The organism is Labrys sedimenti, assembly GCF_034424805.1.
Taxonomy (GTDB): Bacteria; Pseudomonadota; Alphaproteobacteria; order Rhizobiales; family Labraceae; genus Labrys; species Labrys sedimenti.
This window is the reverse complement of record NZ_JAXOUF010000004.1, coordinates 55981-113651: the sequence shown is the minus strand read 5'-3', so window position 1 is coordinate 113651 and position 57671 is coordinate 55981. Positions and strand designations below refer to the sequence as shown.

Below are 57671 nucleotides of genomic sequence, written 5' to 3'. Positions count from 1 at the left end.
GAGCTGTTCCACCGCGAAAAACAGACCATCAGCGTTACGCCGGGCGGGGAAGCCTATGCGCGGGAAATCCGAGATGCCCTGCGCAAGATCGGCACCGCCTCGCTGATGCTTCGGGCCAATCCGCTGGGAGGCACGCTCACCCTGGCGATCCTGCCGACCTTCGGCACGCGCTGGCTGGCACCGCGGCTGCCGCAATTCCTGTCGCACAACCCCGGCATCACCATCAATCTGGTGACGCGCCTGTCCTATTTCGATTTCCGCCAGGACCCCGTCGATGCCGCCATCCATTTCGGTGGTTCGGACTGGCCCGGCGGCGAAATGGAGAAGATCCGCTCCGAGACCGTGGTGCCCGCCTGCAGCCCGGCCTTGCGCGACCAGTACGGCTTCCAGTCAGCCGCCGATCTCCGGAATGCCTCGCTGCTGCATCTGACCACCAGACCTGATGCCTGGGAGCGCTGGTTCGCCCTGCATGGCGCGCCGGCCCAATCGGTGCGAGGCATGCTGTTCGACCAGTTCGCCACGGCCGCCCAGGCTGCGATCGCCGGGCTCGGGGTCGCCCTTCTGCCTGAATTCCTCATCCTCGAGGAGCTCGAGACAGGTCGGCTGGTCCGGGCCCTCGACCTGCCGATGGTGAGTGCAGAGGCCTATTACCTGGTCTGGCCCGCCGATCGTGCCATGCATCCGCCCTTGCTGGCCTTCCGGCAATGGCTCCGTACGCAGGTCTCGCCCGAAGGCGAATAGACGATCGTCTTGATGGTCAATGCTAATGCATTAGGTTGAAAATTATTTATAATTTTCTGATTTATATAATTTTTTATTCAAAATCTTAGAGGCGCACGTCGACCATGTGGGCGAGCCGGGCGCCCACTTCATAGCCGGTCTCCTTCAAGGACCGGAAGGCGGCCGGCGTAAGGTCGGTTCTTGCCAGCGGCAGCTCCGCCTCGCTTATCGTGCCGAGGATATGATCCGCCAATGCCCGGCCGAAGACGGTGCCCGGTGCGATGCCACGACCATTATAACCGGAAAAGCCGACGGCCTGCGGTCCGTAGCTGTGGAAGCGGGGCAAGGCATTAGCGGTCATGCCGATCTTGCCGAACCATTCATGTTCGAATTCCACCCGCCCGATGGCCGGGAACAATTTCCGCAGGGCGCGTTTGGCCCAGTTCTTGTGAATGGCAGCGCCGGTTTTGCTCAGCGCGCCCACGCTGCCGAAGACCAGTCGCCCAGACTGATCCATGCGAAAAGACGAGAGCACGGTGCGGGTGTCCCAGACACCCTCGCCACCCGGCAAGATCTGTTTGCGCAGTGCCGGCGCAAGGGGAGCCGTGGCCAGATTGAAATAGGGCAGATGCACTTGCTCGTTGCGCACCTTTTCCCAAGGCCCCTGGCCATAGGCGTCAGTCCCGACCACGATCCAGGCCGCCGTCACCTGGCCCTGCGGGGTGGTCACGACCCAGCGGCCGTTGCAATGCTCGACATCGGTGACGGGGCTTCCAGTATGAATGTGGCCGCCCTGGCGCAGTACCGCATCGGCAAGGCCTCTTGCATAGGCCAAGGGCTGGAGCGTGCCGGCCCTTCTGTCGAGAAGGGCGCCGGCATAGGCCTGCGTGCCGACCCGCGCTGCGGTTTCCCCGGCGTCGAGAAGCTCGACCGGCGCGCCTCGCGCGTGCCATTGGCGGGCGCGTTCTTCGATTTCCTGCAGCCCCTTGCGCCCGACCGCGCAGTGCAGCGTGCCGTTCGTCCTGAGTTCGCAGGCGATATCGTGACGGGCGATCAGGTCCTTGACCACAGCCGGCGCGTCGCCGAGCATCTGCAGAAGGCGTTCGCCATAGACCGGCCCCAGTTCTCCCGGCAGATCCTGCGGCATGACCCACATGCCGGCGTTGATCAGGCCGACATTGCGGCCGGAGCCGCCGAAGCCGATCTCGACGGCTTCCAGCAGGCGCACGCGCGCCCCGGCCTCCGCCAGATGCAGGGCGGCCGAAAGCCCCGTATAGCCACCGCCGATGACGGCGACATCGGCGGTGACCGATCCATGGAGCGGTTCGGTTTGCGGCGCGCCGGGAGCGGTCTTTTCCCACAGGCCATGGGAGCGCAGGTCGTTCAGCACGATAGGGTCTCGCCAAGAGATACGGTTGTTGCGCAGATGCCCGATGCAGGCGCTCTCATTCGCCACAGGCATGAGACCTAGCCCTATCGCTTCCTTCTGCGCCCCGATATCCATGATTGGGCAAGAGGACATTCCGGTTTGGAATGACCAGAGTCGGCAATCCCACGATGCGGCAAGCCATCTGCCCGAGTGCCAAGTCTGCCGGCCGAAGGAGAGGAGGGGACGCCGCCGCCCTCCCGATCCATGAGGTAAAGATAAGATATTAGTTCCAATATCTTATCTAAATTTCTTGGAGTTTTTCAGAGCCTTTTTCAAGGCATGTTCAGGCACTCGCCTTGGTCACGATCGGTGCCGCCTGCATCTCTTTGTCCTGAGTCAGATCCTCGAGGAAAGCGTCGCACCAGTGCGAGACGTCATGCTCGAGCAGGAAGTTCATCATGGTCTGCCAGCGCTCGCGCCGCTCCTGCAGCGACATGCTCAAGGCGCGAGCGATTGCGTTAGCCGTCCCTTCGGTATCGTAGGGATTGACCAATATCGCGCCGTTGAGTTCGCGGGCAGCGCCGGCGAAGCGCGACAGCACGAGCACGCCTGGATTGTCGGGGTCCTGGGCGGCGACGAATTCCTTGGCGACCAGGTTCATGCCATCGCGCAGCGGCGTGACCAGGCCAACCCTGGCGATGCGGTAGAGGCCCGCCAGGATGTGCCGGCCGACCGAACGGTTGACATAGCGGATGGGGACCCAGTCGAGTGTGCCCATGGCGCCGTTCACCCTGCCGGCCTCCTCGGCCACCATCTTCTGCATCGTCTCATATTCAGGCACCTCCGACCGGGACTTCGGGGTGATCTGCAGATAGGTGACCTTGTTGTGATAGCCCGGATAGGCGCGCAGGAAGCGTTCGAAGGCGTCGATGCGCTGGGTCAGCCCCTTGGAATAATCCAGCCTGTCGACGCCGATAATGAGGTCTCGGCTTTCGACGCTCTGGCGCGCCTTGCGCACGGCCGTGTTGCCGATCGCAACCTGCGCCATCTGCGCGAAGGACTTGGTTTCGATGCCGATGCCATGCACGGCGGCCTTGAAATGCAGGCCGTGATATTCGAACTGGCCCGCCCCCAGGTTCCTGGCGATGCCTTCCCGAGCGAGATAGCCCGCGAAATTGTCGAGGTCGTAGTCGGTCTGGAAGCCGATGAGATCGTAGTGAGACAGGCCCCGGATGATCTCCTCATGCATGGGCATGGCGGCGATCACATCCGAGGGAGGCCAGGGAATGTGCAGGAAGAAGCCGATGGTGTTCTTGATGCCCATCTGCCGCAATTCAAAGGCGAGGGGGATCAGGTGATAGTCATGCACCCACAGGATGTCGTCCGGCTGGATCAAGGGCGCCAGGCGATGGGCGAACAAGCGGTTGACGCGAAAATAACCCGCCATTTCCTTGCGACCATATTCGGCGAGGTCGAGGCGGTAGTGGCAAATCGGCCAGAGCACCCGATTGGCGAAGCCGTGATAATATTCCTCGACATCCGTCTCGGTCAGGTCGGTCAGCACATAGGAAATGTTGCCCTGCTGCTGGAACCGGGGAGGAGGGGGCTCGGCACCGGGGCTGGATTTCCCGGACCATCCGAACCAGATGCCACCACGCTCCTGCAAGGCAGCGTTCAGGGCAACCGCCAGGCCGCCGGCAGGGGCGTCTCCGTTGCGTGCGGGGACGGGAACTCGATTGGAAATGACGACAAGTCGACCCATGGGAACTTTCGAATATTGATGATTGAATCGAATTAGGCTGCGGTGCGAGCGATCAGGTCCCGCAGAGCTGCTGGCGATGATATGAACGCGCGAGCACGCGTTTGGGTCCCGGTCGACCCGACACGGATCGACTGACCGCCAAGGCTGTTGACGGTTTCGAACATCGCCTCGTCGGTGAGATCGTCGCCGATCGCCAGGGGAATCCTGCCTTTGAACGGCGCTTCCTGCAGGAAGGCCTCCAGCGCCTTGCCCTTGCTGGCACGCGCGGGGCGCAGTTCGACCACCATCTTGCCGTGCTGCAGCGTCCAGCCGGGAGCGATGGGCGCAAAGCGCGACATCAAGGCCTCGACATCGGGCTTGCGGTCGGCCGCCAAGCGGTAATGCACTCCAACCGCCGCGCCCTTGTCCTCGAACACGACGCCAGGCCACGCGCCGGCCTCGTCGGCGATGTCGCGCTTGAGCTGCTCGAAAGATGAAGGGACGGAGAGGCTGTCCACGGCGCCGGACGCATCGCGCCGTTCGGCACCATGCAGCCCGGCAATGGGAAAAAGATGGGGGGCGAACAATTCGTCGGCGAGCACGATGTTCCGGCCGGTGACCAGCGCCATGGCGCCACCCAGATGCCGTGACAGGGCCGCGAGGTCATCCGGCAGAGTCGGCGGGACGAAGATCGACAGCGGGGTCGCGGCAAGATCGATCAGCGTACCGTCGATATCCAGGAAAATCGCCCATTTATCGGGCTCAGATAGGGCTGACGCAAAGACCGTCTCACCAGCCGAGGGCGAATTGCCAGGGCTGTCCTGACTGTTTCTTTCCTCATACATGGCCCTTTAGGTAGGCGCGGAGTGCGGCCAGGGCAAGGAAAAAAGCCTGGGCGAGACGGAGAAGCGTGGGCAGGCCATGGTCGCCGGCGTGCGAAACCAGGCTCATTTCCGCCGTACGTAGCGCTCCAGCACAACCGCTGGCAGATATCCCTCATGCTGAACCTGGCTCCAGGGCATATGGCGGAAGGACTTGCCCTGAGGCCGAACGAAGCCATCGAACAGGGCGCCGGCGCAATCGGGCCCGGTATTTGGATTGCCGATGGTTACCAAGGCCTTCGGGTCCTGTTCTCGCAGCAGATCGATGAGATCCGCCACAGTCATCGGTTCCGGCAAAACCGGCATTTTTTTCCCCTCTCCAACCCAGAATGTGCAAAGACACTCCAGGCGCCCCCTCGGAGGGTGTATTACAATACCTCCGAATATCGAGATGCAACTGCGCCGATACATGGCGTACCAAAAAGTTCGACGCAACTAGGATATCCTTCAGGCGCCTTGCCTGAAAGGGGAATCGCAACGACAGAATTCTTCCCATCTTCTTGGCAAGAAAGGAGAAAGTGCCGTTTCGTCAGATCGGTGGATGGCGCTGCTGACACTCTTCTCAGAACAGGCCGGCCGCAGTTGCGTAGACAAGCCGGGTTTGATTATACCTCTTGTCCGTCGAATCAGATTTTCGACCATATGGTCCAGACCTGAAAAGGCGCTGGTTCGCGTTAAAGCGGAGTGCTCGACTTGACCGCGCTGCGATCGCTAGCAGGCACGAGTTCCGTCGCGGTATCTACCACTTCACCGGCAAGAATAGCCGAATATGCCTGCGCTCAGCGCAGCACCGCGCTGGCAAGCTGCGCGCGCGAGCGGACGCCGAGCTTGTCATAGATGGCCTGGGTCTGGTTGCGGATGGTGGCAGGTGCGCTGCCCAGCATCTGTGCCGCCTGCTTGTGGGTTGCTCCGCCGGCGAGCAGATGCGCCACTTCGCGTTCGCGCGGAGAGAGGCGATCGAGCCTCGACAGCAACGAAAACTCCAGCCTTAGGAGATTGGACTGCCGGCCCGCTTCACGATCCTTGCGGCAGTTCACCGCCACCCCCTCGTGCTCGAACAGATGGATGCCGGGGTGCAGCGCGACCTGGCGGAGCGGCCGGGGCAGGCGATCGCCGCTCCAGCCGGGCCAGATGGTCCTGAGGAAGCCTTGGGCTTGATCCAGGCCGAGATGGGCGAAGCCGGCCTCGTCGACCACAAGCGTCGCGCGCTCGCCTGGTCCAGATGCGATGCGCCGTTCGAAATTGGCCTGCAGCGCCAGGAACAGGTGGTCGACCGCGCATTGCAGGAACTGCAGGTCTTCTCCGTCCCAATGCGGATCGAGGCAGCGGGTGCGGTAGACCGAGACGAAGAAGGTAGTGGCAGCCCCCGGCCGATTATGCATGGCGGAGGCCCATTTGCGGATGCCGTAGCGTTCCGACAACTCGGCCATCTCGTCGGTCTGCCGAGGCTGCCCGCGGTCGTAGATGCAGACCCTGCCGCGATCCCGGCGCAAGGCGGTGGCAACGAGGTCCTGGCTGGCCATGGTCGACCAGAACGGGGCAAAGCCCTCGGGAAGGCCAAGCGTGGAGGAGGCCGGCACGGTGGTACGATCGTTGAGGAAACGAGCCCAGCCATACCAGGCGCAATCGAAACCGAGCAGGGGGCGCAAAAGCTCGAGGGCATGGGCCGCCAGATCGAGATCGGCATCCTTGTCGGCGCGACGGCCGGCCTGGTGAAGGTCGACCACGAATTGCGAGAACATGGACAGTTTGGAGGTCACATGCACCGGCCCCGGATGGAGGATTATGTATTTTCGATGATAGTAGCCGTGGACGAAGCTCGTCACAAGGTTGCTCCCCCGCGCCCATAGTGCATCTGCACCATTCCCGCCGTGTCTGCGTGCGCTAGCCTGCCTGAAAACATGCAGACGAGGGAGAATTGTGATGACCACGGGATGGGTGTGGCATGAGCGTTTCGGCTGGCACGACACCGGCACGGCGGGCGGATTCCTGAAAGGGGAATTCATCCAGCCCCTGCAGCATGTGGAGTCACCGGAATCCAAGGCCCGCTTTGCCTCGCTGGTCGAGGTCTCCGGCATCGCCAAGGCGCTGAAGCGCATCGAGATCACCAAGGCCAGCGACGAGGACATCCTGCGCATCCACACGAGCGAGCATCTCGACAAGATGAAGGCGCTCAGTGCCGACATCCGTGGCGGCGACATGGGCGACGGCGTCTCGCCCTTCGGTTTTGCCGGCGTGGACCTGGCCTGCCTTGCAGCCGGCGGCACCATCAGCGCATTGCGGGCCGTGGTTGAGGGCGAGGTCGTCAATGCCTATGCGCTGGTGCGTCCGCCCGGCCATCATGCCCGCCCGGAGAAGGGCATGGGCTTTTGCATGTTCGCCAATGTCGCCGTGGCGATCGCCCATGCGCGGGCCAGGCTCGGCATCGAACGCGTGGCGGTGGTCGACTGGGACGTGCATCACGGCAACGGCACCGAAGCCTGTTTCGAGGCCGATCCCGACATTCTCACCATCTCGCTGCACCAGGACGGCAATTTCCCGCCTGATACCGGCAAGGTCGGTGATCGCGGCGTCGGTGCCGGCAAGGGCTCGGCCATCAACATTCCTCTGCCCGCCGGCTCGGGTGAGGGGGCCTATCTCGATGCCTTCGACCGGGTGGTGCTGCCGGCGGTCGCCCGTTTCAAGCCCGATGTCATCATGGTGGCGAGCGGTTTCGATTCATCCAATGCCGATCCGCTCGGCCGCATGATGCTGGTCTCGGGCTCCTATCGCCTGATGACTCGTCGTCTGATGGATCTGGCGGCTTCGATCTGCGGTGGCCGGTTGGTGATCAGCCATGAGGGCGGCTATTCGCCCTTCTACGTGCCTTTCTGCGGCCTGGCCGTGGTTGAGACACTCAGCGGTGTGCAGACGGGCGTCGAGGATCCTTATCAGGCATTCTGGAAGGACCTGCCCGGACAGGAACTGCAGCCGCACCAGAAAGCCTTGGTCGACGCAGTGGTCGGGGCCTGCGGCCTGTAGCCCCTGTGGCACGGATCTCACGAACAAAAAGAATGGCGCGTGACGGGGCTCTGTACAGGGGCACGGCGACGCGCCACCCACCCCCACCCAGCAGGAGAATGTCGAGATGGGAGGACGAAATGGAGAGGCAAGCGACTGACTCTGGCCGGATCCGCCGCCTTTTGCTGTGGCTCAACCTGATCATCATGCTGTTTCCGCCGATCCATCTGGCGATGGCGCGCGGCAGTTTCGGCATGGCGATGTTCTTCTTCATGGGCAGCGGCCTGTTCCTGGTCGTCAGCCTGACCTATCTGCACCGTGCGAGCCCGGACCGGGAAGAGGAGTAGGACCATGGACTTCCTGATCGGCTACGGGCTGCTGGCCCTGTTCTTCATCGGTGTCGTCGTGGTGCTGGAACGCACCCGCCAGCAGGGCCGGGACTTCACCGACTATGCGGTGGCCGGCCGTTCCTTCGGTTCCTGGTTCCAGACCATGGCCTTCCTCAATACCTGGCTGCCAGGAACGATCTTCATCGCCTTCGCCGGGCTCTCCGCTTCGGCCGGGGTGATCGGCTATTATGTGATTTCCTATTCGCTGCTGGCCGTATTGTTCATGTTCCTGATGGCGCAGCGCGTGTTCGACTGGGGCAAGGCCTTCAACCTGCGCACCCAGGCCGATTTCGTCGGCATGCGCTACAATTCCACCAGTGTGCGCGTGATTGCCGCCGTGATCGGCGTGATCTCGGCCTTTCCCTGGCTGGTGCTCGCCTTCCAGTCGCTTGGCCTCGTCTTCTCCTATCTGTCCTTCGGTGCCGTTGCGCCGACGACGGCGGTCTTCGTCGGCATCGCGGTACTGGCCGTCCGGCAGATCTGGACGGTGCGGCTGGGCATGCGCGGCATCGTGATCTCGGACATGATCCAGGGCATCTTCGCCTATGGCGTCGGCGGGCTGGTGGCGCTCGGCCTGATCGTCTGGCTGATGTCGCAGGGCCTGGGCTTTGCCGGCCTGCCGGAGAGCTTTGCCAGCCTGCCGGGCCTGAACAGCGAGCTTGGCCCGCTCTATTATTTCTCGCTGGTGTTCACCGGAGCGATGGGCTCGTGGTGCTGGCCCGATATCTTCGTGCGCCTGTTCACTGCCAGGAGCGCCCAGGCGGTGCGCAACTCCGCCCTGAAGGCGGCGCCGTTCATGTTCGTGTTCCTCGCCATCATGCTGACCATGAGCATGCTGGCCTCACAGCTGCCGGAGGTGGCGAAGGCTCCGGACAATGTCTGGTTCCTGACAGCCGGGCATGGCGGGCCGTTCGTGCTGGCGCTGGCGGGTGTGGCCGTGTTCGCCGCCACGGTCGGCAATGTGAATGCCATCACGGCGGCCGTCGGCACCCATACCGCACAGGATATCATCCATGTCGGCGGTGCCGACGAGGCGACCAACACCCGCACCGCGCGCATCACGATCATCCTCGCGACCCTGTTGGCGGTGGCCGGGGCGGTGGCGACCGCCAATGTCACGGCCGGCCTGCTTACCCTGGCGCTCGCCTCCTATCAGGGCATCGTTCAGCTGGCGCCGGCGCTCTATCTCGGCATCTTCTGGCGACGGGGCAATGCGGCGGGTGCCGCCTGCGGCATGATCGCCGGCTTCGCGGTGGCCGTGGTGCTGCAGTTCCTCTATCCCGTCGCCATTCCAGCCTTGGCGGGCATGACTTCGGGCGTAGTTGGCCTGATCGTCAACACACTGGTCTATGTCGCGCTGTCCTATGCCTTGCCGCAGGACGAGGCCGAGCGCCGGCGCATTGCCCGGCTGTTCGACGGCGTGGCAGAAGATTTGGCTGATGAACTGCCCGTCGGGCAGACCCAGGCGCGGCCCATCTGATCCAACTGCGGTACCCCGCGCCATCTCTTCCTGGCGCGGGACCTTATCGCGGCGCCCGTTCAAGGCTCCCGGCAGGCGGTGAGCAGGGGATCCTTCAGGGCCCTGATCCACCTGCGGCGGCGTTGCCGATCATGGCACGGTTCGTCTCCCCTCCAAGATCGAGCCTGACGCAGGTCCCGTCCGTCACCCGCCTGCGCAACGCCTCGGGATGGCTGTGGTCCAGACGAAGTCGGCCTTGGCGGTGGTTCGATTGCAGCCGTGTTCGTGACAGATTGAGTTCACGTGCCAACAGTCGATCGAGGCGGATCCCGACCGGGAGATCGACGACGAGTTCCACAAGCAGGATCGACCAGTCATCGGCCCGCTCGAGCACCTGCCTGTCGATGTCGATCTCGGTCGATTCCTCGACATGGAAGGCATGCGATCGCAAGGCTGCGAGATCGAAGGCCTGGCGACGGATCCAGGCCGGTTCGTTTGCCTGCAAGGCGGCGAGAACGTCCGGTGGGATGTCCAGTACCGGCCGACGCTCGAACAGCGGTCGGTTCCAGGTCTTGTCGCAAACCGTACATTTATAGATGAGCCAGGCATCGAGCCGGCGGCCATTGGCGTTGAGCCTTGCCTTGCCGCTGCTACGGAACGGGCGGGCGATGCCGCATCCGGCGCAGACCAGCCAGGGTCGCGGAGGGGTTTGGGGCGTGATGGTCCAGCGGACCTTGAGAAGATTGCACATACCGTCTCGGTCTTCCGTGAGGAAGCTCACCGAGATGGCGATCGGAGCGGCCCGTGAACGGGCGCGGCATGGCAATGTCTGCTGGGAAAGGAGTTGGGGCAGCGGTCAGTGCACAGGGCACATTCGGACAAGCCAGACCGGTCTCGGACCACCACCCAGTGAGCATGATCATCCGCCGGGCTGCCGGCTGGCTACCCAAGTGGATGGGATGGAAAGGAAGAGACCGGTATTTACTTAGGCAAAATCGAACCTCGGCGCCCCAACGCTTGTCGATGACGTGCGTAGTCGACCGGAAGCTTTCTGGCAATCTGGCAGTGAAAGGGCAAAGAGAAACCGCCGCACCATCCGAAGATGTGCGGCGGCTGCCCGACGTCAATTGCCGGCAAGTCCGCCGGTCAGCGCTCCGTGCCAGCGGGCAGGGGGAGCGGCTCGGCCTTGCCGACGATGAAGGCATAGGAGAAAGCGCCCAGCACAGCAAAGCCGGCGGCCAGGGCAAAAGCCGGCGTGTAGTCACCGTGGAACATGTCGAGCAGGAAGCCGAACATGAAGGGGCTGATGATGCCGGCAATGTTGGAGGCGAAGTTCTGGATGCCGCCGATCGAGGCGACATGGCGCGAACTGGGCGCCACGTCGGCGGGTAGCGACCAGATTCCCGTCGCCGCAATCGCCAGGCTGGAATACGAGATCGCCAGGAAGAACAGCGCCAGATAGATGGAAGAAGCGAAGGCGGCGGGCAGGATGGCAGCCCCGCCCAGCAGGCCGCCGACCATCACGACTTTGCGCACCTTGGTGACGTTGGCTCCACGACGGATCAGGCTATCGGCATAGGCGCCGGCAATCCAGGCGGTCACCACCGCGGCAAGGCCGGGCAACATGCCGAGAGTGCCAAGCTCCTTCAGATTGAGGCCGCGGGCATTCTTCAGATAGTCGGGAAACCAGGTCAGGAAGAAGTAGATCACGAAGTTGAGGCAGAAAAAGCCCAGCATCATGCCCCAGACCGTGCGGTAGCCGAACAGCTGCGACCAACGGATCTTGGTGGCCTCGCTGTCATCATTGGCTTCGGTGCGCCCGCCATTCTCGGCGATATATTGGCGCTCCAGGTCGTTGGCACCGCTATGGTCGACCGGATCGCGATAGTACCAGTACCAGACGAGCGCCCAGACGATGCCCAACGCGCCAAGGATCACGAAGGAATAATGCCAGGTAGCCACCAGGAGGAGGCTTGTGACGATGGGCAGCGAAAGCACGGTACCGACCCGAGAACCTGAATCGATCACGGCGGTGGACAAGGCGCGCTCGCCCACGGGGAACCAGCGCGAGGCTGCCTTGGTGGCTGCCGGATAGGCCGGCGCCTCGCCGGCACCCAGCATGAAGCGGAAGCCGAAGAACCCCCAGAAGCCGCGGGCGAGGGGAGTGAGCGCCGTGAAGATCGACCACCAGATTGCCGCGATGGTGAAGGCCCGGCGCGAGCCCACCTTGTCGGTGAACCAGCCGGCGATCAGCATCATGCCGTCATAGGCCCAGAAGAAGGCGCCGAGGATGAGGCCCTTCTCGGTGTTGGTGAGATTGAGGCCAAGATCGGCATCGATATAGGGCAGCGCCACGCTCATATTCGCGCGGTCGAGATAGTTGATGACCAGGCCGGCGAAACACAGGGCCAGGATGATATAGCGGGTCCGAGAGGCACCAGGAGGTGCCTTCTGGCTACCGGCCCGGGCAGGCGAGCTGGCGGGTGTCGTATGCATGATCGGGGTCCTCCTCCCGTGAGCGTTTGTTGGTGGCGTTCGTCACGACCTTTCTGAGTGGCCGCAATTCATTCCGAGGGCGGTTCGCATAGACAGCGAGCCGGACCCAAGTCCTGGAGACGAAATCAAGCACGATCCACCGGCCTCCCTGGAGAAGGCGGGGATGTCTAGGCGAGTATTGAAAGATGATCACGCTTCACGGAGCACACAAACCGCCGACCGGCACCGACGAGGCCCGTGACCAGCGCATATGCCGGCTTTGCCACATTTTCCTCCCGTCCCAACTTTGGTCGAAACCTTTAATGATTGCGCAATCATTTTGCAAGTTCTATCTTTATGATGGGAAACGCCATCAGGGCCCTCAATATGAAAAAACCTAAGAAACGTCTAGGCAAGAAACGCATAACATTGGTCGAGATTGCCGAGGTCGCGGGAGTTAGCGCTATCACGGTGTCGCGTGCTCTCCGCAATCCGCAATCCGTTTCTCATGAGCTCAGGCAACGCATCCAGCAAATCGTCGACGATATCGGATATGTGCCCGATCCCGCGGCAAGCGCGCTTGCCTCGGCCCGGACAAACGTCATAGGCGTGCTCATTCCTTCGGTGACCAACAATGTGTTCGCGGACGTGATGCGTGGGATCTATGCCGAGGCAGAGACCACCACCTTTCGAGTGCAGCTGGGCAATACGCGCTATTCCCTGATCGAGGAGGAGAGGTTGCTGCGCGTCTTCCTCAGTCAGCGTCCGGCGGGCCTGGTCGTGGCAGGCATCGATCAATCGGAAGCAGCCCGTACCCAGCTCCTGCAGGCCGACTGCCCGATCGTCCAGATCATGGAGGTCGGCCATGATCCCCTTGATATGATGGTCGGCTTTTCGCATCATCGCGCCGCATTCGCTGCCACGAGGCATCTGGTCGAGCGCGGCTATCGGCGGATCGCTTTTCTGGGCGCGCGTATGGACCCGCGCACGCAGAGGCGCCTCCAGGGCTTTGTCCAGGCGCTGGACGAGGCCGATATGTTCGATGAAAAGCTCATCGTCACGACGCCCCGGGCCTCCACCGTGTCGCTGGGCTGCGAGTTGATGTCCGAATTGCTGGCGCGCGCGCCCGACGCCGACGCCGTGTTCTGCAACAATGACGACCTTGCGGTCGGCGTTCTCTTCGAGGCCCAGCGCCGCCGCCTTGCTGTCCCTCAGCAATTCGGCATTTGCGGCTTCAACGACCTGGAAATCATGGCGGTGGCCAATCCCGGCCTCACCAGTGTCAGGACCCATCGTGAAGAGATGGGCAGAAAGGCCATGAGAATGCTGATTGACAGGATCGGTGGAAAGCATGTCGAACCGCGGCTGATCGATCTGGGTTATGAACTGGTCGCGCGCGAGAGCACGGCGCGCAACAGGGGCGTGCCAACTCCTGCCTGAGGGCTTGATCGGCGGCTGAGCTCTTGGCCAAATAGGCTCGTGGAGCCAGCCGCTACTGCGTCAGCCGGCAAAGCGATAGTGCTGCAGGGATGCCGGTTTCATCTCGATCGAAAAGCCCGCGGCGAGGGGGGGCATATAGGCGGCGTTGCGGACGACGCAAGGCGCCTTGAAATGCTCATGCAGATGGTCGACATATTCGATCACCCGGCCTTCGCGCGTGCCCGACACGCAGACGAAATCGATCATCGACAGGTGCTGGACATATTCGCACAGGCCGACGCCGCCGGCGTGCGGGCAAACGGGGAGATCGTACTTGGCGGCCATCAGCAGGATCGCCAGGATCTCGTTGACCCCGCCCAGGCGGCAGGCGTCGATCTGTACCACGTCGATGGCGCCGCGCATGATGAACTGCTTGAACAAAATGCGATTCTGGCACATCTCGCCGGTGGCGACCTTGACGGGTGCTACGCCCTTCCGGATCTTGCGGTGGCCCTCGACGTCATCAGGGCTGGTCGGTTCCTCGATGAACCAGGGCCTGGCGAAGGCGAGCTGCCGCACGCTGTCTATTGCCTGGTCGACTTCCCAGACCTGGTTGGCGTCGATCATCAGCTGGCGATCGGGACCAATCACCTCGCGGGCGATGCGCAGGCGGCTGATGTCATGCTCGATGTCACGGCCGACCTTGAGCTTGACGTGATTGAAGCCGGCATCGACGGCTTCCTGGCACAGCCGCCGCAGCTTGTCGTCGTCATAGCCAAGCCAGCCGGCCGAGGTGGTGTAGCAGGGGTAGCCTTCGCGCTCGAGGACGGCGATGCGCTCGGCCTTCCCGGCTTCCTTGTCGCGCAGCAAGGCGAGAGCCTCGTCCGGGGTGATGCAGTCGGTCAGGTAGCGAAAATCGATGGCGCGCACGAATTCCTCGGGCGACATGTCGGCGACCAGGCGCCAGACCGGCTTGCCGGCCATCTTGGCAATCAGATCCCAGACCGCATTGACCACCGCGCCCGTGGCCAGGTGAATGGCGCCCTTGTCCGGTCCGATCCAGCGCAGCTGGCTGTCCGAGGTGACATGCCGCCAGAAGGCGCCGAGATCCGCGCGGACGCCTTCCAGGGACAACCCGACGACCAGATGGCGCATGGCGTTGATCGCGGCGCAGCAGATCTCATTGCCGCGGCCGATGGTGAAGGTCAGCCCGTGCCCTTCGAGGCCTGGCCGGTCGGTCTTCAGGATGACATAGGCAGCCGAATAATCGGGATCGGGATTCATCGCATCCGACCCGTCGAGCTGCTGGGAGGTCGGGAAGCGCAGGTCGATCACTTCGATGTCGACGATCTCGGTCATTGCGTGTCCTCCGGTCGGATGATGGTCGCTACTGCAGGTCTCGACTGTCGTCGATTTCGCTCAGATCGTCACGCCGCCATCCACCAGCACGGCCTGGCCGGTGACGAAGCGGGATTCATCCGAGAGCAGGAAGACCACCATCGGCGCGATGTCGTCGACATTGGCGAGCCGGCCCATCGGCTGACGGGCGATGAAGTCTTTCTCGGCCTGGATCGGATCGGCAGAGGCTGCGATCCGTCCGCGTAGCGAAGGCGTGTCGACCGTACCGGGGCAGATGGCATTGCAGCGCAGACCTTGCCGGACATGGTCGGCGGCGAGGGCCTTGGTCAGGCCGATGACGGCGGCCTTGGAGGCGCCATAGGCCAGCCGATTTGGGAAGCCCTTCACCGAGGAGGCCATCGAGGCCATGTTGAGAATGGCACTCGACCCCGTCTCGCCCGCGCCGTGCAGAAGGCCCGGCAGCAGAGCCTTGATCAGGCGGAACATGCTCTTGACGTTGAGATCGAAGCTGAAGTCCCAATCCTCGTCGCCGCATTCGGAGATGCTGCCATTGTGGACGAAGCCGGCGCAGTTGAAGAGGCCTTCGAGACTGGGCACGGACCGGCCCAATTCGGCGATCGCGGCGGGATCGAGCACGTCGAGCGAGCGCGTTTCGATACGGCCATCCGCCGCAGCGAGGGCTGCGAGCGCCTGCTCGTTGAGATCTGTTGCGATGACACGGGCTCCCTCGGCGGCGCAGGCGAGAGCCGAAGCGCGACCGATGCCTTGCCCGGCAGCCGTGATCAGGATGCGTTTGCCGTCCAGACGCATGAGGCGATCTCCCATTGAATTCATGTCGCTGCGTGCAGCCTGTTGTTGACGGACCAAATATGAACAATATATTCATATGTCAATAAAAGAGAGGGAAGCGCTTTGCCAAGACCGCCGAGAGAGCAGGAGGAGGGCGCAAGCCGGGAGGCTCTCTACCGGGCACCGGCGCTGGATAAGGGTCTGGACATCCTGGAGCTGCTGGCCAGCCGCCCCGACGCATTGACGCGAGCGGAAATCGTCAAAGAGCTCGGCCGCGGCGCCAGCGAGATCTACCGCATGCTCGAACGACTGGTGGCGCGCGGCTATGTTTATCGCTCGGCCGAAGGCGACCGCTTCGCCCTGAGTATGAAGCTATTCGTGCTCGCACAACATCATCCGCCCATACGCCGGCTGACCTCGCGGGCCTTGCCCCTGATGGATCGGTTCGCCGAGGAATCCGGCCAGTCCTGTCATCTCGTCATGCGGGAACGTGACGAAGCCGTGGTGGTGGCCCACGCGGCAGCGTCCTCGGACTGGGTCTTCACCGTGCGCGTGGGCACGCCGATCGATCTGTTGACCACCGGTTCGGGCCAGCTTCTGCTGGCTTTTCAGGATCCGCTGGCCAGGGCGGAATTGCTGGTCCGGTGGAAAGGGAGCGAGAAGGCGGCAATATATGCACAGCTCGAGGCGCAGCTTTCTGCCTATCGCAAAGCTGCGTGCCGCATCGCCGAAAGCCAGCAGATCTTCGGCGTCAATGATATCAGCGTGCCCATCCTCTCGGCCGAAAGACACGCCCTGGCGGTGCTCACTTGTCCGCATATCCGCCGAACGACCTCGGAGCAACTCGATGTCGAGCGCACACTCGTTCTGCTTCAACGGATGGCTGAAGCCCTGAGCTTATAGTGGAATTTTAAAAAAATTATGTAATACATTGTAAAATATCATATTTATTAAAGTCCGCATGCTAGGTGCGGGTCGATATTCCGAGCAAGGTATCCATTCGCTGATGCTTTATGGCGAGCCTGGCTCACTTGGCACGCTCCCTGCAGCCGATGCGGCCGAAAGAGCGTGTGGACGCCGGCAAATCGTTGAGGCTTCAATCTGGAACCGGCCCGGTTTGCAGGATCCGGGGCCCGTTGCCGGTCAGCGAGGTCGCGCAATGGGTCGACACATAGTCTCGCGAACCGCCGATACCGCGTCCAACGCCTGGCGTGAATCGATCCCGGCCGATTTGATCTGACATTGATCATCTGGCGATCATCCGGCCTGGATCGGGCAACGAGACGCTTGCAGGAAGGGAGAAAAGCCCGGTTTATCAGGCCCTTGGGCCGGTTGGGGGGATGGGTTTATGTTCCATAAGATATGTTATGCGAATAAAGTCCAGACGGTCGCCATGGAAGGGTCGTGCCCCTCCTCATTGGACGGGTTCCCTTTTCAGAGGCGCGGCCTTGGCACGTAACAGCTTGCGAAGCGATCACCGTCGAGGCGATACAGGTCTAGGATTTGCCCGCGTCCTTGCCAAACACGAACTCACCCGTGGTGCCATCGCTCAAGGTGAAGGAGCCAGACCCGCTCATTAGACTTGGCCCCTTGTGAACGGCGGCGTAGCCTTTGCGGCCATCGCTGCAAAGAACCGGAACATAGATCCGTTCCCTGACGCCCGACAGAGCATATGTACCCGAGCACGAAAACCTGCCATTGCTCACCGAGTAGGAGCCTTGGGTTTGCTCTATACGGACAGATCCATGCAAAATTCCACCGAGTCCCTTGCTTATGACGGCAACAGGCAAACTTTTTACCGTTCCTGGGGAAGTTCGGATCGGAGTTGCACAGCCCCCAAGATTCGTCGCAACAAGAATCGTGGTAATAAGAAGATACGCAACGGCAGGATGAAGGCGCATGAGACCCCTCGAGCAAGAGCGAGGGTGAATTAGTACGATGACTGATATCGCAGGGGCAACTGGCTCCTATCGCATTTTGATCTGTGCCGCGCCTGAGAAGTAATGGACGCAGTTTCGAGAACGGGCGGCGCCGATGTCGCCGCCCTCGCCTGGACGGCTTATTTGCGTAGTTCGGTCCAGATCTTCTTGTAAAGCGCGTCGACCTCCGGCGGGCACATCAAAGCCACGGTGCCGTGCGCCTTGGCTTCCGCGGGAACGACGATCTCCGGAGCGTCCCTCATTTCGGCCGGCATGAATTTTTCCGAACCCGCGATGCCGTTCGCATAATGGTGGAAGACCGAGTTCAACGCGGCGTTTTCGGGATCCATGATGAAATTCTGGAACAATTTGGCGTTGTCGACATTCTTGGCCTCCTTCAGCACCGCTACATTGTCGGACCAGTAGGTAAAGCCTTCCTTGGGATAGCCGTAATGGATCTGGGGATGCGCGAGGCGCGTGCGCAGGGCCGCGCCATTCCAGGTCAGCGAGGCCTTGAAGTCGCCTGCCCCCATCTTTTCGATGGCATTGTATTCCATGGCGATCCAGTTCGGCTTGGCAGCCGTCAGAAGGTCACGGGCTTTCTTCAATACCTGCTTGTCGCCGGTGCATTGCTCGCCGCCGACATAGCGGATGGCGGCCGTAATGACGTCCTTCATTTCCGGAACGACGTTGACCTTGCCCTTCAGCTCGTCCGGCGTCTTGAAGATGATATCCCAGGTGTTGATATCGCCCTTGTAGGTGTCGGTGTTGACCACGACGCCGATCGTGCCCCAGGCCCAGGGCACGGAATATTTGCGGCCGGGGTCGAAATCGGGATTGGCCCATTCCGGCGTGACGTTCTTGAAATTCTCCATCTGGCCAGGATTGGTTTCCAGCAGCAGTCCCTCCTTGATCCAGATCGGCAGATATGTCTGCGAGGGCACGACGATGTCGAAGCCGGAGCCGCCCTGGCGAGCCTTGGCCAGAGCCGTATCGTTGGAGTCATAGTCGGTGATGGTGACCTTAACCTTGTATTGCTCCTCAAACTTCTTGATGAGCTTGGGGTTGGTGTAGTTTCCCCAATTATAGATGTTGAGCTCGCCTTCAGCGTGAGCAACACCGGTGATGGCAAGAAGCACCAGCACCGATTTCGGAATGGACCATTTCAAATACACGGGGGATTCCCTCCAACACATTGCTCGACCTATCTGCCGCGAGGGCCCCGAACAGTCCAGAGGCCCAGCGCATGACTGTGAAGATATAGTCTGACCTGTTTGACGCAGGCCTCGCGTGCGGCCGGATTGGTTTGGGTCAATCCAGAGTGGCGAAGATGGATCGGCTACGAACTCGACGGTCTATTGGAGCCACAAATCCGGGAGCGCCGTGTCGCGTTTGCCCCAACGCGCCGCGAGCTCAAATGCCTCAGCAACCGATGCCGCGGCCAGCCTGTCACCTTCGTATCCAGTAATTCATTATATGAAACAAATTGTTGAATTAATTAATTAAACTTATATCTGACATTTAAAGTCGAGGAAATTGGGGGAGCGGATTGCCTCTAGCGCCCAAATCTTGCCAAGGACGCATAGCCGCGTACGACGCGCTCACGCTCCTCATGGGTTGCGACGGCTTCGATGTCGTCAAAGCCGTCGGGTGCCCTGGCTTCCACCATATCGATCACGCCTTCCGGGCCGCCCTTGCGGTTCGCCAGGACGATCTTGGCGGTAACGGGCCGCCGTTCCGCATCATAGGCCGCCAAAGCCGCCTCGATTGTATCCGCGGCACGGAGATGTTGCGACAAGGAGCAGGCATCGAGGATGGCCTGGCTCGCACCATTCGAGCCCACCGGATACATCGGATGGGCAGCGTCTCCGAGCAAAGTCACACGCCCGAACGACCAGCGTGGCAGCGGATCTCGATCACAATTGGGGTATTCGTAGAATGCGTCCGTACCCTGGATGATCGCGGCCGGATCGACATAATCGAGCTGGAAACGGTCGCGGACGAATGACAGGACCTCGTCGAGCAAGCCCGGCCTGCTCCAGTTCCCCAGGGAGAAGTCCTGCGTCCGGTCATGCCCCGCTCGGGCCATCACTGCCCAGTTGGTCAAGAGCGTTCCTGAATTTTGATCATCTTTTTCAATGGGATAGAACACGAACTTGGCAAAGTTTCCCCCGGCAATCGCCATGGTGCGGCCGTCCTGCCATTTCGGCCAGGGGGTGGCCCCGCGCCAGAGCATGATGCCGCTCCAGATCGGCTGGCCCTCTCCGGGGTGGAGTGCGGCGCGCACCGCCGAATGGATACCATCGGCACCTACGAGCAAGTCGCCGATCGCGCGTGCCTGCCTGCCGGCACTATCCGATAGATGGGCCGTGACGGTATCGTCGTTCTGCTCGAATCCGTTCACGCGATATCCTGTGCGGATCACGCCCTTACCCATCCGCTCGATCACGGCTCGATGGATCAGGCTCAGCAGCTTGCCTCTGTGAATGCTGAACTGAGGCGCCGGAAGGCCTGCATCGATGCCGCGCAACTCGCGCCAGACGACCTGCCCGAACCGGTTAGCGTAGATCAATTCGCGCGTCCGGATACCGGCAACATCGAGTTCGTCGATCAATCCCAGTTCCGTCAACAATTCAACGGCGTGGGGCAACATGTTGATGCCCACACCCAGTTCACGAACCTCCTTCGAAGCCTCGAAAATTTCTACGTCGATCCCGACCCGATGAAGGAACAATGCCGTGGTCAGCCCGCCGATGCCTGCTCCCGCAATCAGTGCCTTCATCATTCTTCTCCGTGTTGAGAATATCCATATGACAGCGGAAAACCTACCGTCTCAAGATCCAAGGTCATCAGTGGTTATCCGAGCCAGCCCGGCTTGCTCCCGCAGCAACGATCCTGGGCACAAATCTTCCCATTCTCCGCCTGTGCTTTTCTCGAAGACGAAGCGGCGCGCGCTTTGCCGACATCTGGTGAGAGCTATTCTCACTCGTTTTGTGACAGAATGAATGATTCTCTTCCGTCGACGCAGGGGTAGCCAAGGGGAGTTGGCGGGCTTCCGGCCCCTACCCTGTTTCCCCTCTGGCCAGCATCGGTTGCCGCCTTACGCGGCAGGATTCGGACAGGCCAGTTTGGCTTGCAAGCCGGAGGCATAACGGCATGGCATTTGCGATTAAAGCCGAGATACGGGATCCCGACGCGGCTAACTTCAGCTTCAATGCGCAGAAGACGATGTATGGTGGCAGGCATATCGCCGTGGGCGACATCATCTTCCTGTTTGCCAGCGAAAATGAAGGTGGCCGGGGGCTGTTCGCCCGCGGCATTGTGATCTCTGTAGAGCCGATTGCCGGGAAACAACATGTGCCGCGACAAACCCCGCGCGTGAGCATTGTCGTGCGCCGCACGGCGTCCGCCCAAAGGCCGCTCGGGCGCCGCGAACTCAAGTCTTTCAGTACCTCGCAGGATGGCCAGCCCGGCACAGAGCTCAATTTCAAATTCTATCGGCAAGCGACGAACAAGATCGTCGGTATCTCGGACGAGGCGACGGCCTTTCTCGACCGTTTCTTTCGATACAGCGAGGAGGAGCCGAAGGATCCCTGAGATAATTGTTAAAAATCAATAGCTTGTCGAGGAGTTGTATTAATCTGGCAGCAGATGCGATGGCCTCGGAAAACTTGCGCACGCGGTTCGGCGCCCAAGAATGCGCAATGACGCCCACACCGGCCGCTTCATGCTTCAGGTATGGTCATCCTGCTCAGGCACTTGCCCAAAATAGGCATTGGTCAGAGCCACAACTTCTGTTCTGTTGCGGGCATTGAGGCGCTTCATGATGTTCCTGACATGCACCTTCACCGTGAACTCGCTCATCTCGAGTTCGGCGGCGATCGCCTTGTTCGGCAGCCCCTTGCGGATCAGGCCGATGACTTCAAGTTGCTTTGCCGTCACCAGATCCCGCAGCGATCTCCTGCCATCCGACAGGGGGGCGGCGGGGGTCCGAGACTGCATCACGCTGTGGGAGGGCACGAACATGCCGCCGCTACGCACCAGGCGAATGGCGGCAATGGCGACATCGACATTCGAATCCATCGCGATGAAGCCACTGGCCCCGTGCTCCAGGGCCTTCGAAACGTAGCCGGCCGATCTTGTATCGGAAATCACCACAACCCGAATGCCGGGTGCGGTGGCCAGTACTCGCCTCACCATTCGCTCGACGGCGATCGTGGTCTCCCGCGTGCCCGTGACGCACAACAAGGCGACGGAGGCCCCCTGCCCCTGCCGGCCCCACTCTTCGACGTCGGCATAGCCCTCCACGGCCAGGCCGGTTTCCGAGCCTGTGAGGCAATGCATGAGGCAGGTTCGGGTCAAGGTATTGGCGCAGATCACGACGATATGGGCACTGGCGTCCCGATAGATCTGGGCCACAGGCGCCGACGCCCCATGATCGAGCGGGAGTTCGACAGTCACGTCCTGCTTGTCGGCGACCGGCTCGATTGGCTTGCGGGACGCTGAGAAAGATAGAGTCATAGAGCGCGGTCCCAGCAGAATGGTGGAGACTCAACAAAGAGCGGAATCGCCGGCCCTTGCAGTTTCGCACAGCCATCGCCTCAGCAGGGCGTGAGGTTGCTTGAACGACAGCCCAATGTCAAATCCGAATATGAAATTGACATTTTAAAGCCCGTGGGTAAAAAGTTACTTCTCAGAGACAGTATCCAAGCTTTCATGCCCAGATCCCTGCATGCCCGCCGTGTTTCGTCAGACAGCCAGGAACGTGGCGTCAAGACGCGCCAAAATCTGATCGAAACTGCCGGGCGGGTCTTTGCCGACAAGGGCTATCATGCGACGACGAGCCGGGAAATTTGCGACCTGGCCGGCGTCAATACCGCGGCGGTAAACTATTATTTCGGCGGCATCCGGCCGCTCTATGAAGCGGCGGTATCGGAGGCGCGGCGCGAGGTCGTCATCCCGCCCGAGGCCTTTGCAGCCATCCTGGAACATGAAGAGCCCCTGGATCAGCTCAAGGCCTATTATGGCTTGATGGCCCGGCGATTGCTGTCGACCGCCGAACGCTCATGGCAGATCAGGCTGGTCACCCGTGAGATGGTGATGCCCACGATTTCCGCGCTGATCGTGGATGAGGACTTCATGGCGCCTCAGCTTCATTGGCTGCGCGACCTGCTTGCACGCATGCTCAATCGTCCGCCGGACCATCCCGACATTGGAAGGGCTGAACTGGCGCTCAATGCCCCTTTCATGGTTCTGGCAACCGTGGAGCGCGGTGTACTGGAAGCCATTGCCCCAAGCCTGGCGGAGCGTGAACGGGAGATCGAACCAATGTCCCGCGCACTGGAGACATTCGCGCTTGCCGGTCTCCAGGCCCTGGCGCGCAGATGCTCCAGCCACTAGCACATTAGAGCGTTTTCTTAATCGAAAAGTCTATCCACTTTTCTCGAAAACGCTTTTGCGTCTTCTAATCGGGCTGAAGGGCGCCGGCTCTCCTACAGACCGTTTGCCGTAGCAGCTCGATTTCGACCGGACCTCTTGGCTTCATACATCGCCTTGTCGGCGGCCTCGATCAATCTTTCGGGCTGGTCGTTGCCAGCGGGAATGTGGGTTGCCCCACCAACGCTGATGGTGACTTTTTCAGCGATCGGCGAGGCTGCGTGTGGCAGCCCGAGCGCCTCGATCGCCTGCACCACCTTCTCCGCGAGAAAGGCGAGATCGCCGGCCAGGGTTTGCGGCAGCACCACGGCGAATTCCTCGCCCCCCATGCGTACTGCCAGGTCCTTCGGGCGCTGGAAGGTGCTCCTCACCGCCGTCGCCACAGTTTTCAGCACCTCGTCGCCGGCAAGGTGGCCATAGGTGTCGTTGTATTGCTTGAAGTGATCGACATCGATGATCAGCAGCGAGATCGGCTCCCTCGCGCGCATGGCCTGGCGCCATTCCGTATCGAGATATTGATCGAAATAGCGTCGATTGCTGAGACCGGTCAGGCCATCGACATTGGTCAGGCGCTGCAATTCGAGATTGGTCTCCATCAGCTCCTGCTGGCTTCGACGCAGGGCGCGATAGGCCTCGTCACGCTGGATCTGGGTCAGATAGGCAGCCGAATGGTAGCGGATACGGGCAATCAGCTCGATCCGGTCGGGCAGCTTGACGAGATAGTCATTTGCGCCGATGCGAAAGGCCTCGCTCTTGACGGTCGCCTCCTCCTCGGTCGAGAGCACGATCACGGGAATGGCCTTGGTGGCGGGATCGGAGCGATATTGGCGGACCAGCGTCAGGCCGTTCACGTTCGGCATCACCAGATCCTGCAAGATCACCGTCGGCTTCACCCGCTTGGCGACGGCGAGGGCTTCCAGCGGATTCGAGCAATAATGCAATTCGATCTCGGTCTCGTCGATCAGCGCTCTGCGAATGGCTTCGCCGACCATGAGCTGATCATCGACCAGAAGCACCATGATCGACTGGTGGATAGTGTCGAGGGAAGCGGCGCCGTAGGATTTGACATCTGCTTGCTGGCTCATGGGGCAGTTCCTCTTCTCAGGCGCGGAGAGCCGAGCAGTTCGGTCAGACGCGGGGCAATCCTGTCCAGCGGCAGAATGTCCGTCGCGGCATCCAAGGCGGCGGCCGCCTTCGGCATGCCATAGACCGCGCTCGTGGCCTGGTCCTGCGCGATAGTGTGATGTCCAAGTTCGCGGAGTGCTTTCAGGCCCCGCGCCCCGTCCGATCCCATACCGGTCAACAAGACACCGGTCACGGGACCATCCCATAGACGCGCGACGCTGTCGAAAAAGACGTCCACGGACGGCCGATAGACCTGATCGATCGGATTGGGAGTATAGCCCAATTGTCGGTTCAGCTTGAAAACCAGATGATTATCGGTGCCGGCAACCAGAGCCTGGCCCGGCAGGGCGCGGTCCCCTTCGCTCGCCAGCCGGACGGGAAGAGTGGAATGCTGGCTGAGCCAATTGGCAAGCCCCGGCGCAAAACGGGCATCGACATGCTGAACGATGACGATGCTGGCGGCAAAATTGTCGGGCAGGCTCTTCAAGACCGTTGCCAATGCGGTGGGACCACCCGCCGATGCGCCTATCGCGACCAAATGCCGGGCCTGCGGCCGCGAATTGTCGACAGGCTTTTGCCTTGCACTGCCTTCATTGACCAGATTGGCGATCATGTCGATCTTCGCCAGGAGTGGGCGCACGCCCCACCGTGTCTCGCGCGAGGCGAGCAGCGGTGTGTCGACCGCATCGAGAGCTCCCTCTCCCATCGCCGCAAAAACGCGTGCCGCGTTGGTCTCGACATCGGCGGTCACGATCAGGATGGCGCAGGGAGACTGGGCCATGATCCGGCGAGTGGCTTCGATCCCGTCCATGCGCGGCATGATCAGGTCCATCAGCACGAGGTCGGGTCGGTCCCGGCTGCACAGCTCCACCGCCTGCACGCCGTCGGCGGCGACCCAGGCAAGCTGATGCTGGGGCGCCATGGCGAGCACCCGGCGCATCGCTTCCACTGCCAGGGGCAGATCATTGACGATCGCGATCCTCATGCAACTGCCTCGCCAATCAGGTCCACCACGGCATCGATCAGAGTATCATCCTGGAAACTGCCCTTGGTAAGATAATAATCCGCTCCGGCATCCAGGCCACGCTGTCGATCCTCCGCCCGATCCTTGTAGGATACGATCATCACAGGCAATGATTTGAGGTCCGGGTCCTGCCGGATGCGGTGGACCAGTTCGATCCCGTCGATACGCGGCATGTCGATGTCGCTGATGAGGAGATCGAAGCGGCCATTGCGCAAGGCATTCCAGCCATCCATGCCGTCGACGGCCACTTCGACCTCGTAGCCGTGATGATCGAGCAATTTGCGCTGCAGCTCGCGCACGGTGAGGGAATCGTCGACCACAAGCACGCGCTTGCGCCTTTCCTCCTGCCGGCCTGCCGACTTCCGCCCGATCTGGGCGAGTTGATCGGCGGAAGAGAGCTTCTCCATGGAGCGGATGATGTCCTCGACATCGATGATCAGGAGCGGCGAACCGTCCTCCATCAGGGCGGCGGCACTGATATCCTTGATCTTGCCGAGGCGCGGATCGAGCGGCTGAACCACAAGTTCGCGACCGCCGAGGAAGCGCTCGACCACCAGGCCATACATCGCGCCGGGGCTGCCGACCACGACGATGCGCAATTCGCCGTCTGCATTGTCCGCCGGCTTGCAGCCGAGCACCTGATCCGCGCCGACCAGACCGACCAGCTGTCCATCCAGGCTGAAATGCTGCCGTCCTTCCAGGGTCTGCACCTGATCGCTAGCGATCTTGATGGCGCGTACGATATGGGCGAAGGGAAAGGCGTAGGGCTCGCCACCGATCTCCACGATCAGAGAGCGAACCACCGAGAGCGTGAGCGGCAGTTCCAGCTTGAAGCGTGTGCCCTCGCCGAGCTCGGAGGTCACCCGTACCAGGCCACGGACCTGTCGGATCATCTCCTGCACGACGTCCAGCCCCACACCTCGCCCCGAAATGACAGTGACTTCTCCTTTCATGGAGAATCCGGGCAGGAACAGGAACTCAAGCAATTCCTGGGTACCGAGTTTGCCTGCCGTATCGGGGCTTGCGAGGTTGCGGGCAATCACGGTTTGCCGAATCCGCTCGAGATCGACGCCACGCCCGTCGTCGGAGACGGTGATCTGCAGCGTGCCCGCACGATGCGACGCTTCCAGGCGCACGACGCCTTCGTCGGCCTTGCCGGCGGCAAGCCTCTCGCCGGGGCTTTCGATGCCATGATCGAGGGCGTTGCGCAGCAGATGGCCGAGCGGAGCATCGAGCCTGTCCAGGATGTCCCGATCCACCAGCGTGCGCTCGCCGACGATCTCAAGCCGTACTTTCTTGTCGAGTTCGCGCGCAACGTCGCGCACCATGCGAGGATAAGCCGCGATGCCGTCTGAGAAGGGACGCATGCGCATCGCCAGCGCCTGGTCGTAGAGCCGGTGGGCGAGCGTGGTGGCTTGATGGTCGGTGGTTTCCAGTTCCCCCAGGCGTTGCGACAGATGCTGCCGGCATTCCAGAAGGCGCTGCTGAGCCTTGTCGAGAGCCATCTTTGCCCGTTCGTCCAAGGTATGGGTCGGCAGGATGGTACGCAGCGACTCCAAGGCAGCGGCGGCTTCGAGTTGAAGGCGCTTCAGACGCTGCAGCGATTGGCCAAAAGGCCCCAACCACCGCGACTCGACCAGCGACTCGCCGGCGAGGTCGAGAAGCCGGTTGAGGTTTTCGGCACTGACACGCAACGCGCGGTCGGTCGATGCGGAGGCAGAGGCCGTGTCGTCGGTTGCCGGCACGGGCGCGGGCTCGGATATCGGCGCCGGCACGGGCGTTTGCAGGCCTGCCTGCGGCGGCTGGTTGAGTTCCAGCACGAACCGGTCGGCTTCGACTTGCCAGACCTCGTCGCGCGAGCCACTTTCGAGATCCGGCGATCTGGCAAAAGACAGGAGCAGGTCGACGCCGCGCAGGAGCACGTCGATCCGGTCATGATCCAGTCGCGCACCGCGCTGCTGAGCCAGGACGAAAAGATCTTCCATTGCGTGCGCAATCGTCACGGCAGCATGGATCTCGACGATGCGGGCAGCCCCCTTGAGAGAATGGGCAGCTCGCATGCAGGCCTCGATCTGATCAGCCCGCATCGGGTCCTTGTCGAGCGTCAGCAAGGCCGTCGTCAGGGCTTCGGCCTGGCCTTCCGCTTCGATGCGGAACAGGTCTCGCATGGAGAATTGGCTGAGATCCTGGGTCATCGTGCCAATCCTCGACCGAGAGCCCCAAACAGCGCATGCTCATCGAGCCGGCCGACAGTCTTGTCGCGCCAGGACAGCAATCCCCGGGTGAAACCGGAGCTCGACTGGGCCACAGTGGCCGGTACCGGCTTCAAATCCGCTTCCGCGTAGAGATGGGTGTACTGAACCTCGTCGACCGGAAAGGCAAAGCGCGAACCGGCGTGGTGGGCGACGATCAGCCGGCCCTGCGGAGAATTCTGCTCCGCGCCGATGAGCAACTGGGCGATCGAGACGCAAATCACCAGTTCGCCCCGCACGTTGACCAGGCCGAGCAGCGTGGGATTGCGCCGATGCGGCAGCGAATGAATGGGGCGCAGGCCGGTCACTTCGTCCAGCACCAATGTGGGCAAAGCGAACCATTCGCTGCCCAGGCGGAAGACCAGCACCGATTGCGAATGCGACGAACGCGCGATTATGCCCGTTCCGGCTGGTGCAACGGCGGCTTCCTCTCCCTCGGGAATGTCGCGATCGAGCAGCTGAGAGGCCGCTCGCGAAAACACCTCGCAATTGTGGCAATGAGCATGACGCCGGAGTTCGGGGCATGACTTGTCGCCCCGCACGCCGATCCGCTGCCAGCAATTGTCGATCGCCACAGGCGCCGCGGCGGAAGGGGCGTCGAAGGCCGGGCTCGTCATCGCGCTCTCCGTTTGTCCAGACGCCGCAGGCGCTCATCGAGCAGTTTGGCACCGCCATGGTCGCCCTGTTTCTTGAGCAGGAGGGCAAGATGGCCGAGCGCCTCCGTATTGGCGGGATCCAGATAGAGGGCCTTGCGGTAATAGCGCTCTGCCGCGCCAAGATCGTTGGAAGCATCGCTGATCAAGCCCAGCAGCGCGAGAGCGTCAGGGGTTGCGCCGTCCCCACGGATCAGCGCTTCGCATCCTAGCGCGGCCTCCTGCAGCCGGCCCCTATCCGCCAGGAGGCGCAGCGCCTCGAGGTTTGGCAGCGCTGCTTTCCTTTTCTCCTCGTGTCGAGGCGATTGAGGCAGAACGGGCCTTGACTTCGGCAACGGCGGGGGTTCCCGCCGCGGCCGGGGCACTGTCGGGGGTGGCGCGGGCCTGGCCTTGGGGGCATGTGGCTGCGCGCTTTCCTTATGAAAGGCAAATGCCATCGGAATCTTGGCCGAGGTGAAGCCGTTGGCTCCCATCAGCCCCGCCTCCGAATGGCCGACAAAGGCAATGCCACCAGGCGCAAGCAAGCGCCGGATCACGCCGACGACGTGCTTTTGCGTTGCTGCATCGAAATAGATCAGCAGGTTGCGGCAAAAGACGAAATCGTAGCTCGCCGGATCGGCATAGAAATCCGGTGCGACGATATTGCCCTGGCTGAATTGTACGAGGCCACGAACCGTATCCCGAAGCCTATGCCCATCCTTGGTAGCGTCGAAATAGCGGTCGCGGAAAGTCAGGTTTTGGCCCCGGAACGAGTTACGGCCATAGACGCCCTGTCTGGCAAGGGCGAGTGAACGAGCGCTGAGATCGATGGCATCGATGCGGAATTGCCCGGCAGTCAGACCCGCGTCGAGCAGCGCCATAGCGATCGTATAGGGCTCCTCTCCGCTCGAACAAGGCAGGCTAAGGAGGCGCAAGGGGTGAATGGAATCCGCCTGCGGTGCTCCGCGTGTCACCAGCCGCGCTAGGGCTGCAAAGGCTTGGGCATCGCGAAAGAACCAGGTCTCGGGAACGATGACCGCCTCGATCAACTCCTGCGCTTCCTCATTGGAATTCTGCAGCAGTTCCCAATAGGCCTGGCTGTCGTCGAGCTTGCATACCTTGCAGCGTGCCATCACGGCGCGCTCGATCGCCGATGAGCCAATCGAGGCCGCGTTCAGCCCGATGGCTCGTCCAAGGAATTGTTCGAAGCGCGGGTCGCTCATTGGCTGGTCACCGGCTGGCCGCGAATGGCCGCCAGGAGCGCGGCAGGAAGCAGGTCTTCCAGTTCCACACGCTGAACCAGGCCATGCGGGCCGGGGGCGAAAGGAGCGAATTCCGCTGGATCCAGCCTCAACATCTCCGTGGCTTTTTCCGCGATCAGACCCAGCAGCACGGTATCGTCCTGCGGATGGCGCATGACGATGATGCGGGTGCTGAGGCGCCGGCGCGCAGAGCGGCCGAGTTCAAGGGCACACAGATCGATGACCGGTACGAAGCGGCCGCGATATTCGAAGGAGCCGGCTACAGCATCCGGCGCCCCACGCACCTTCTTCAATTCCGTCAACGGCACGACTTCGACGATCCGGTCGATCGCCATCGCAAAGCCTTCATCGCCGATCCGGAAGTAGAGGAAGAGCATTCTCGGTTCCGTCGTTCCTGGAGCAAGGTGCGCTTTGGCGAAAGCGCATGGCAGCTCCAACTCCTTGTTTCCGCGCACCTTTGTGATTGCGACGAATTCCGTTTCGCCGCAAACCGCTTATGGCCTCAGGCCATCTCGAGCTTGAAGCGTGCAATGCTCCCGCTCAGATTGCTGGCGACATGGTTGAGCTCATCGATGGCCGAGCTGGACTGGCGCAGGGATTCCACGGTCTGCTGCGTCGCTTCGGTCAGCTGGATGAGCGCCTCGCTGATCTGCTCGGCACCCGTCGCCTGCGCCTGCATGCCTTCGCTGACGGATTCATAGCGCGGTGTCAGTGCCTGCACTTGCGTGATGATTTCGGAAAGCTTGGCACCGATCTCATGGACATCCTGGAGACCGCGCCGCACTTCCTCCGAGAACTTGTCCATGCCCATGACGCTGGCCGATACGGCGGACTGGATTTCCTTCACCATCTGCTCGATGTCGTAGGTGGCAACGGCGGTCTGGTCGGCCAGGCGCCGAATTTCCGAAGACACCACGGCAAAGCCACGCCCGTATTCACCGGCCTTTTCCGCCTCGATCGCGGCGTTGAGCGACAACAGATTGGTCTGGTCGGCCACTTTGGTGATCGCAGTGACCACCTGGTTGATGTCGCTGGCCTTTTCGTTCAGCACGGCGAGCTTGGCGGTGATGGAGCCGGCAGCGCCCATCACCTGGTTCATCGTGTCCTCCATATGGGCCAGCTCGACCTTGCCTCCGGACGCGAGGTTAGCGGTATGCTCGGAGACCGTTACGACATCGGACATCGTCCTGACCAGTTCCCTGGAGGTTGCCGCGATCTCGCGTGAGGTCGCTCCGATCTCCGTGGTGGTCGCGGCGACCTCCGAAGCCGTGGCTTGCTGCTGCTTGGACGTCGCCGCAATCTCGGTCATCGAGGTGCTGACACGGATGCCCGAGCGCTGGACCTGGCCGACGAGCTCCATCACTTCGTCGGCCATACGGTTATAGCCTTCGCCCAGATCGCCCAGCTCGTCCCGGCGAACGATCTGCATGCGCTGGGTGAAGTCGCCCTTGCGCATGGTGTCCATCAATGTCTTCAACTGCAACAGGGGCTTGGTGATGGCGCGCAGCAGCGAAAAGCCCGCGACGGCGGCGACCACCAAAGCCAATGCGAAAGCCACTATCATGGCGCTCAGCAGGGACAGGATCTCGTTGCCGACAATGTCCGGCATGGCGAAGGCGCGTTGCTGGTTGAACGCGATCACGTCAGTAAGATTCTTGAAGGCCGTGTTGAAGGCTGCATCGACGCCCGAAGCGGCAGAGGCTTTCGTCTCCACATTCCCACCGGCCTGATTGAGAAAGCCCTCCTTCAAGCTCTGATAAGAATCGACCGAGTCCTTGAAGCGCGAGAAGAGCTGCCGATCGGCGTCCGCTATGATCGTATCCTCATAGCCCTTGAAAAGTTGAGCCATCTTGGTTCGGCCATCGGCAAGCTGATCTTGGGTCAAAGGCTTGGCTGTCGCCTCGCGTGACATGACGAAGGCAAGATAGTCTTGAAAAAGCCCGTCCTTGACGAAAGCGGCCTGCCGCAGCCCGGCCACGGAGTCCGACTTGAGGCTGGTGACGTGGTCATCGATCGACTTGAGCTGCCAATAGGCAAACAGTCCGATCGCCAAAACGACCAGGAGGATAATGCCGAAACTCAGCATTATACGTGCACGGATGGTTACTTGTTTCATGGAAATAGCCGCGTCATCTCAGTCTTGCAACGATCAGCACGTCGAGCATCGTAATATGGCTCGAACGTATGACGAAATCTGTAGGGAAGATTACATCGAAATCCACGATAAGTAAGGTCAGATTCCGCAAATGGAAGCATGCCGGACCAACGGACACTGGCGCCGACGCCATACATGATTCATCCCCCACCCGAGCGACCTCTTGGCGACGCCCTCATTCGAATCGACGGATTCCCGGCTTCGTTCCTGCGATCATTGGTTCAGACAGGCAACGCGACGGGACCGGAATTGCCTCTTGCGACCTTTGATCATGCTCGTCATTCGTTGTCGATGCGCACATTCAGCAGGATATGCCAGGAAAACATTAATCTCTTCATAATGAAGGACTTACTTCCGAAATATGCTTTTGCGAAGGAAGGCGCCCCATGCATGCCTGACAGATGCGGCACGTCCCGGCGAGGCATCGTTCAAGGAGACGTGTGATGCTGGGCACGCCAAGGGCTCGAAGTGCCGTCGACCTGGGAGGCCCCATCGTCCGGATACCGTCCTCGTCAGATCCTGTGTACGGCGGTGCCGGCTGCAGCTCATGATAGCGAGGACATCGCCCCCTGCCCTTGCCCCGTCAGTGTCTAATTCCCCACAAATAAGATAAAATTCATATGGATAATATCCTTGTGTTTGTTATTTCAGATTTAAAGGTTATTTTTAGTTTTTTACTTTGTATCATATGAAAATTAATTAGATTAAAATTTAGATTTTTTTGCAATTCATATTGTTTAATTTGAAATTAGAATAATTAAAATATGCACTCGTTGACTTGAGTTGACAGATATTGTTAGGCGGGGCCGACTTTTTCTAAAGAAAGCTTGGGGCCCGTGAATCTCAAATCCCTCCTCCTGGCATCCGTGTCGCTTGCCCTGGTGCCTGGTGCCGCCCATGCGCAATCCAGCGGCGCCGCGACGATCGAACTCGATCCGGTGGTGGTGGAGGGCAAGGACCGCAGCGGAGTAGCGGGCGTGATCGCAACCACCGGTTATGTCGCGACCTCCGGTCGGAGCGCCACCAAGACCGACACCCCCTTGCTGGAAGTGCCGCAATCCGTCTCCACCGTGACGCAGCCCCAGCTCGAAGAGCGCAAGCCGCAAAATCTGCTCGAGGCGATCGCCTACACCCCCGGTGCCGTCGTGGGCATGTATGGCTTCGATTCCCGGTATGACGGTTTCATGGTCCGCGGCATCGACATGACCAACACCGGCGTGTTCCGTGATGGGCTCAGGCAGCTCAACAGCCCGAACGGCCTGTTCAGGCTCGAACCTTACGGCGTGGAGGCGATTTCCATCCTGCGCGGCCCGGCCGCTTCCATCTACGGCGCCAGCAGCACGGGCGGCATCGTCGACATCATCTCCAAGCGCCCGACCGAGACGTCCTTCCGAGAGATCGAATTGCAGACAGGGTCCTTCGGCCGGCTCCAAGGCAATTTCGACCTGTCCGGGCCTCTCGATGCCGAGAACACCGTGTTCTATCGGCTGACCGGCGTCATTCGCAATGCCAGTGCCGAGATCAGCGCCGGCCGGGACGACCGGGTCTTCATTGCGCCGGCCATCACCTGGAAGCCGAACGACAAGACCAAGCTCACGGTGCTCGGCGAATACATGGACTCCACCGTCGGCGGCACCCAGGCCTATCTCAACATCTATGCGCCCTATGTCGACGGCCAGGGCAACGTCACCGACAAGTCGACCGGTGCCACCAAGCAATTCGTGGGCGACCGGCGCTACAACGACTTTCGCCAGCAGCAGGGGCGCGTCGGCTACGAGTTCGAGCATAAATTCAGCGACGCCCTGATCCTGCGTCAGAACGCCCGCTATTCGCAGCTCGGCACCAACCAGGAATACTACTATTTCGGCCCCGGCCTGACACGCGAGAGCACCGCCGGCTTCGCCAGCGATACCAGCCTGGAAAGCCACTTTGCCACCGGCCCGGTCGAACATACGCTGCTGACGGGCCTGGATACCAGCTACCTGCACTACCGCTCCGGAGAAGGATATGGCGGCGTGCCGCTCGGAGTCGACCCGCCGCTCACCACCCAGTCGAAGCAGACGCTGGCAATGACGGGCATCTACATCCAGGACCAGATCAAATGGCAGAACTGGCGCCTGACCCTCGGCGGCCGGCATGATTGGCTCTACAGCCGCTTCAGCACGGGCACCGTCGGCAGCGGCATGACGCAAAGCAAGAGCCGCGACACCAAGTTCACCGGCCGGGCGGCCTTGAGCTATGTCACCGACTTCGGCCTCGCCCCCTATGTTGCCTATGGAACCTCCTTCACGCCCAATCCGGGCACGGTGCTCAACGGCAGCGTGGCCACGCCCACCACTGGTGAACAGACGGAAATCGGCGTCAAATACGATATTCCCAACATGAACGCCTCGTTGCGCGCCGCCGTCTTCGACATGCGCCAGAACAATGCGGTGGTCTATGAAGTCGTCGACGGCCTCAACAAGCAGGTCCAGCTCGACGTGCGCTCGCGCGGTGTCGAGATCGAGGGCGTGGCCTCGCTGACCAACGGGCTCAGCGTCCAGGCTTCCTATTCCTACAACGATGCCCGCATCCTCAAGCTCACTCCCGACACCGAGGGCAACCGTCTGTCGAGCGTGCCTTATCACATGGCCTCGCTCTGGCTCGATTATGCCTTCCAGGAGGGGCCGGCCACCGGCCTCGGCATTGGCGGCGGCGTGCGCTATGTCGGCTCGAGCCTGGGCGATAATCTCAATCGCGCGATACTCGAAAACAAGCCGCGGACCTTCGTGGACGCATCGATCCGCTATGACCTCGAAAACCTCAATCCAAAACTCGCCGGCATGCGCGTGCAGGTCAGCGCCACCAATCTGCTCAATGAGGTCAAGCAGACCTGCACGGTCAGCTATTGCTATTTCGACGAGGGACGCAAGGTCATTGCCAGCCTGCGCTACCGCTGGTGAGCAGTGTCGAGCCCGTCACGTCGACCAGGTACGCTTTGTCCTCTCCACTCGCCATCGTGCTCGGCGTGGGCGGGCTCTATGTCGGCCAGAGCATCATCGGCGGCTTGACCTTCATTGCCTTGCCGAGCGTGCTACGGGAGCGAAACCTGCCGCTCGACCAGATCGGCCTGCTCTATCTGGCGGTGCTGCCCTGGGCCTTCAAAATCCTGTGGGCGCCGGTTGTGGAACGCTACAGGCTGCCGGCCGCCGGCCATAGCCGCTCGCGCTCGATCGTCCTGGTCGGCGGCCTGATCTCAGCTGTCGGCCTCGTGTTGACCGGGCTGATCGGGCCGACCAGTTTCATGCCCCTGCTCGCCGTGCTGCTGCTGATTGCCTTCGCCACCTCCACCAGCGACATCGCCTGTGACGGGCATGCGGTGGAAACCCTGTCCGAGCGCTATCATGGCTGGGGCAATGCGGCGCAGGTCGGCGGCGCCTATCTGGGGTCGGCGATCGGATCGGGGCTCTTTCTGGTGCTGGTTGCCCAGTATGGTTGGGGCGTCTCCTGCTTTGCCATGGCAGGCCTGCTGATCGTGCTTGGCTTGCTTTTCGTATTGTCGCCTGCTCCGCTCTCTCCCGGGCGCAACCATCGGCCCTCTCTGCGCCAGGCGTTGCGGCGCAAGGACATGCATCTGGGCCTGGCTTTGGCAGCGGTCAACGTCATCGCCCAGAAATGGGGCGTCAGCATGCTCGGCCCCTTTCTGATCGACAGCGGCCTCGACCTCACCTCGCTGGGCATCGTCAACGGCGTCGGCGGCATGGCCATCGGTTTCATCTGTGCCCTGATCGGCGGTGCCCTCGTGCGGTTGTGGAGCGCGCGGACCGTATTGGCACTGGCGCTCGTCCTGCAGGCCATGGCGCTGTCGGGCTTGGCCTTCGCCGCCTGGAAGGGCGGGATCGGCCAACCCCTCCTGCTCATCCTCGCACTGGCAAGCTCGTCCGGCATCATGGCTCTCGGCTTCGTCGCACTCTATGCCCAGTTCATGGTGGTCTCCGATCCCCGCCAGGCCGGCATCGACTTCACGCTGCTGCAATGCATGGACGCGCTGGTGAGCATGGCGGGTGGCATGGGTTCGGGCTGGGTTGCCCAGCATTGGGGCTATGGGCCCTATTTCGGCATGGCGGCATTTCTCGCTCTGGCTGCCGCGCCGATCGCCGCCATGCTCAGCCATCGCGTCGCCGTGCGGTCCGCTGCCCGGAAGGATCCGGCAGAGGCGCTGGTCGGAGTTCCGTACGGTCGATGATCGCATCCCTCGCGCCCTGCTTTGCTGGAAATCTCCATTGGTACAAGGAGAGCGTGGCGCTGCCGGGCGTGCATGGACGTCTGATTGCTGGTCGCAGCCTTCTCGAAAAAGGCGTGGCCGAGGATCTGATGTCACGCTTTGCCGACACCTATCCCGGCGCCGACCGCCAGGCGCTTGTCTCGATGTGGACGCAATGGCATTTCGGGGCGCTGGTCATCCCGGCAACGGCCGCAACCTTGCTGCTGGACCGGGAATTGCCCGTGGATCTGGATGCGATCGGCATCGTTCCGCATGAAAGCGGGCGCACGGCCGCGCTGGTCATCCCGGATGAGGGCAGGCTGCATCCCGGCGACGCCACCAAACGCTTCTCGCGCCTTTTCGAAGGGCATGTCGAACCGCTGATCCACGATTTCGAGGCGCGATTTGGCGTGTCCAAGCGTTTGCTGTGGACCAATGCTGCTGCGATTTTCGAGTGGACATTGCAGCAGGTGCTGGACGTTGGCGTTCCCTGCCCGGTCGCCTTGGAGGAAGGCCGCGCTTTGCTGCAGCAGCGCAGTGGCGGCGATGGTCGTCCCAATCCGATTTGCGGGGCGGTTCGCTATCCCCTGGAACAGGGACAACCCGTGCGCCGGCGGAAAGTCTGTTGCCTGCGCTATCTTCTGCCGGGCGTGGAGGATTGCGGCAGCCTGTGCCCGCTGCCGCAGATAAGTCGGAAGCAAAAAGCAGACATTCCCATTTAAATAAACTTTGTAGCCTGTTGTTATCGCTTATTTTTTGCTGAAAACAAATTCCACGCTCCGGCACAGTGCTCAAGGTTCAGTGCAGGATCTCGGCGATCCAGGCACTGTCCGGACCGCGGGCGAAATAGATACGGACTGGGCTCGCTTGTGCCTGGGGCGTATCCTTCACCGTGGCGGTGCACGTCACGCCCGGGCGACCGACGGCGGGCACACAAGTATTGATATGGGCAGTCTGTTGCTGCTTGGCGGCCAGCGCGGGTATTGCGCGCATGGCGGCAGTTGCCTCTGCATCGCTCGGTTGGTCCAGGAGCAGAGCGGTCGCGGACGCCAGGAATACGAAAACCAAGCCATCCGCCAAAGTCCGGTTGATCGGCACGGCGGCCTCCTGTGTTCAACGTCGGAAGAACAGGCGGAGCCATGCTTATAAACCCGCAAGGGGGCAGAAATCGGATCGAGTGTTTCTGGCAGAGCGGCACGCCTGATGCAGGCGGCCGGATGTCGATTTAAGCGGTGCCGGACATGTCCGGTGCAGGCGCTCCCGTCGTGCCGGCACGACGATTCAGCCGGCGATACTCTCCGGGTGGCACGCCGAAACGGGCCCTGAAGCTCCTGGAGAACTGGGCCTGGTCCGTGAATCCCCACTGATAGGCTATCTCGGCGGCCGTTTGGCTATTGGCGGGATTTTCGAGCGCCGCGCGGCAGGCCGCCAGCCTTTGATCTCGGATCCAGCCCGCCACCGTCTGGTCGGTGTCGCGGAACAGATCGTGCAGATAACGGATGGAAACCCCGCAAGCCCGCGCGACCATCTCGGGATCGAGGCGCCAATCGTTGAGATGGCCGCGGATATAGGCCTCGATCCGCGCAAGATGCGCCTCGCGCACCGTCGAACTGCCCGATGTCAGGATGCGCTCATCTGCCTTGACCGCCAGCACCAGGAGGTCGATGAGTTGGCGCCCCACGGCATTGCGGGCCTCCTCGTCCAGTGCTTCGAAGCGCTGGGGCAGGAGATGCAGCATGTCGGCGAAGAGGCCGCCTGCGCCATTGGCCGCATCGAATTGCAGCGAGCACAATCGGTCCGGACTGCGGATGCGCTCCGACAGTGGTTGGGATGCCACCTTCAGCACCCAGAGATCGGCCGGGTCGGCATGGCTGAACTCGTAGGGCTCGTGGCTGCGCTCGAGGAAGAAACCGCCGGGCGAACAGCGCACCTCGCTGCCGCATTGGGAAAAGTTGACCTGGGAGCGGGTCGGCACCGTCACCAGGAACTCTTCCTTGCGGGCGCTGCGAAAATGATGCGGCAGGCGCAGATATTGCAGGCCGTCCGAAGACAGCCGGGAGATCGACACGTCGCCGAACTCCCAGATGGTGAGGTCGCCGAAGAAATGATCGGGATGGCGGAACGTCAGGTCGAGCGGGAAATAGGCTCCCGCGATGGCCTGGTGCCAGTGCCGGCTCCGATCCATGGTGCGGGTCGCACTCGTGGTGACGGAAGTCTTCATGACAGCTCCACAGAACGGCTGCCGAGACTAGGCGCGCGGGACGAGGATGGCAATCGTCCGCTCCCGCTGCCTGGCCGATTGTGCACTCAGCGTCAAACCATTGCTCTCTCCCTGCAAAGACGGCCGCCGCCAAACCTGATTGGCTGACGAGAACGATGGTGCGCAGACGCCGCTGCAGGGGATCATGCGGAGAAGAAGCTCTTCTCCCGCCTTGCCTGCGGCCCGCCAGGGAGGATGGATGTCCACAGAGCGAGAAAAAGTTGATCCGATCACGCTGTCGGTGGTGCGCGGGGTGCTGGAGACCACCCAGCGCGAAATGACGCTGGCCCTGGAGAAGACGGCACGCTCCTCCGTATTCAACCTGGCGCATGACTATTCGACCGCGCTCTTCAATGCCCGTCCGGAGATGATCCTGCAGGGCCAGGACATTCCCATCCATCTCGGCTCGCTGATCCCAGCCATGAAGGCCGTTGCCAAGTTCTTCGGCGACGACATCCATGAGGGCGATCTCTTCCTGCACAACGATCCCGCCTTCGGCGGCAGCCACGCCATCGATACCTGCATGTACAAGCCGGTGTTCTACCAGGGCGAGCTGGTCTACTGGACCGTGTGCAAGGGGCACCTCACCGATATCGGCGGCCCGGTTCCGGCCGGCTACAATCCCAACGCCACCGAGATCTACGCCGAATGCCTGCGCATCCCGCCGGTGAAGATCTGGGATCGTGGCAAGCCGCGCGAGGACGTGCTCAACCTGATCTTCTCCAACATGCGGGCGCGGCGCGACCAGGAGGGCGATTTCCGCGCCCTGATCGGTGCCTGCCAGGTCGGCGAAAGGCGCCTGATCGCCCTCCTCGACAAATATGGCAAGCCGACGGTCGATGCCTGCATCGACACGCTGCTCGACATGGCCGACCGACATATGCGTTCGCTGATAGCGAGCGTTCCCGATGGCACCTATGAGGGCAAGGCCATCCTCGAGGATGCCGGGCATGGCTTCGGCGACTTCGAGATCGGCGCCAAGGTCACTATCACGGGCGATGCCTGCCACATCGTCATCTCCAGCCCGCCCCAGGTGCCCTATTTCATCAATTCCTACGAAGGCAATTCTCATTCGGGCGTCTATCTCGGCCTGATGATGTTCGCCGCTTTGCCGCCGCCCTACAATGAGGGGCTCTATCGCTGCGTGAGCGTCGATTTCGGGCCGAAGGGCACGCTGTGCAACGCGCAGGAGCCCGCTCCCCACATGAACTGCACCACCACGCCGATGGAGACGCTGACCGATGCGGTGCGCCTCGCCTTCGAGAAGGCGATGCCCTCCAAGGTCGCGGCCTCCTGGGGCCATGCCAACGGGCTCAACATCGCCGGCAAGGACGGCCGCACCGGCGAGGAGTTCGTCACCATGGTGCTCGCCACCATCATCTCTGGCGGAGGCGCTACGCCCCAGCAGGACGGCTGGCATGCCGTCGGCCCGGAATGCTGCTTCGGTGCCCTCACCTCGGGCGACGTCGAGCTCCTCGAATATTCCTATCCCATCATCATTCACCGCTACGCGTTGATGACCGATTCCGGCGGCGCCGGAAAATTCCGCGGCGGCTCGGGCACGGCCTGGGAGGTCGAGCCCCTGACGGGCGACATGCTGTGCATCGGCTTCGGCGAAGGACGGCGCATTCCCGCCATGGGCGCGGCCGGTGCCAAATCGGCCCTCGTCGACAAGAAGGTCGGCCGCGTCGAGCTCCGGCGCGGCGGCGAGGTCACGGTCGAGCGCAAGAACATCATCGAGACCATCAGGCCCGGCCAGACCATCACCAATCTCAATCCTGGCGGCGGCGGCTATGGCGACGCCTTCGAACGCCCCGTCGAGAAGGTGGTGTGGGACGTGCGCAACAGCCTCGTCTCCATCGAGGGCGCCCGCGCCGACTACGGCGTGGCGATCAAGGATGCCGAAACGCTGGAAGTCGACCTCGCCGAAACCCGCCGGCTCCGCGCGGCCTGAAAGACACGATCATGGAACATGCTTTTCGTCTCGGCATCGACGCCGGCGGTACCTTCACCGATTTCGTCATCGCCAACCGCGCGAGCGGCGACGTCAAACTCTTCAAGGCGCTATCCACCCCATCCGATCCGACCAAGGCCATCGAAAATGGCCTCAGGCAGATCGCCGAGAGCCTGGGTACGATGCCCTCGGCCGTCGTGTCCGACTGTGACCTCTGCATCAACGGCACCACGGTCGGCCTCAATGCTTTGATCACCCATCGGGGCGGCAAGACCGGTCTGATCTGCACGGCGGGCCATGAGGATTCCATCGAGATCCGCAACGGCCACAAGGAAGACGGCTATCGCTACGATCCGGAATATCCGGCGGCCACGATGCTGGTGCCGCGCTATCTCCGGCGCGGCGTACGCGAACGCGTCCTGTCGGACGGCTCGGTGCGCACCCCGATGCAGGAAGAGGATGTGCGCCAGGCCTGCCGCCTGTTCCTTCAGGAGAAAGTGGAGACGGTGGCGATCTCCTTCGTGTGGTCCGTGCTCAATCCCGGGCATGAGCGCCGCGCCGCCGAGATCGTGCGGGAGATGATGCCCGAGGCGATCCTCACCGTGGGGAGCGAGCTCTATCCGCAGATCCGCGAATATACCCGCACCTCCACCGCGGTGACCAATGCCTATCTTGCCCCGGTGATGCGGCGCTACGTCACCGCCGTCGACCGCTATTTCCGTGATCTTGGCGCCAAGCAGCCGGTGCGTTACTTCCAGTCCAATGGCGGCCTCGCCGTCGGCCAGGCGATGACCGACCGCTCCGTCTACGCCATCAATTCCGGTCCTGCTTCCGCGCCGCAGGCCGGTCTGTATGTCGGTGCCCCCTTTGGCAAGGAGAATGTCATCACCGTCGATATGGGCGGCACCTCCTTCGACATCACGCTCACCCGCAACGGCCAGACCAACCTCAACAAGAACATCGACTTCCTGCGCTACCGGGTCGGCGTTCCCATGATCCAGGTCGAGACGCTCGGCGCCGGCGGCGGCTCGATCGGCTGGATCGACAGCCTGGGCCTCTTACAGGTCGGCCCGCAGTCGGCGGGTTCGGAACCCGGCCCGGCCTGCTATGGCCGCGGCGGAACCGATCCCACGACCTCCGATGCCAATCTCGTGCTCGGCTACCTCAATCCCGAAGGCCTGCTCGGCGGCAAGCTGCCGCTCGACGTCGCCAGGGCCCGCGACGCCATCGCCAGGATTGCCGAGCCGCTCGGCATCAGTGTCGAACAGGCCGCCTATGGCATGTTCACGATCGTAAACAGCGGCATGGTCAACGGCATCCGGCGCGTATCGGTCGAGCGCGGCTATGATCCACGCGACTTTGTCCTGGTCGGGGCTGGCGGCGCCACGGCCGCCCATATCACCGCCCTGGCGCGCGAGATGGGCATCGACACCATCATCCTGCCCAAGCTCGCCTCGGGCCTGTGCGCCTTCGGCCAAATCATCTCGGACGTCAAATACAACTACATGGCCACCGCTCCGCTGCGCCTGGACAATGAAGGTGCCTGCGAGAAGATCGATACGCTCTTCGGCGAGATCGAGGCGCAGGGCGTCCGCCATCTGGAGGCGGATGGCTTTGCCGCCGAGCGCATCGCCATCAAGCGCAGCCTCGAAATGCGCTATGTCGGCCAGGTGCATGAATGCACCGTCGACATCGACAATTTCAGGATCGACGCAACCACGATCGACAAGGTGAAGGATGCCTTCCACACCCGCCACGAGGAGCTCTACACCTATTGCGAGCGGCACAATCCCGTCGAAGTGGTGAACATCGAATCCACCCTGTACGGGCTGATCGAGAAGCCGAGGCCTCCCAGGCTGGAGGGAACCGGCAGCCTGGAAGGTGCCCTCAAGGGCAAGCGGCCCGCGATCTTCCAGGCCTCGGGCGAGGCGACGTCGACGCCTGTCTATGACGGCTCGAAGCTCGGGGTGGGAGTGTCCGTCCGAGGGCCGGCGATTATCGAAGAGGTCACCACCACCATCGTGATCGAGCCGGGCTGGACTGCAGCCTTGCATGAAAGCGGCAGCTATCTGCTGACCCGCAAGGACTGACCGGCGATGCCAACCCTTCCTGCCCTCCCCCCGCTTGCGGCCCCATCTCAGCTAGCGATGGGGCGGCAGGAAGAAGGCCTGGCGGAAATAGGAGCGGAAGGCTTCCATGGCGGGCGTGAACACCGCGTCCCGCCGCCAGGCCAGGCCGACATCCATCGAGGGAATCGGCTCGGTCGGCACGATCGTCTCGATGCGCTTGCCTTCCAGGGACCAGGGCCTAAGCACCATGTCCGACAGGATCGCCACCCCCTGCCCGTCGGCGACCAGCGAACGGACGGCCTCGACCGAGGAGGTCCGCAGCGTCACGTTCGGCCGGAAGGAGGACAGGCTCCAATAGCGCAGCGCGGTATGGGCGGCTTCGTCCACGGTCAGCATGATATAGGGTTCTTCCGCGATCTCCTTGAGGCTGACGGCGCCCTGCGCCAGCAGCCGGTGGCGGGCCGGGACCCAGAGCCGGCGGCGCGAACTCATCAGCGTCTCGGTGGTGAGATCGGGATTGATGACGTTGGAGGTCAGCAGCACCGCCATGTCGTAGCGATTGGCCAGCAACCCGTCCTCGATCGCCTCGCGGTTGAGCTCGAAGAGCTGGATGTCGAGATTGGGCCAAGCCCGGCGCAGGCGGCCGAGATGGTTGGGCAGGAAATAGCCGATCACCGTGTAGGTGGCCGCAACCGTCAGCCGGCCGGCAAAATCATTAGCGGGCAGGAGAAGGCTGGTGGCCTCCTCGACCTTGTTCAGGATCTCATAGGCGTGGAACAGGAACTGCCGGCCCGCCGGCGTCATGTCCATTCCCTGGGTGGAGCGGGTGAACAATTCGACGCCGACGATCTGCTCCAGCTCCTTGATGGCGGTGGTGATGGCCGATTGCGAGATGCCGAGCTCGCCGGCGGCCTGGGACACCTGGCCATGTTCGGCCGTCGCCACGAAATAGCGGATCTGGCGCAGACTGACCGGCATGGACGACTCCCTTCATGTTTCAGATCGATCCCTACATCAATATTCATAAAATCGATAGACGGTCGATTCAGGCTTCATCGAATTTCATGCTTCTCCCCCAATCTTTGGAAAATTCTGTCCCTCATGCGAGGAATTAGGAGGAAGTCAGGAAATCGCCTGTTTCTGAAAATCAGATAACAAGCATCTGAATATAGAATTTTTCAATCGAACCGTCTCGACGTAACGTCAGAGCAAGACCGGCCGTGATGCCGGCCCAGGATGAATTTCACAGAGGGAGGCTGGCTTGGCGCTGGCTGCGGTCGACATCAATTGCGACATGGGCGAAGGCTTCGGCCAATGGCGCTTGGCGGAGGCGGACGACAGCGCCTTGATGGAGCTCATCAGCTCCGCCAACATCGCCACCGGCTTTCATGCGGGCGACCCTTCTCTGATGGACGCCACCGTCCGGCTGGCGGCGCAGCATGGCGTCGGCATCGGCGCGCATCCCGGCTATCGCGATCTCCAGGGCTTCGGCCGCCGTCGCATCGAGGGGGCGCCCGAAGAGATCGTCAATGACATCGTCTACCAGACCGGAGCGCTGCGGGAATTCGCCCGCCGCCATGGCGCTAGCCTGCAGCATGTGAAGCCGCATGGCGCGCTCTATATGGAGCTGGCTGTCAACGAGGACCTGTCGCGCTCCTTCGTCCATGCGATGCAGGCTACCGCTCCCAACGCTTTCATCTATTGCATGGATGTCTCGCTGACCCATCGTGTCGCCGTCGAGGCCGGCCAGCCAGTAATCCGCGAATTCTATGCGGACCGCGACTATGGCCGTTCGGGCTCGATCGTGTTCACCCGCCGCACCGGCCGGCTCGATCCGGCCGCGGTCGCCGACAAGGTGGTGCGCGCCTGCCGGGAACAGCGAGTGCGGACCGTCGAGGGCGACGACATCGACATCGCTTTCGATTCCATCTGCTTTCACTCCGATACGCCCGGCAGCCTTGCCATTGCGCGCGCCATGCGTGCGGCCCTGGTCGCCGATGGCATCAAGATCATGCCGGCGAGCGAGCTGGCGCACCTGCCCAAAGCCATCACGAGGGGATGAAGAATGGCAATTTTGCAGATCATGTCACCCTTGCCCGGTGTCTTCTACAGGCGCCCCTCCCCTGACAGCCCGTTCTTCAAGGAGGATGGCGAGACCGTCGCGTCCCCGGATGTCATCGGCCTGATCGAGGTGATGAAATCCTTCCATGAGATCAATGCGGGCATCGGCGGAGCCAATATCAAATTCCTCGTCGATGACGGTGACGCCGTGATGGCCGGCCAGGTCCTCGCCGAGGTGGAGGCATGAACATTCGCTCCGTCCTCATCGCCAATCGCGGCGAGATCGCCGTGCGTATCAACCGCGCGGCCAAGGCCCTGGGGTTGCGTACGGTGCAGGTCTACAGCGCCGCGGACAAGGATTCCCTCGCCGTACGGCTCGCCGACGAGGCCATCGAGATCGGCCCGCCGGCCGCCAAGAAATCCTATCTCGACATCGAAGCCGTGCTCGCTGCCGCCAGGGCAGCCAAGGTTGATGCCGTGCATCCGGGCTATGGCTTCCTCGCCGAGAATGCCGATTTCGCCGATGCCGTCGTGGCGGCGGGTATGAAGTTCGTCGGCCCTGCCGGCTCCGCCATCCGCCTGCTCGGCGACAAGGTCGCGGCGCGGGCCGAAGCCGAGAAGGCAGGCGTGCCCACCGTACCGGGCAGCGGCGGCCGCGTCGCCGATCTGGAGGCCGCGGAGGCGATCGTCGCGCGCATCGCCTTTCCGGTGATGATCAAGGCCGCAGCCGGTGGTGGCGGGCGCGGCATCCGCGTTGCGGCCGACATGGACGAGTTCCGCCGGCAATTTCCCCAAGCCTCCGCCGAGGCGGCGGCTGCGTTCGGCGATGGCGGTCTCTATGTCGAGAAGGCCATTGAAAAGGCACGCCATGTCGAGGTGCAGATCCTCGGCGACGGTCGGAACTTCGTGCATTGCTTCGAGCGCGAATGCTCGCTGCAGCGCCGGCGCCAGAAGGTATGGGAGGAAGCGCCGGCCGTCGGCCTGTCGCCCGCGGTCCGCGAGCGCCTATGCCAGAGTGCCGTCGCCCTCGCCCGCTCGGTCGGCTATAGCGGCGCCGGTACGGTGGAATATCTCTATGACGAAGCCAGCCAGGACTTCTATTTCATCGAAGTTAACACGCGCATACAGGTTGAGCATCCGGTGACGGAGATGATCACCGGCCTCGATTTGGTCCAGGAAATGCTGCGCATCGCGGGTGGCGAGCCGCTTTCCGTCCGCCAGGAGGACATCGCGGTCACCGGCCACGCCATCGAATGCCGCATCAATGCCGAGGACCCGTTCAAGAACTTCATGCCCTGGCCCGGCGTGGTCACGGCACTGTCAGTGCCGGAGGCGGACGACATCCGTTTCGACACCATGCTCTTCGAGGGCTATGCGGTGCCGCCCTTCTATGACTCCCTGCTGGGCAAGCTCATCGTCCATGGCAGGGATCGCGCCGCCTGCCTGGCAACGCTTCGGCAGGCACTGGCCGCCCTGAAGATCGAGGGCATTCCCACCACCATCCCTCTGCACGCCACCCTGGCCGCCGACGGCGATGTCGCGGCCGGCCGCTTTCATACGCGCTTTCTCGAAGGTTGGCTCGAGAGCCGTTTCGCGCCACCGCCAGCCGAACCGGCGAAGGAGGCCGCCCGATGAAGAGCCGATATTCCTTTGGCGGCGACGAGCACCTGTTCGTCGAATGCGACGAGAGCATGTCGCTGGAGGCCTTCTTCAAAAGCTTGTCGATGACCCGTGCTATCAGGGAAGCTGGCATTGCCGGCGTCACCGAGATCTGCCCGGCCAATGCCTCGTTCCAGATCCGCTTCGATCCCGACCGCATCAAGCCGGACGACATCCTGGCCGAAGTCAGGGACATCGAGACGGCGGCTGCGAAATCCGAGCCGGTGATCGGCACCCGCATCATCGAGATCCCGGTGTTCTACCAGGATCCCTGGACGCATGAGACCCTGATGCGGTTCCGCGAGCGCCACCAGGACCCAGGGGCTACCGATCTCGAATATGCCGCGCGCATCAACGATCTCGCTTCTGTCGAGGACTTCGTCGCGGCCCATAGCGGCTCGCCCTGGTTCGTCTCGATGGTCGGCTTCGTGGCGGGCCTGCCCTTCATGTACCAGATGGTCGAGCGGGCAAGGCAGCTCCAGGTCCCCAAATATCTTAGGCCCCGCACCGATACCCCGAAGCTGACGGTCGGCCATGGCGGCTGCTTTTCCTGCATCTATTCGGTACGCGGCGCCGGCGGCTACCAGATGTTCGGCATCACGCCGATGCCGATCTTCGATCCCGAGCAGAAGATCGGCTATCTCCGGGATTTCATGGTGTTCTTCCGGCCCGGCGACATCGTCAAGTTCAAGCCGATCGGGCGCGACGAACATGATGCGATCGCCGCCGACGTCGCCTCCGGCCGCTATGCCCCCGAAATGCACGAGGTCACCTTCGACCTCAGGGAATTCCAGAAGGACATCGACGGCTACAACGCCAAGCTGGAGGGCATGATCCATGGGCGTTAGGGTCCTCAATCCCGGCCTATCCACCACCATCCAGGACCTCGGCAGGCCGGGTTATTTCCATCTCGGCATTCCCGTCGGCGGGGCGATGGACCGGCTGGCCTTGCGTGCCGCCAATCTGCTGGTCGGCAATGACGAGGCAGATGCCTGCCTGGAGGCCGTCTTCCTCGGCCCCGAACTCGAATTCACCCGCGATGCGACCATCGCCATCACCGGGGGCGAGATGCCGATCAAGATCGGCGGGGTCGAGCAGCCGTCCTGGACCGCTCTCAGCGTCAAGGCGGGCCAGACCCTCAGCTTCGGCTTTCTCAAGGCCGGCGCGCGCATCTACATCGCCGTCGCCGGCGGCTTCGACGTTCCCTTGGCGCTCGGCAGCCGTTCCACCTATGTGATCGGCGCGCTCGGCGGCCACAAGGGCCGCGCTCTGGCCAAGGGCGATGAGCTCGCCGTCGGCGAAGCGGGGGCCGTCAAGGAAGGGCGTAGCGTGCCGGAGGCGTTGCGCCGTCGTCCCGGCGCGCCGGCACAGCTTCGCGTGCTGCCGGGCCTCTATTGGCACCGTATCCAGGAGCAATCCGGGCGTGCCTTCTTCGAGGACCAGTGGAAGGTGGCGCCGGAAGCCGACCGCATGGGCTACCGCTTCCGCGGCGGGCGACCGCTGCACTTCGTCGAGCGCGAGCCGCCTTTCGGGGCGGGGGCGGATCCCTCCAATATCGTCGACAGTTGCTACCCCTATGGCTCGATCCAGGTGCCGAGCGGCACCGAGCCGATCATCCTGCATCGCGATGCCGTGTCGGGCGGCGGCTATTTCATGCTGGGGACCGTGATCTCAGCCGACATGGACCTCATCGGCCAGATGCAGCCCAATACCCCGACGCAGTTCGTCGAGGTCGACATGGCCACGGCCTTGGCGGCACGCGGCGAACGCGTTGCGCTGCTGGCCTGCATCCGGGCCGTACTGGCCTCCCGCTAGATCCATCCCGGTCGCAGCGGCCGAAAAGGGTCGCCGACCCAAGAACATCCAAAAAACATCACCATCCAAACACGACATCGATCGAACCATTGAGAGGGGACCCATCATGGCAGGCACTGTCGCGGCCGCCGAAGCCGATACGCTCGATTATTCCAACCGAGCCGTCCCGCCTAACGCGCGCATGCCCAAGATGGCGCTGACCATGGCCTGGTGGGCCGTGTGCAGCGCCGTGTTCTACATCGTCGTCGGCGCCGCCCTGGCGCTCGGCTTCGGCACCCGCAACGCCATCATCGGCATGATCATGTCGGTGATCGCCTATGGCCTGATCAACGCCGTGCTCAGCCGCTTTGCCATTCGCACCGGCCTGTCCGTCGCTCTGTTCTCGCGCGTGCTGTTCGGCAATGCCGGCGCCGGGCTGGCGACCCTGATCTTCTGCGCGACCGCCATCTACTATGCCGTGTTCGAAGGATCGGTGATCGCGGTCGGCATCCACACCATCTTTCCGTCCGTGTCCTATGCCATCGCGGCCCTGATCGTGGTGCTCTATTCGGTGCCGCTGATCTTCGGCAGCATCCAGACCTGGCTCGACAAGTTCAACGGTGTGCTGCTGCCCTTTTACATTCTCGGCCTCGTCGTTGCCGTCGGTCTTGCCGTGGCCGAATATGGCTATAGCGACAAGTGGCTCAATCTCGGCCCGGCCGGCGGCGCACCGGCGAATGGCTGGTGGTCGTGCTTCGTTTATTACATGGGCGTGTGGGTGCTGATGATGTTCACCTTCGACTACGCCCGCTTCGGCCGCGAGGAGGACGCCGGCTACCACGCCTTCTTCAATTTCGGCATGCCCTTCTATGTCATGGTATTCCTGGTCAGCGGCCTGTTCGGCATGTTCATGATCGGCACCGTGCCCGATCTCGGCACCGTCAGCGAAGTAACCGTCCTGCTCGCTTTGCTCAAGCTGATGGGCGTCTGGGGCCTGCTCTTCGTCTGGGTCACGCAGACGCGCATCAACACGGCCAACTACTATCTCGCTGCCGTCAACATGGAGGCCCTGGTCCAGCTCTTCGGTAAGCTGCCCTTCGGGCGCATCGGCTGGGCCGTGGTCGTCGGCCTGATCGTCTATCTCCTGATGCTGGCCGATGTCTTCGCCTATCTGCTGCAGGCCCTCGCCTATCAGGGCATCTTCGTGGTGGCTTGGGTTGCCGTGGCGATGGCCCACATCCTCAGCGATCGCTACCGGCGCCTGGCCGGCGACACGATCGAATATCGCTCCAGTCACGTGCCCGCCTTCAACCCGCTCGGCCTGGCCGCCTGGTTCGCCGGTGCGGCCATCGGCATCGGCCTGCATCTGTTCGGAGGGGCTTATGCGGAGTTGTCGGCACCGGCGACGGCGGTGGCCGCCTTCTGCATCTATACGGTGGGCCTCACCTTCGCCCGCCGCTCCTGGTTCCTGGTCGCGGATTGAAGCGCGTGATTGCAATGCTCCCGGCTGGGCGATCAGCCGAGAATTGCACCGGTGGCCGCTGATCGGTTGCATCCACTCGGGAACGATCGGAGCCGGCAGGCGTTTGACTGCAAGATGCGCATGCGTCAACCGGACCTGGCAGTAGAGGGAACAGGGATGGTTTTTCCGGTTTCCCGCCTTGACCAACGAAACGGTAGCCGAGCCCTTGTCCTGCCCGTGCGTATCGCCTCGGCTGCGTGATGCAGGGACTGATTTCGAGCGCGTTCCGGTTGTTGTCGGAGTCGATTGGTCAGATTTTGTAGGAGCCGCATGGAAGTCGTATCCCGGGTGGTATTTACCGTAGCCAGCATCTGCCTGATGATGTTGGCGGGCGGTCTTGTCGGAATAGCCGGATTTCGGGTCTTTCATGCCGCCTATTACGACGGCCAGTTCGACAACACCCTGCTCGATTCAATCGGCTTCGTGGTGGTCGGCGTCGCGGTCTTCGACGTGGCGCGCTATTTCCTCGAGGAGGAGGTGCTGCGCGCACGCGAAATGCGCAATGCCGTGGAGGCTCGGCGCAGCCTGACGAAGTTCATGTCAGCCATCGTGATCGCGGTTTTCCTCGAGGCCTTGGTAACCGTGTTCAAGGTGGCCAAGCAAAGCCCGGAGCAACTGCTTTATCCGGCGCTCCTGCTGTTCGGGGGCACAGCAATGATCGTGGGCCTCGGCGTCTACCAAAAGCTGTCCGTCAGCGTCGAACGGGAAAGCCCGGCGGAACCCCGCAGGGAAGAGGGTGAAAGCAAGCGCAATAGCGGCGAGCGGGAAACGGAGTCGACGAGATAGGTTACAGCATCGAACCTGATTTCTGAATCAGGCTCGATGCTGTAATTCCTTGTTGTCGCATCTTTTTACCGAAAACCGGTACCCACTTTTCGGCGTGATGCTCTAGGCTTCGTTTCGCGTCGGGATCGACATCACCGCACGACCGCTTGTGACATCCGCGACCATCTGCCGGACATCGGCCAGATCCTGTTCGCGGATCGCGGCGACGAACTCGCTTCCCGTCGCGGTATAGTCCTGCGTCAGGATCTGCACCGCCTCATGGGTGGACAAGCGAGCCTGGACCAGCGCCAGGTCGGTGAAGATGCAGCTGATGCGCGCCTCGACCCGCATGACGATCGGCAGCTTCTCGGCAGCCCGCAGGCAGGCGGCTGCCGTGCCGCCATAAGCCCGGACCAAGCCGCCGCTGCCGAGCAGCACGCCGCCGAACCAGCGCGTGACCACGACGGCGACGCCGTCCAGGGCCTGGCCGTCGATCGCCTGCAGGATCGGCTTGCCGGCGGTGCCGCTGGGTTCGCCATCATCGTTGAAGCGGTAGAGGGGGCCGACTCGCCAGGCCCAGCAATTGTGATTGGCCCCCATGTCGGCATGATCCCTGATGAAGGTCTTGGCGGCCTCCTCTCCCGATACCGGAGCGGCCGTCGCCAGAAAGCGACTTTTCTTAACCTCCTGTCTGAAGGTCTCGACTCTCTGAAGGCTGAATAAATCCGGCATGTCTGCAATCTAAAGCATTTTTCCTGGAAAGGCTGACAGATATGTCTAGTAAAATAAACATAATTATAACAATTGGTTATGCGAAATTCCTGATATAGAGAACTCGAAATTCCTCTCTGCGGGGACGGTTCCTGCGCCAGGTCACCACCCCTCCGACATGGCGGGATCCGCCATGTCGATCGTAGCGTGGCCCGGCAAGGTCGCTCGCCGCAGAAGCATGCGATGGCGCAACTGCGCTCGCCCAATGCTCATTCGGCGACAACAGGCACAAGCATTGGGCCTGCCTCGTAAACCCAAAATCGAAAGCATGATGTGGGCACCGTTCTGCATCGATTGACTTGACCGGGCGTCACTGCTGTAGTCGCCGGCAGCCTGGATGTTCTCAAAAAAGGGATTTGGATGAGCACGAGGATACATGTAGCGGCGCTGGCCGGAGCGGTCTTGGGCCTTTTCCAGCTTTCAGGCGGAGCCTATGCTGCCCAATGCGGCAAGACTGCAGCCGGCTATGAAGCATGGAAGCAGGAATTTTCTGCCGAGGCACGCGCCAAGGGCGTCGGTCAGGCCGGCATCGCCGCGCTGATGAGCACCCATTACGCCACAGCCACCATCAACGCCGATCGTGGCTTGAAGAGCTTCCGGCTGTCCCTGGATCAGTTCCTTGCCAAGCGCGGTGGCAACACGATCGTCGCGCGCGGGCGCCAGCTCAAGAAGTCCCAGGGTGCGCTGTTCGCCAACATCGAGCGCCGCTATGGCGTGCCGGCGGGACCACTGCTGGCGATTTGGGGCATGGAGTCGGGTTTTGGTGCCGTCAAGGGCAACCAGAACATGCTCTCCTCGGTGGCAACGCTCGCCTATGACTGCCGCCGGCCCGAATTCTTTACCGACCAGCTCTATGCCGCGCTCAAGCTTGTCGACAGTGGCCGCTTCACGGCACAAACCCGCGGTTCCATGCATGGCGAAGTGGGCCAGACCCAGTTCATGCCCAAGACCGTGCTGCAATACGGCATCGGCAATCTCGACACGGCTGCGGGGGCCCTTGATTCGACCGCCAACTACCTGAAGGCCCATGGCTGGAGCGCTGGCCAGGGCTATCAGCCGGGCGAGCCGAATTTTGGGGCGATCCAGGCCTGGAATGCGGCCTCCGTCTATCAGCAGGCCATCGCCCATATCGGCCAGCGCATCGACGCTCAATAGGACAGACCCGCTGAGCTGGGTGCGAGAACCCCGAGTTCCCTCACCTGGCCGCGATCGGTCATCGATCCATGACGCCGTGGAGCACCAGCTTCCACGGCGTTTCATTTTGATTGACCTATGATCCGAGCGAATGGCCTTGATCGCGGCCTGCTGTCCGCCACTGCATGTCACTCCCGAGTTGCCCGAGACGTGCCTTCGGCTGGAGTCGTTCACTCTCTGCCCGCCCGGCAGAATATTCTATCGTCGATAAAAACTAAGCCCTTGCGCTAAGTTTTGAAGACTGATAGTTAGCCCGAAGGATAGGTAATGGGTTTTCGCTCATATCCCGAAAAACATGGTGGTCGAACCGCGAAAGGTGACGTGATGAAGCTGGTCTTGATGGAATTCTTGTCCCTCGACGGCGTGTATCAAGGGCCGGGGAGCCCCGATGAAGACACGACCGATAGTTTCACCCGCGGCGGCTGGTTCGTGCCCTTCATCGACGAAGCCCTGATGCGTGCCGTGACCGCCTGGGTCGCCGAAGCCGATGGCTTCCTGTTCGGGCGCCGGACCTATGAGAATTTCGCGCGCGACTGGCCGAAAATGGATGATCCGAACGATCCGATTGCCAGCAAGCTGAACGGCGCTCCGAAATATGTGGCCTCGACATCGCTCGAGCGTGCCCCATGGGCACCTTCGACCATCCTGTCAGGCGACATTTTCGGTGGCATCGCCGCATTGAAGGCCAGGCCCGGCCGCGAACTCCAGATCCACGGCAGCGGGCGGCTCGCCTACTCGCTGTTGGAAGCCGGATTGGTGGATGAGCTAAGGCTCATGATTGCTCCCGTCGCACTGGGACAGGGTCGCAAACTCTTCAGGGATGGCGGGCAGCCTCTCGGCTTCAGGCCGTTGAAGGCCGAGGTGACACCGGCCGGCCTCACGATCCAGGTCTATGAGAAGGCCGGAACACCCACATTCGCGACTTACAGCCCTTCGTGATTGGTTGGGCCGAGCCGGGCCAGGCTTCGCGGGACGGGAGGCGCCGAAATGCCGCGATATCGCCATCGCGGCGAAACAAACGGAAATCGCAGGTTAAGGCAGCCCGGGCATGCTGGTGGCCTCTTTCACCGGAGCCAAGCCGATGCTCGAAAGTGTGCTGCTTGCCTTGCTGTTCTCCTTTGTCACTTATTATCTCACCTTCGATCTGTGAAGGGAGGTCGATGTTCCCATCGATCAGCGCGCCGCTTCAGCCAGGATCGGATAGAGTGAGGCGACCAACGCCCCCGCCATCACCACATTGAAGACGCGCAGCCGCACAGGTCCGGACAGAAAACCGCGCAAAGCGGTCCCCGCTGCCGCCCAGACCAGCAGGCAGGGACCATTGGCCAGAACGTAAATGGCCGTTACCACCAGGACATAGCCGAAAAAGCCGTCGGCCGGCGTATAGGTCGCAATCGCGCCAATCGCCATGATCCAGGCCTTTGGATTGACCCATTGGAAAGCCGCTGCCTGGAGAAAAGTCATCGGTCGATCCCGGCTCCCCTCCGAATCCGGCCCGCCCGCTCTCGCGATCTTCCAAGCGAGATAAAGCAGGTAGGCCGCGCCCCCATAGCGCAGCAACGTGTGAAGGAACGGGAGGGCCGTGAACAAGCTACCTATGCCAAAGCCTGCGGCAAGCACCAGGACGCAGAAGCCGAGATTGATACCGAGAAGGTGAGGCATGGTGGCCCTGAGACCGTAGTTGGCGCCGGAGGCCAGCAGCATCGTGTTGTTCGGGCCCGGCGTGATCGATGTGACGAAGGCATAGATGATGAAGGCGGTCAGCAGGTCAGATGTCATAGCACGGGTCGTCGGTTCCGAAGGGAATTGACGGCATCATAGAGGCGTGACACATTTTCAAAATACATAATAGTGTCATGTGACACAATTGATGAGTCCGCCGTGAAGCTTGCGTCACCATGGGCACCGCGCCTGGCGCCAGGCGACGAGCCGCCGTCCGAGCGGCTCGCCGCAGCGCTTGCCGACGACATTGCCGGCGGCCTGATCGGCGCTGGCGACCGGCTGCCGGCCCATCGCGACCTGGCCTGGCGCCTCGGTATCGGGGTCGGCACCGTCACCAAGGCCTATGCAAGGCTGGAACAACGCGGCCTGGTGCGATCCCTCCATGGCCGCGGCATGTTCGTGGCAGGCATGTCGGCCGCCACGGCCGGAAGCATCGACCTCGGCATCAATGCCCCGCCGCAGATGTTGAGCGACAGGCTGCTGCAGGCGACATTGTCGATGCTGGCAAAGCGCCTCGATGCCGGAACTTTCGGAGCTTATTCCCATCCTGCGGGGCGCCCGGAGCATCGCCGCCTGATGGCACGGTGGCTGGCCAGATGGGGCTTTGACACCGAGCCGGATCGTATATTGCTGACCCATGGAGCCCAGCACGCCCTCGCCATTGCGATGGCGATGGCCTGCCCGCCGGGAACCCGTCTGCTGACCGAGGCACTGACCTATCCCGGCGCCCTGCTGCTGGCACGGCAGGCCGGCCTCGATATCATCGGCCTCGCGATGGACCAGGAGGGCCTTACGCCCGATGCCCTGGCCGAGGCGCTCGGCGCCGATCACGGCCGGCAGAGGGTGCTCTACGTGACGCCGACCCTGCACAATCCAACGACGGCGACAATGGGCCCCGAACGCCGCCAAGCTGTGGTCCGCCTCTGCCGTGCCCACGACGTCACCATCATCGAGGACGACGTCTACGGCATTTTCGCGCCAACGGGCGTCCGCCCACTGTCCTGCCTTGCACCCGAACGCACCTTCCATGTCACCAGCCTCTCCAAGGCCTTGAGCCCGGGGCTTCGCATGGGCGCGCTCGTCGTCCCGCCCGATCGCGTGGCCAAGGCGGAAGCGAGGCTGCAGGCAAGCAGCACCATGGCCTCTGCTCTCCAGGCCGAGATCATGGGGATGTGGCTGACGGATGGAACGGCGGAAGCCGTCGCCTCCTCGATCCGCGCAGATGCCGTTCGACGCTCAGCCTTCGCCGCCGAACGCCTGCCCAAGCAGGCGGTGCTCAGGATCAATGACGGTTTTCACGCCTGGCTGCCGATGCCGGCCGAAGCGGCGGATCGTTTCGTCGCCCGGGCCGCGATACGCGGTGTCGCCCTGATGCCGGCGCGCGCGGTAATGGCCGATCCCTCAGCACCGGACGGCGGGGTGCGAATAAGCCTCGGCACTCCTGCGATCGCTGAGCTCGACCAGGCACTCGGCATTCTCGCCGACCTGTTCCTGGCCGACCGGTCGGTGCTCGTCTGAGCAGGCAAGCGTTCAGCCACGCACGCGCCTTGCCCTGACCGGCCGGCGGATGGCCCGGACCTTTCCGCTTTCGCCGCCACCGCAGAAGAAACGGTCACCTCCATCGGCTTCGAGCCCGGAGACGACCAGGCCAGCCGGCATCTCGATGCTGTCGAGGACCTTGCCGGTGGTCGGATCGACATGCCGCAATTCGCTCTGGTCATTTTCCCAGGTAGCGTGCCAGAGCTCTCCGTCGACCCAGGTCACGCCGGTGACGAAACGATTGGATTCGATGGTGCGTAGCGTGGCGCCGGTCTCGGGATCGATCTGGTGAATCTTGCGGTCCTGATATTGGCCGACCCAAAGGGTGCCTTCGGCCCAGGCCAGGCCTGAATCCTTGCCGCCGCCGGGCGCCGGAATGGTGGCGAGCACCGTGCCGGTGGCTGGATCTATCTTCTGGATACGATCCTCCGCGATCTGGAACAGATGTCGGCCATCGAAGGCGGTGCCGGCATGCGCAGGGACGTCGAGAGCCTTCACCGTATTGCCGCTGTCGGGATCGAGCGCATTCAGCTTGTCACCCGAGGCAAACCAGACATTCTCACCATCGAAACTGACCCCGTGCACGGCTTCGACGCCAGCGAAGGGGCCATATTCGCGAAGGATTTCTGCTGATGCTGGCTTCATGAGACATATCCTAGCTTCATGGCAGCGGCGCCGGGAGTAACAAGGTTGTCGCGAAACTGGGCACTGGCGGCGTCACCCAGCGGCGTGCCCTCCCACGGCCGAAGAACTGCACTTTGGCGGCCAAGGCGAGTTCGTCGAGGGCCCGCTGCACGGTACGCTGGCTGGCTCCGAGTGCAAGCGCCAGGGCCGAACTGGACCAGGCTTCGCCATCGGAGAGAAATGCCAACACCGCCGCATGTTTTTCTTCCACCGGCCGGGCCAATACCAGGACCTCGGCGGTGTGACTCGGCGCCAGCTCGAAGCCGCGCTTGGTTGCGTTGACGGCGGCCAGTCCCCGCAGGGTCGTGCGCAGGCGGCCGATCTCGACCCGCAAGCGGGCGCGATGAGATTCGTCGGCCGACTTCGCACCGAAGGCACGCGCCACCAGCTCGTCACGTGTCACATCGCGGGGCCAGGCCTCACCGAGGGCCCGGGCGAGGGCAAACAACACCGGCCGCCGGGCAAGCGAAGTCGTCTTGTCGGCATTGCGCACGATATGGCGGCAGGCGTCGATCATGAAAGCTTTCGATGTCTGCAAAGCCTCGACTTCACCGAGCAGAACCGGGCGTTCGCCGCCGGCCGTGATCAGGCGGGCGGCCGGCGTATCCAGGATCAGCGTGGCGCTTTCGACTTCCGCTACCAGCGCAGGAATTCCGGCCTGACGCGCGGTGAGTTCCGCCCGCGCCAGCGCCGTACGGGCCTGTCGGGTCCTGAGCCGGCGCATCGCAATGCCGGCAACCACCAGATCATGCGCCGTCCTCAGGGCCGGCGGCAGCGGCGCAGGAGCGAAATTGGCAAGTTCGGCCTCGGCGGCGTCAAGGCGTCCGATCAGCAGCAGGCGCCGGGCTTCGAGATATCTGGCATGGGCGGCATTCACCCGGTCGCCATGCTGCTCCAGCGTCATGCGTGCAGCATGAAGGGCCTTGGCAGGCCAGCCGAGGTCGCGCGAGACGAAGGCGATCTCGGCCTCGGCGACGATGCATCTTGCGCGCGCCACGGCCTGCCTGGCGCCGAAGGCGCGCGCGGCGTTCCGGATCAGGGTTCGCGCACGGTCGAGATCGCCGAGCTGCGCCATCGCGATGCCACGCAGGGCCAATGCGGGCGCATCGTCACGCAGGGCAACCCGGTTCAGGGCGCCAAGGGGGTCGCCGGCAGCCAGCGCACGGGCCGCGGCCGTTATCAGCGAGTCCATTCGAATCCCGCCAAACTCGTCACTCCCGCCATCCGATAGTCCCGGACTACCACGAAATACCAGATCGTATCGAGAACGCTGTGAGTGCCGCCATGAGCGTCATTACAGGATGGCGCATCGCATGCCGGGCGATCGGCGCCGGCGGCCCTTCCGAACCGCCTGCAACTGGGGACTCATTTCAGCCTGAATGCCGTCGGCCTGATCGCGATCCTTCTGGTGAGCGGCCTGATGGATCTGCGCAATATGGCGGCCATCACGGCGTGCATCACCGTCCGAACGCCTCGCATCAAAGGACCCGCATCCGGGTGCTCGCACCGAAGCTTTCAGGCTCGCATGTTTCAGGTCCTGCGGCGGGCGGTGAAAGCAGGCGGATCGCTGGCGGGGAAGGACTCGTCGCTCGCTTCATCGACCGCGTCCCAGGGATCGTCGGGTTGTATTGCCTTATCCCGCCGCCGGCCGGCTGCTCTCAGCGCCTCGACTTCCTGGCGCAATCGATGATTGTCATCCAGCAGCTTGGCAATAGTGACCAATCCCGCGAATGAAGCCAGAAAGCCAAGCCTGCGCATGTTGTTCTCCTTTTCCAACCGGAGATCCTGCCCGAGCCGTCCTAGCGCTGAACCTGCGAACCGGGGTCATGGTTCCCGCCGGCCCTGCAAAGCCGGCCCGACAGCTTTGCTCCACTTCGTCGCAGGCAAGAAACCTTTCCTGTCCGCCGCCGTTTCGCCCTCGACAAACATCGAGGTGCCGATCCATGCAAGCCTATGACGTGCGCGCCCTTTTTTTACTCGCCGATAGGGCCAGTCGGCTGGATGGCAGCGCTTCCTGGCTCGATCGCG

51 protein-coding genes (2 of these 51 only partly in view) are annotated in these 57671 nt (G+C 62.4%); 24 read left to right on the top strand and 27 right to left on the bottom strand.

Translation table 11 applies throughout. From position 1 onward, the window contains the following. Positions 1–741, top strand: the 3' portion of a protein-coding gene (locus U1R88_RS15575) for a LysR family transcriptional regulator (protein ID WP_322432043.1). 159 nt of this gene lie to the left of the window's left edge; the window shows 741 of its 900 coding nt (coding positions 160–900); its start codon lies off the left edge, out of view; the stop codon is at positions 739–741. 85 nt (positions 742–826) lie between these two features. Here U1R88_RS15575 and U1R88_RS15570 read toward each other — a convergent pair whose 3' ends face one another. The 5 genes from U1R88_RS15570 to U1R88_RS15550 form a co-directional block, all read right to left on the bottom strand. Next, the gene (locus tag U1R88_RS15570) at positions 827–2110 is read right to left on the bottom strand and encodes an NAD(P)/FAD-dependent oxidoreductase (protein WP_322432289.1); all 1284 of its coding nucleotides are present in this window, start codon (positions 2108–2110) and stop codon (positions 827–829) included. A gap of 322 nt (positions 2111–2432) precedes the next feature. Beyond that, entirely contained in the window at positions 2433–3851 is a 1419-nt protein-coding gene (gene otsA, locus U1R88_RS15565; RefSeq protein ID WP_322432042.1) for an alpha,alpha-trehalose-phosphate synthase (UDP-forming), read from the bottom strand. A gap of 32 nt (positions 3852–3883) precedes the next feature. Next, positions 3884–4675, bottom strand: coding sequence for a trehalose-phosphatase (gene otsB, locus U1R88_RS15560; RefSeq protein ID WP_322432041.1), 792 nt, complete (start codon positions 4673–4675; stop codon positions 3884–3886). A gap of 102 nt (positions 4676–4777) precedes the next feature. Beyond that, positions 4778–5017 carry a hypothetical protein gene (locus U1R88_RS15555; RefSeq protein ID WP_068292309.1) on the bottom strand — a complete coding sequence of 80 codons (240 nt, stop codon included), beginning with the start codon at positions 5015–5017 and terminating at the stop codon, positions 4778–4780. A 473-nt stretch (positions 5018–5490) separates the two neighbouring features. Beyond that, the gene (locus U1R88_RS15550) at positions 5491–6471 is read right to left on the bottom strand and encodes a helix-turn-helix transcriptional regulator (RefSeq protein WP_322432040.1); all 981 of its coding nucleotides are present in this window, start codon (positions 6469–6471) and stop codon (positions 5491–5493) included. Positions 6472–6634: 163 nt separating this feature from the next. Here U1R88_RS15550 and U1R88_RS15545 point away from each other — a divergent pair, with 163 nt between their 5' ends. From U1R88_RS15545 to U1R88_RS15535, 3 genes are all read left to right on the top strand, one after another. Further along, complete coding sequence (locus U1R88_RS15545) at positions 6635–7732, top strand: class II histone deacetylase (protein ID WP_322432039.1); 1098 nt, start codon at positions 6635–6637, stop codon at positions 7730–7732. Positions 7733–7851: 119 nt separating this feature from the next. Next, positions 7852–8058, top strand: coding sequence for a hypothetical protein (locus U1R88_RS15540; RefSeq protein WP_322432038.1), 207 nt, complete (start codon positions 7852–7854; stop codon positions 8056–8058). A gap of 4 nt (positions 8059–8062) precedes the next feature. Further along, positions 8063–9580: a sodium:solute symporter family protein gene (locus U1R88_RS15535; protein WP_322432037.1), complete on the top strand. Its 1518-nt coding sequence runs from the start codon at positions 8063–8065 to the stop codon at positions 9578–9580. Positions 9581–9674: 94 nt separating this feature from the next. On the opposite strand, the gene U1R88_RS15530 is transcribed toward U1R88_RS15535, so the two are convergent. Beyond that, entirely contained in the window at positions 9675–10310 is a 636-nt protein-coding gene (locus tag U1R88_RS15530; protein WP_322432036.1) for a DUF1062 domain-containing protein, read from the bottom strand. 395 nt (positions 10311–10705) lie between these two features. Continuing rightward, positions 10706–12055 carry an MFS transporter gene (locus tag U1R88_RS15525; RefSeq protein WP_322432035.1) on the bottom strand — a complete coding sequence of 450 codons (1350 nt, stop codon included), beginning with the start codon at positions 12053–12055 and terminating at the stop codon, positions 10706–10708. A gap of 366 nt (positions 12056–12421) precedes the next feature. On the opposite strand from U1R88_RS15525, the gene gntR reads away from it, so the two are divergent. Further along, positions 12422–13474, top strand: coding sequence for an HTH-type transcriptional regulator GntR (gene gntR, locus U1R88_RS15520; RefSeq protein ID WP_425545437.1), 1053 nt, complete (start codon positions 12422–12424; stop codon positions 13472–13474). Between the two features lie 60 nt (positions 13475–13534). On the opposite strand, the gene U1R88_RS15515 is transcribed toward gntR, so the two are convergent. Next, on the bottom strand, positions 13535–14812 hold the full coding sequence (locus U1R88_RS15515) for an L-fuconate dehydratase (protein WP_322432033.1): 1278 nt from the start codon (positions 14810–14812) through the stop codon (positions 13535–13537). A gap of 60 nt (positions 14813–14872) precedes the next feature. After that, positions 14873–15622 carry an SDR family oxidoreductase gene (locus U1R88_RS15510; RefSeq protein ID WP_322432032.1) on the bottom strand — a complete coding sequence of 250 codons (750 nt, stop codon included), beginning with the start codon at positions 15620–15622 and terminating at the stop codon, positions 14873–14875. 102 nt (positions 15623–15724) lie between these two features. Here U1R88_RS15510 and U1R88_RS15505 point away from each other — a divergent pair, with 102 nt between their 5' ends. Further along, positions 15725–16504, top strand: a complete 780-nt coding sequence (locus U1R88_RS15505) for an IclR family transcriptional regulator (protein WP_322432031.1) — start codon at positions 15725–15727, stop codon at positions 16502–16504. Positions 16505–17660: 1156 nt separating this feature from the next. On the opposite strand, the gene U1R88_RS15500 is transcribed toward U1R88_RS15505, so the two are convergent. Further along, a complete protein-coding gene (locus tag U1R88_RS15500) occupies positions 17661–18716 on the bottom strand; it encodes an extracellular solute-binding protein (RefSeq protein WP_425545436.1) in 1056 nt (351 codons plus the stop codon). Positions 18717–19075: 359 nt separating this feature from the next. Continuing rightward, complete coding sequence (locus U1R88_RS15495) at positions 19076–20302, bottom strand: flavin-dependent oxidoreductase (protein WP_322432287.1); 1227 nt, start codon at positions 20300–20302, stop codon at positions 19076–19078. Positions 20303–20676: 374 nt separating this feature from the next. Between U1R88_RS15495 and U1R88_RS15490 the strand changes: the two genes are divergently transcribed. Beyond that, positions 20677–21117 (top strand): hypothetical protein, encoded by a 441-nt coding sequence (locus U1R88_RS15490; protein WP_322432030.1) that lies wholly within the window; start codon positions 20677–20679, stop codon positions 21115–21117. Positions 21118–21252: 135 nt separating this feature from the next. Here U1R88_RS15490 and U1R88_RS15485 read toward each other — a convergent pair whose 3' ends face one another. Then, positions 21253–22041, bottom strand: a complete 789-nt coding sequence (locus U1R88_RS15485) for a response regulator transcription factor (protein WP_322432029.1) — start codon at positions 22039–22041, stop codon at positions 21253–21255. A 195-nt stretch (positions 22042–22236) separates the two neighbouring features. Between U1R88_RS15485 and U1R88_RS15480 the strand changes: the two genes are divergently transcribed. Further along, positions 22237–22920, top strand: coding sequence for a TetR/AcrR family transcriptional regulator (locus tag U1R88_RS15480; RefSeq protein WP_322432028.1), 684 nt, complete (start codon positions 22237–22239; stop codon positions 22918–22920). A gap of 92 nt (positions 22921–23012) precedes the next feature. On the opposite strand, the gene U1R88_RS15475 is transcribed toward U1R88_RS15480, so the two are convergent. From U1R88_RS15475 to U1R88_RS15445, 7 genes are all read right to left on the bottom strand, one after another. Next, positions 23013–24041 (bottom strand): diguanylate cyclase domain-containing protein, encoded by a 1029-nt coding sequence (locus U1R88_RS15475; protein ID WP_322432027.1) that lies wholly within the window; start codon positions 24039–24041, stop codon positions 23013–23015. Continuing rightward, positions 24038–25066 (bottom strand): chemotaxis response regulator protein-glutamate methylesterase, encoded by a 1029-nt coding sequence (locus U1R88_RS15470; protein WP_322432026.1) that lies wholly within the window; start codon positions 25064–25066, stop codon positions 24038–24040. Before U1R88_RS15470 ends, U1R88_RS15475 begins: the two co-directional genes overlap by 4 nt. After that, entirely contained in the window at positions 25063–27300 is a 2238-nt protein-coding gene (locus U1R88_RS15465; RefSeq protein ID WP_322432025.1) for a hybrid sensor histidine kinase/response regulator, read from the bottom strand. The genes U1R88_RS15470 and U1R88_RS15465 overlap by 4 nt, the downstream gene beginning before the upstream one ends. Continuing rightward, entirely contained in the window at positions 27297–27974 is a 678-nt protein-coding gene (locus U1R88_RS15460; protein WP_322432024.1) for a chemotaxis protein CheW, read from the bottom strand. The genes U1R88_RS15465 and U1R88_RS15460 overlap by 4 nt, the downstream gene beginning before the upstream one ends. After that, positions 27971–29212, bottom strand: a complete 1242-nt coding sequence (locus U1R88_RS15455; RefSeq protein ID WP_322432023.1) for a CheR family methyltransferase — start codon at positions 29210–29212, stop codon at positions 27971–27973. Before U1R88_RS15455 ends, U1R88_RS15460 begins: the two co-directional genes overlap by 4 nt. Next, positions 29209–29628, bottom strand: coding sequence for a chemotaxis protein CheW (locus U1R88_RS15450; protein WP_322432022.1), 420 nt, complete (start codon positions 29626–29628; stop codon positions 29209–29211). Before U1R88_RS15450 ends, U1R88_RS15455 begins: the two co-directional genes overlap by 4 nt. 125 nt (positions 29629–29753) lie before the next feature. Continuing rightward, positions 29754–31367, bottom strand: coding sequence for a methyl-accepting chemotaxis protein (locus tag U1R88_RS15445; RefSeq protein ID WP_322432021.1), 1614 nt, complete (start codon positions 31365–31367; stop codon positions 29754–29756). Positions 31368–32242: 875 nt separating this feature from the next. Between U1R88_RS15445 and U1R88_RS15440 the strand changes: the two genes are divergently transcribed. From U1R88_RS15440 to fhuF, 3 genes are read left to right on the top strand one after another with little or no spacing between them, the layout of a single operon-like run. Then, a complete protein-coding gene (locus tag U1R88_RS15440; protein WP_322432020.1) occupies positions 32243–34348 on the top strand; it encodes a TonB-dependent siderophore receptor in 2106 nt (701 codons plus the stop codon). Between the two features lie 35 nt (positions 34349–34383). After that, positions 34384–35631, top strand: coding sequence for an MFS transporter (locus U1R88_RS15435; protein WP_322432019.1), 1248 nt, complete (start codon positions 34384–34386; stop codon positions 35629–35631). Positions 35632–35684: 53 nt separating this feature from the next. Beyond that, entirely contained in the window at positions 35685–36371 is a 687-nt protein-coding gene (gene fhuF / locus U1R88_RS15430; protein ID WP_322432018.1) for a siderophore-iron reductase FhuF, read from the top strand. 76 nt (positions 36372–36447) lie between these two features. On the opposite strand, the gene U1R88_RS15425 is transcribed toward fhuF, so the two are convergent. Beyond that, complete coding sequence (locus U1R88_RS15425) at positions 36448–36747, bottom strand: hypothetical protein (protein WP_322432017.1); 300 nt, start codon at positions 36745–36747, stop codon at positions 36448–36450. 127 nt (positions 36748–36874) lie between these two features. After that, a complete protein-coding gene (locus tag U1R88_RS15420; protein ID WP_322432016.1) occupies positions 36875–37870 on the bottom strand; it encodes an AraC-like ligand-binding domain-containing protein in 996 nt (331 codons plus the stop codon). A gap of 238 nt (positions 37871–38108) precedes the next feature. On the opposite strand from U1R88_RS15420, the gene capB reads away from it, so the two are divergent. Together capB and capA are read left to right on the top strand one after the other, a co-directional pair. Continuing rightward, entirely contained in the window at positions 38109–39863 is a 1755-nt protein-coding gene (gene capB / locus U1R88_RS15415; RefSeq protein WP_322432015.1) for a caprolactamase subunit beta, read from the top strand. 11 nt (positions 39864–39874) lie between these two features. Beyond that, positions 39875–41953, top strand: coding sequence for a caprolactamase subunit alpha (capA, locus tag U1R88_RS15410; protein ID WP_322432014.1), 2079 nt, complete (start codon positions 39875–39877; stop codon positions 41951–41953). A 51-nt stretch (positions 41954–42004) separates the two neighbouring features. Here the strand turns inward: capA and U1R88_RS15405 are convergent, their stop codons facing one another. Then, a complete protein-coding gene (locus U1R88_RS15405; RefSeq protein ID WP_068292383.1) occupies positions 42005–42910 on the bottom strand; it encodes a LysR family transcriptional regulator in 906 nt (301 codons plus the stop codon). Positions 42911–43193: 283 nt separating this feature from the next. On the opposite strand from U1R88_RS15405, the gene U1R88_RS15400 reads away from it, so the two are divergent. The 7 genes from U1R88_RS15400 to U1R88_RS15370 all read left to right on the top strand — a co-directional run bounded on the left by U1R88_RS15400 (position 43194) and on the right by U1R88_RS15370 (position 49754). Next, complete coding sequence (locus tag U1R88_RS15400; protein ID WP_322432012.1) at positions 43194–43994, top strand: 5-oxoprolinase subunit PxpA; 801 nt, start codon at positions 43194–43196, stop codon at positions 43992–43994. A gap of 3 nt (positions 43995–43997) precedes the next feature. Next, the gene (locus tag U1R88_RS15395; protein ID WP_322432011.1) at positions 43998–44240 is read left to right on the top strand and encodes an acetyl-CoA carboxylase; all 243 of its coding nucleotides are present in this window, start codon (positions 43998–44000) and stop codon (positions 44238–44240) included. Continuing rightward, positions 44237–45628, top strand: a complete 1392-nt coding sequence (locus U1R88_RS15390) for an acetyl-CoA carboxylase biotin carboxylase subunit (RefSeq protein WP_322432010.1) — start codon at positions 44237–44239, stop codon at positions 45626–45628. Before U1R88_RS15395 ends, U1R88_RS15390 begins: the two co-directional genes overlap by 4 nt. After that, the gene (locus U1R88_RS15385; RefSeq protein WP_322432009.1) at positions 45625–46500 is read left to right on the top strand and encodes a 5-oxoprolinase subunit B family protein; all 876 of its coding nucleotides are present in this window, start codon (positions 45625–45627) and stop codon (positions 46498–46500) included. The genes U1R88_RS15390 and U1R88_RS15385 overlap by 4 nt, the downstream gene beginning before the upstream one ends. Beyond that, positions 46490–47467: a 5-oxoprolinase subunit C family protein gene (locus U1R88_RS15380; RefSeq protein WP_322432008.1), complete on the top strand. Its 978-nt coding sequence runs from the start codon at positions 46490–46492 to the stop codon at positions 47465–47467. Before U1R88_RS15385 ends, U1R88_RS15380 begins: the two co-directional genes overlap by 11 nt. 106 nt (positions 47468–47573) lie before the next feature. Next, complete coding sequence (locus U1R88_RS15375; RefSeq protein WP_322432007.1) at positions 47574–48929, top strand: purine-cytosine permease family protein; 1356 nt, start codon at positions 47574–47576, stop codon at positions 48927–48929. Positions 48930–49238: 309 nt separating this feature from the next. Continuing rightward, entirely contained in the window at positions 49239–49754 is a 516-nt protein-coding gene (locus U1R88_RS15370) for a GNAT family acetyltransferase (RefSeq protein ID WP_322432006.1), read from the top strand. A 102-nt stretch (positions 49755–49856) separates the two neighbouring features. Here U1R88_RS15370 and U1R88_RS15365 read toward each other — a convergent pair whose 3' ends face one another. Further along, positions 49857–50465 (bottom strand): IMPACT family protein, encoded by a 609-nt coding sequence (locus U1R88_RS15365; RefSeq protein ID WP_322432005.1) that lies wholly within the window; start codon positions 50463–50465, stop codon positions 49857–49859. A 399-nt stretch (positions 50466–50864) separates the two neighbouring features. On the opposite strand from U1R88_RS15365, the gene U1R88_RS15360 reads away from it, so the two are divergent. Continuing rightward, a complete protein-coding gene (locus U1R88_RS15360) occupies positions 50865–51659 on the top strand; it encodes a lytic murein transglycosylase (protein WP_322432004.1) in 795 nt (264 codons plus the stop codon). Positions 51660–52037: 378 nt separating this feature from the next. After that, on the top strand, positions 52038–52637 hold the full coding sequence (locus tag U1R88_RS15355) for a dihydrofolate reductase family protein (protein ID WP_322432003.1): 600 nt from the start codon (positions 52038–52040) through the stop codon (positions 52635–52637). Between the two features lie 234 nt (positions 52638–52871). On the opposite strand, the gene U1R88_RS15350 is transcribed toward U1R88_RS15355, so the two are convergent. After that, on the bottom strand, positions 52872–53477 hold the full coding sequence (locus U1R88_RS15350) for a LysE family translocator (RefSeq protein ID WP_322432002.1): 606 nt from the start codon (positions 53475–53477) through the stop codon (positions 52872–52874). Between the two features lie 102 nt (positions 53478–53579). Between U1R88_RS15350 and U1R88_RS15345 the strand changes: the two genes are divergently transcribed. Beyond that, complete coding sequence (locus U1R88_RS15345) at positions 53580–54938, top strand: aminotransferase-like domain-containing protein (protein ID WP_322432001.1); 1359 nt, start codon at positions 53580–53582, stop codon at positions 54936–54938. Positions 54939–54950: 12 nt separating this feature from the next. On the opposite strand, the gene U1R88_RS15340 is transcribed toward U1R88_RS15345, so the two are convergent. From U1R88_RS15340 to U1R88_RS15330, 3 genes are all read right to left on the bottom strand, one after another. Then, positions 54951–55604 carry a Vgb family protein gene (locus U1R88_RS15340; RefSeq protein WP_322432000.1) on the bottom strand — a complete coding sequence of 218 codons (654 nt, stop codon included), beginning with the start codon at positions 55602–55604 and terminating at the stop codon, positions 54951–54953. 16 nt (positions 55605–55620) lie between these two features. After that, positions 55621–56835, bottom strand: coding sequence for a helix-turn-helix domain-containing protein (locus U1R88_RS15335; RefSeq protein WP_322431999.1), 1215 nt, complete (start codon positions 56833–56835; stop codon positions 55621–55623). Positions 56836–57173: 338 nt separating this feature from the next. Beyond that, positions 57174–57419, bottom strand: coding sequence for a hypothetical protein (locus U1R88_RS15330; RefSeq protein WP_322431998.1), 246 nt, complete (start codon positions 57417–57419; stop codon positions 57174–57176). Between the two features lie 167 nt (positions 57420–57586). On the opposite strand from U1R88_RS15330, the gene U1R88_RS15325 reads away from it, so the two are divergent. Continuing rightward, on the top strand, positions 57587–57671 hold the 5' end (the start) of the coding sequence (locus U1R88_RS15325; RefSeq protein ID WP_322431997.1) for a hypothetical protein. 392 nt of this gene lie beyond the right edge of the window; the window shows 85 of its 477 coding nt (coding positions 1–85); its start codon is at positions 57587–57589; its stop codon lies beyond the right edge, outside the window.

Bases quoted from the DNA above. Each gene is read 5' to 3' on its own strand.
- otsA (WP_322432042.1), bottom strand. From the start codon at position 3,851: ATGGGTCGACTTGTCGTCATTTCCAATCGAGTTCCCGTCCCCGCACGC.
- otsB (WP_322432041.1), bottom strand. From the start codon at position 4,675: ATGTATGAGGAAAGAAACAGTCAGGACAGCCCTGGCAATTCGCCCTCG.
- U1R88_RS15555 (WP_068292309.1), bottom strand. From the start codon at position 5,017: ATGCCGGTTTTGCCGGAACCGATGACTGTGGCGGATCTCATCGATCTG.
- U1R88_RS15545 (WP_322432039.1), top strand. From the start codon at position 6,635: ATGACCACGGGATGGGTGTGGCATGAGCGTTTCGGCTGGCACGACACC.
- U1R88_RS15540 (WP_322432038.1), top strand. From the start codon at position 7,852: ATGGAGAGGCAAGCGACTGACTCTGGCCGGATCCGCCGCCTTTTGCTG.
- U1R88_RS15535 (WP_322432037.1), top strand. From the start codon at position 8,063: ATGGACTTCCTGATCGGCTACGGGCTGCTGGCCCTGTTCTTCATCGGT.
- U1R88_RS15530 (WP_322432036.1), bottom strand. From the start codon at position 10,310: ATGTGCAATCTTCTCAAGGTCCGCTGGACCATCACGCCCCAAACCCCT.
- U1R88_RS15525 (WP_322432035.1), bottom strand. From the start codon at position 12,055: ATGCATACGACACCCGCCAGCTCGCCTGCCCGGGCCGGTAGCCAGAAG.
- gntR (WP_425545437.1), top strand. From the start codon at position 12,422: ATGAAAAAACCTAAGAAACGTCTAGGCAAGAAACGCATAACATTGGTC.
- U1R88_RS15515 (WP_322432033.1), bottom strand. From the start codon at position 14,812: ATGACCGAGATCGTCGACATCGAAGTGATCGACCTGCGCTTCCCGACC.
- U1R88_RS15510 (WP_322432032.1), bottom strand. From the start codon at position 15,622: ATGCGTCTGGACGGCAAACGCATCCTGATCACGGCTGCCGGGCAAGGC.
- U1R88_RS15500 (WP_425545436.1), bottom strand. From the start codon at position 18,716: ATGTGTTGGAGGGAATCCCCCGTGTATTTGAAATGGTCCATTCCGAAA.
- U1R88_RS15495 (WP_322432287.1), bottom strand. From the start codon at position 20,302: ATGAAGGCACTGATTGCGGGAGCAGGCATCGGCGGGCTGACCACGGCA.
- U1R88_RS15490 (WP_322432030.1), top strand. From the start codon at position 20,677: ATGGCATTTGCGATTAAAGCCGAGATACGGGATCCCGACGCGGCTAAC.
- U1R88_RS15485 (WP_322432029.1), bottom strand. From the start codon at position 22,041: ATGACTCTATCTTTCTCAGCGTCCCGCAAGCCAATCGAGCCGGTCGCC.
- U1R88_RS15480 (WP_322432028.1), top strand. From the start codon at position 22,237: ATGCCCAGATCCCTGCATGCCCGCCGTGTTTCGTCAGACAGCCAGGAA.
- U1R88_RS15475 (WP_322432027.1), bottom strand. From the start codon at position 24,041: ATGAGCCAGCAAGCAGATGTCAAATCCTACGGCGCCGCTTCCCTCGAC.
- U1R88_RS15470 (WP_322432026.1), bottom strand. From the start codon at position 25,066: ATGAGGATCGCGATCGTCAATGATCTGCCCCTGGCAGTGGAAGCGATG.
- U1R88_RS15465 (WP_322432025.1), bottom strand. From the start codon at position 27,300: ATGACCCAGGATCTCAGCCAATTCTCCATGCGAGACCTGTTCCGCATC.
- U1R88_RS15460 (WP_322432024.1), bottom strand. From the start codon at position 27,974: ATGACGAGCCCGGCCTTCGACGCCCCTTCCGCCGCGGCGCCTGTGGCG.
- U1R88_RS15455 (WP_322432023.1), bottom strand. From the start codon at position 29,212: ATGAGCGACCCGCGCTTCGAACAATTCCTTGGACGAGCCATCGGGCTG.
- U1R88_RS15450 (WP_322432022.1), bottom strand. From the start codon at position 29,628: ATGCTCTTCCTCTACTTCCGGATCGGCGATGAAGGCTTTGCGATGGCG.
- U1R88_RS15445 (WP_322432021.1), bottom strand. From the start codon at position 31,367: ATGAAACAAGTAACCATCCGTGCACGTATAATGCTGAGTTTCGGCATT.
- U1R88_RS15420 (WP_322432016.1), bottom strand. From the start codon at position 37,870: ATGAAGACTTCCGTCACCACGAGTGCGACCCGCACCATGGATCGGAGC.
- capB (WP_322432015.1), top strand. From the start codon at position 38,109: ATGTCCACAGAGCGAGAAAAAGTTGATCCGATCACGCTGTCGGTGGTG.
- capA (WP_322432014.1), top strand. From the start codon at position 39,875: ATGGAACATGCTTTTCGTCTCGGCATCGACGCCGGCGGTACCTTCACC.
- U1R88_RS15405 (WP_068292383.1), bottom strand. From the start codon at position 42,910: ATGCCGGTCAGTCTGCGCCAGATCCGCTATTTCGTGGCGACGGCCGAA.
- U1R88_RS15395 (WP_322432011.1), top strand. From the start codon at position 43,998: ATGGCAATTTTGCAGATCATGTCACCCTTGCCCGGTGTCTTCTACAGG.
- U1R88_RS15390 (WP_322432010.1), top strand. From the start codon at position 44,237: ATGAACATTCGCTCCGTCCTCATCGCCAATCGCGGCGAGATCGCCGTG.
- U1R88_RS15385 (WP_322432009.1), top strand. From the start codon at position 45,625: ATGAAGAGCCGATATTCCTTTGGCGGCGACGAGCACCTGTTCGTCGAA.
- U1R88_RS15380 (WP_322432008.1), top strand. From the start codon at position 46,490: ATGGGCGTTAGGGTCCTCAATCCCGGCCTATCCACCACCATCCAGGAC.
- U1R88_RS15375 (WP_322432007.1), top strand. From the start codon at position 47,574: ATGGCAGGCACTGTCGCGGCCGCCGAAGCCGATACGCTCGATTATTCC.
- U1R88_RS15370 (WP_322432006.1), top strand. From the start codon at position 49,239: ATGGAAGTCGTATCCCGGGTGGTATTTACCGTAGCCAGCATCTGCCTG.
- U1R88_RS15365 (WP_322432005.1), bottom strand. From the start codon at position 50,465: ATGCCGGATTTATTCAGCCTTCAGAGAGTCGAGACCTTCAGACAGGAG.
- U1R88_RS15360 (WP_322432004.1), top strand. From the start codon at position 50,865: ATGAGCACGAGGATACATGTAGCGGCGCTGGCCGGAGCGGTCTTGGGC.
- U1R88_RS15355 (WP_322432003.1), top strand. From the start codon at position 52,038: ATGGAATTCTTGTCCCTCGACGGCGTGTATCAAGGGCCGGGGAGCCCC.
- U1R88_RS15350 (WP_322432002.1), bottom strand. From the start codon at position 53,477: ATGACATCTGACCTGCTGACCGCCTTCATCATCTATGCCTTCGTCACA.
- U1R88_RS15340 (WP_322432000.1), bottom strand. From the start codon at position 55,604: ATGAAGCCAGCATCAGCAGAAATCCTTCGCGAATATGGCCCCTTCGCT.
- U1R88_RS15335 (WP_322431999.1), bottom strand. From the start codon at position 56,835: ATGGACTCGCTGATAACGGCCGCGGCCCGTGCGCTGGCTGCCGGCGAC.